The 46,771-nt window shown below is 67.4% G+C and carries 44 protein-coding genes and 4 tRNA genes; 26 read left to right on the top strand and 22 right to left on the bottom strand.

What is annotated here, in order from left to right:
* Positions 1 to 260 precede the first annotated feature (260 nt).
* The 5 genes from AB839_RS16125 to ahpC all read right to left on the bottom strand — a co-directional run bounded on the left by AB839_RS16125 (position 261) and on the right by ahpC (position 5,224).
* Positions 261 to 1,217 (bottom strand): transaldolase, encoded by a 957-nt coding sequence (locus AB839_RS16125; RefSeq protein ID WP_061480133.1) that lies wholly within the window; start codon positions 1,215 to 1,217, stop codon positions 261 to 263.
* A 50-nt stretch (positions 1,218 to 1,267) separates the two neighbouring features.
* Positions 1,268 to 1,672: a nucleoside diphosphate kinase regulator gene (rnk, locus tag AB839_RS16120; protein WP_061480132.1), complete on the bottom strand. Its 405-nt coding sequence runs from the start codon at positions 1,670 to 1,672 to the stop codon at positions 1,268 to 1,270.
* Between the two features lie 123 nt (positions 1,673 to 1,795).
* A complete protein-coding gene (locus AB839_RS16115; RefSeq protein ID WP_049414506.1) occupies positions 1,796 to 2,758 on the bottom strand; it encodes a LysR substrate-binding domain-containing protein in 963 nt (320 codons plus the stop codon).
* 85 nt (positions 2,759 to 2,843) lie between these two features.
* Positions 2,844 to 4,436 (bottom strand): alkyl hydroperoxide reductase subunit F, encoded by a 1,593-nt coding sequence (gene ahpF / locus AB839_RS16110; RefSeq protein WP_061480131.1) that lies wholly within the window; start codon positions 4,434 to 4,436, stop codon positions 2,844 to 2,846.
* Positions 4,437 to 4,660: 224 nt separating this feature from the next.
* Positions 4,661 to 5,224, bottom strand: coding sequence for an alkyl hydroperoxide reductase subunit C (gene ahpC / locus AB839_RS16105; RefSeq protein ID WP_049436466.1), 564 nt, complete (start codon positions 5,222 to 5,224; stop codon positions 4,661 to 4,663).
* 355 nt (positions 5,225 to 5,579) lie between these two features.
* Between ahpC and prmC the strand changes: the two genes are divergently transcribed.
* Together prmC and pip are read left to right on the top strand one after the other, a co-directional pair.
* The gene (gene prmC / locus AB839_RS16100) at positions 5,580 to 6,437 is read left to right on the top strand and encodes a peptide chain release factor N(5)-glutamine methyltransferase (protein WP_061480130.1); all 858 of its coding nucleotides are present in this window, start codon (positions 5,580 to 5,582) and stop codon (positions 6,435 to 6,437) included.
* Positions 6,438 to 6,485: 48 nt separating this feature from the next.
* Complete coding sequence (pip, locus tag AB839_RS16095; RefSeq protein WP_014646006.1) at positions 6,486 to 7,427, top strand: prolyl aminopeptidase; 942 nt, start codon at positions 6,486 to 6,488, stop codon at positions 7,425 to 7,427.
* A gap of 149 nt (positions 7,428 to 7,576) precedes the next feature.
* Here the strand turns inward: pip and AB839_RS16090 are convergent, their stop codons facing one another.
* Positions 7,577 to 8,461 (bottom strand): LysR family transcriptional regulator, encoded by an 885-nt coding sequence (locus AB839_RS16090; protein ID WP_061480129.1) that lies wholly within the window; start codon positions 8,459 to 8,461, stop codon positions 7,577 to 7,579.
* Positions 8,462 to 8,566: 105 nt separating this feature from the next.
* On the opposite strand from AB839_RS16090, the gene AB839_RS16085 reads away from it, so the two are divergent.
* Complete coding sequence (locus AB839_RS16085) at positions 8,567 to 9,979, top strand: MFS transporter (RefSeq protein WP_061480128.1); 1,413 nt, start codon at positions 8,567 to 8,569, stop codon at positions 9,977 to 9,979.
* A 73-nt stretch (positions 9,980 to 10,052) separates the two neighbouring features.
* On the opposite strand, the gene AB839_RS16080 is transcribed toward AB839_RS16085, so the two are convergent.
* The 4 genes from AB839_RS16080 to AB839_RS16065 are packed head-to-tail and all read right to left on the bottom strand — an operon-like array spanning position 10,053 to position 12,907.
* Positions 10,053 to 10,850 (bottom strand): N-formylglutamate amidohydrolase, encoded by a 798-nt coding sequence (locus tag AB839_RS16080; RefSeq protein ID WP_061480127.1) that lies wholly within the window; start codon positions 10,848 to 10,850, stop codon positions 10,053 to 10,055.
* A complete protein-coding gene (locus AB839_RS16075) occupies positions 10,843 to 11,397 on the bottom strand; it encodes an NUDIX hydrolase (protein WP_061480126.1) in 555 nt (184 codons plus the stop codon). The genes AB839_RS16080 and AB839_RS16075 overlap by 8 nt, the downstream gene beginning before the upstream one ends.
* Positions 11,394 to 12,329 carry a 5'-3' exonuclease H3TH domain-containing protein gene (locus AB839_RS16070; RefSeq protein ID WP_061480125.1) on the bottom strand — a complete coding sequence of 312 codons (936 nt, stop codon included), beginning with the start codon at positions 12,327 to 12,329 and terminating at the stop codon, positions 11,394 to 11,396. Before AB839_RS16070 ends, AB839_RS16075 begins: the two co-directional genes overlap by 4 nt.
* Complete coding sequence (locus tag AB839_RS16065; RefSeq protein WP_061480136.1) at positions 12,326 to 12,907, bottom strand: nitroreductase; 582 nt, start codon at positions 12,905 to 12,907, stop codon at positions 12,326 to 12,328. Before AB839_RS16065 ends, AB839_RS16070 begins: the two co-directional genes overlap by 4 nt.
* Positions 12,908 to 13,238: 331 nt before the next feature.
* On the opposite strand from AB839_RS16065, the gene AB839_RS16060 reads away from it, so the two are divergent.
* The gene (locus AB839_RS16060; RefSeq protein ID WP_032953949.1) at positions 13,239 to 15,560 is read left to right on the top strand and encodes a DUF1631 domain-containing protein; all 2,322 of its coding nucleotides are present in this window, start codon (positions 13,239 to 13,241) and stop codon (positions 15,558 to 15,560) included.
* Between the two features lie 51 nt (positions 15,561 to 15,611).
* Positions 15,612 to 16,691 carry an NAD(P) transhydrogenase subunit alpha gene (locus AB839_RS16055; protein WP_061480124.1) on the top strand — a complete coding sequence of 360 codons (1,080 nt, stop codon included), beginning with the start codon at positions 15,612 to 15,614 and terminating at the stop codon, positions 16,689 to 16,691.
* 102 nt (positions 16,692 to 16,793) lie between these two features.
* Here the strand turns inward: AB839_RS16055 and AB839_RS16050 are convergent, their stop codons facing one another.
* The 3 genes from AB839_RS16050 to AB839_RS16040 are packed head-to-tail and all read right to left on the bottom strand — an operon-like array spanning position 16,794 to position 18,166.
* Positions 16,794 to 17,255, bottom strand: a complete 462-nt coding sequence (locus tag AB839_RS16050) for a DUF3106 domain-containing protein (RefSeq protein ID WP_061480123.1) — start codon at positions 17,253 to 17,255, stop codon at positions 16,794 to 16,796.
* A gap of 3 nt (positions 17,256 to 17,258) precedes the next feature.
* Positions 17,259 to 17,585 (bottom strand): hypothetical protein, encoded by a 327-nt coding sequence (locus AB839_RS16045; protein WP_061480122.1) that lies wholly within the window; start codon positions 17,583 to 17,585, stop codon positions 17,259 to 17,261.
* Entirely contained in the window at positions 17,582 to 18,166 is a 585-nt protein-coding gene (locus AB839_RS16040) for an RNA polymerase sigma factor (protein ID WP_082783364.1), read from the bottom strand. Before AB839_RS16040 ends, AB839_RS16045 begins: the two co-directional genes overlap by 4 nt.
* Positions 18,167 to 18,264: 98 nt before the next feature.
* On the opposite strand from AB839_RS16040, the gene AB839_RS16035 reads away from it, so the two are divergent.
* Together AB839_RS16035 and AB839_RS16030 are read left to right on the top strand one after the other, a co-directional pair.
* Positions 18,265 to 18,585 (top strand): NAD(P) transhydrogenase subunit alpha, encoded by a 321-nt coding sequence (locus AB839_RS16035; RefSeq protein ID WP_061480120.1) that lies wholly within the window; start codon positions 18,265 to 18,267, stop codon positions 18,583 to 18,585.
* On the top strand, positions 18,582 to 20,042 hold the full coding sequence (locus AB839_RS16030) for an NAD(P)(+) transhydrogenase (Re/Si-specific) subunit beta (protein WP_061480119.1): 1,461 nt from the start codon (positions 18,582 to 18,584) through the stop codon (positions 20,040 to 20,042). Before AB839_RS16035 ends, AB839_RS16030 begins: the two co-directional genes overlap by 4 nt.
* A gap of 111 nt (positions 20,043 to 20,153) precedes the next feature.
* On the opposite strand, the gene AB839_RS16025 is transcribed toward AB839_RS16030, so the two are convergent.
* On the bottom strand, positions 20,154 to 20,573 hold the full coding sequence (locus AB839_RS16025) for a hypothetical protein (RefSeq protein ID WP_061480118.1): 420 nt from the start codon (positions 20,571 to 20,573) through the stop codon (positions 20,154 to 20,156).
* A gap of 122 nt (positions 20,574 to 20,695) precedes the next feature.
* Between AB839_RS16025 and sufT the strand changes: the two genes are divergently transcribed.
* From sufT to AB839_RS16010, 3 genes are all read left to right on the top strand, one after another.
* Positions 20,696 to 21,247: a putative Fe-S cluster assembly protein SufT gene (sufT, locus tag AB839_RS16020; protein WP_005415385.1), complete on the top strand. Its 552-nt coding sequence runs from the start codon at positions 20,696 to 20,698 to the stop codon at positions 21,245 to 21,247.
* Between the two features lie 59 nt (positions 21,248 to 21,306).
* On the top strand, positions 21,307 to 22,401 hold the full coding sequence (locus AB839_RS16015) for a branched-chain amino acid aminotransferase (RefSeq protein ID WP_061480117.1): 1,095 nt from the start codon (positions 21,307 to 21,309) through the stop codon (positions 22,399 to 22,401).
* 410 nt (positions 22,402 to 22,811) lie between these two features.
* Positions 22,812 to 24,554: a S8 family peptidase gene (locus AB839_RS16010; RefSeq protein WP_061480116.1), complete on the top strand. Its 1,743-nt coding sequence runs from the start codon at positions 22,812 to 22,814 to the stop codon at positions 24,552 to 24,554.
* Between the two features lie 189 nt (positions 24,555 to 24,743).
* On the opposite strand, the gene AB839_RS16005 is transcribed toward AB839_RS16010, so the two are convergent.
* The 3 genes from AB839_RS16005 to wrbA all read right to left on the bottom strand — a co-directional run bounded on the left by AB839_RS16005 (position 24,744) and on the right by wrbA (position 26,234).
* Positions 24,744 to 25,229, bottom strand: a complete 486-nt coding sequence (locus tag AB839_RS16005; RefSeq protein ID WP_010481766.1) for an asparaginase domain-containing protein — start codon at positions 25,227 to 25,229, stop codon at positions 24,744 to 24,746.
* Between the two features lie 79 nt (positions 25,230 to 25,308).
* On the bottom strand, positions 25,309 to 25,644 hold the full coding sequence (locus AB839_RS16000; protein WP_005415388.1) for a DUF2069 domain-containing protein: 336 nt from the start codon (positions 25,642 to 25,644) through the stop codon (positions 25,309 to 25,311).
* The gene (wrbA, locus tag AB839_RS15995) at positions 25,641 to 26,234 is read right to left on the bottom strand and encodes an NAD(P)H:quinone oxidoreductase (RefSeq protein WP_049438254.1); all 594 of its coding nucleotides are present in this window, start codon (positions 26,232 to 26,234) and stop codon (positions 25,641 to 25,643) included. Before wrbA ends, AB839_RS16000 begins: the two co-directional genes overlap by 4 nt.
* A 77-nt stretch (positions 26,235 to 26,311) precedes the next feature.
* On the opposite strand from wrbA, the gene AB839_RS15990 reads away from it, so the two are divergent.
* Both AB839_RS15990 and AB839_RS15985 read left to right on the top strand, forming a co-directional pair.
* Entirely contained in the window at positions 26,312 to 27,586 is a 1,275-nt protein-coding gene (locus AB839_RS15990) for a YihY family inner membrane protein (RefSeq protein WP_005415390.1), read from the top strand.
* The gene (locus AB839_RS15985; RefSeq protein WP_061480115.1) at positions 27,583 to 28,158 is read left to right on the top strand and encodes a TlpA disulfide reductase family protein; all 576 of its coding nucleotides are present in this window, start codon (positions 27,583 to 27,585) and stop codon (positions 28,156 to 28,158) included. The genes AB839_RS15990 and AB839_RS15985 overlap by 4 nt, the downstream gene beginning before the upstream one ends.
* Before the next feature lie 296 nt (positions 28,159 to 28,454).
* Here AB839_RS15985 and ppk2 read toward each other — a convergent pair whose 3' ends face one another.
* Genes ppk2 through hemA form a run of 4 tightly spaced genes read right to left on the bottom strand, consistent with a single transcriptional unit; the run spans position 28,455 to position 33,339 of the window.
* Complete coding sequence (gene ppk2 / locus AB839_RS15980; RefSeq protein ID WP_061480114.1) at positions 28,455 to 29,237, bottom strand: polyphosphate kinase 2; 783 nt, start codon at positions 29,235 to 29,237, stop codon at positions 28,455 to 28,457.
* Positions 29,238 to 29,283: 46 nt separating this feature from the next.
* Positions 29,284 to 30,990: a tetratricopeptide repeat protein gene (locus tag AB839_RS15975; RefSeq protein ID WP_061480113.1), complete on the bottom strand. Its 1,707-nt coding sequence runs from the start codon at positions 30,988 to 30,990 to the stop codon at positions 29,284 to 29,286.
* 5 nt (positions 30,991 to 30,995) lie between these two features.
* On the bottom strand, positions 30,996 to 32,078 hold the full coding sequence (prfA, locus tag AB839_RS15970; protein WP_005415394.1) for a peptide chain release factor 1: 1,083 nt from the start codon (positions 32,076 to 32,078) through the stop codon (positions 30,996 to 30,998).
* A complete protein-coding gene (gene hemA / locus AB839_RS15965; RefSeq protein ID WP_061480112.1) occupies positions 32,056 to 33,339 on the bottom strand; it encodes a glutamyl-tRNA reductase in 1,284 nt (427 codons plus the stop codon). Before hemA ends, prfA begins: the two co-directional genes overlap by 23 nt.
* Positions 33,340 to 33,402: 63 nt before the next feature.
* Here hemA and AB839_RS15960 point away from each other — a divergent pair, with 63 nt between their 5' ends.
* From AB839_RS15960 to ychF, 8 genes are all read left to right on the top strand, one after another.
* Positions 33,403 to 35,088 carry a tetratricopeptide repeat protein gene (locus tag AB839_RS15960; protein WP_197467689.1) on the top strand — a complete coding sequence of 562 codons (1,686 nt, stop codon included), beginning with the start codon at positions 33,403 to 33,405 and terminating at the stop codon, positions 35,086 to 35,088.
* Positions 35,085 to 35,744 carry a lipoprotein insertase outer membrane protein LolB gene (lolB, locus tag AB839_RS15955; RefSeq protein ID WP_061480110.1) on the top strand — a complete coding sequence of 220 codons (660 nt, stop codon included), beginning with the start codon at positions 35,085 to 35,087 and terminating at the stop codon, positions 35,742 to 35,744. The genes AB839_RS15960 and lolB overlap by 4 nt, the downstream gene beginning before the upstream one ends.
* Positions 35,741 to 36,610 carry a 4-(cytidine 5'-diphospho)-2-C-methyl-D-erythritol kinase gene (gene ispE, locus AB839_RS15950; protein ID WP_061480109.1) on the top strand — a complete coding sequence of 290 codons (870 nt, stop codon included), beginning with the start codon at positions 35,741 to 35,743 and terminating at the stop codon, positions 36,608 to 36,610. The genes lolB and ispE overlap by 4 nt, the downstream gene beginning before the upstream one ends.
* Before the next feature lie 11 nt (positions 36,611 to 36,621).
* A tRNA-Gln gene (locus tag AB839_RS15945) sits at positions 36,622 to 36,698 on the top strand.
* A gap of 140 nt (positions 36,699 to 36,838) precedes the next feature.
* The gene (locus tag AB839_RS15940; RefSeq protein WP_005415400.1) at positions 36,839 to 37,798 is read left to right on the top strand and encodes a ribose-phosphate diphosphokinase; all 960 of its coding nucleotides are present in this window, start codon (positions 36,839 to 36,841) and stop codon (positions 37,796 to 37,798) included.
* A 109-nt stretch (positions 37,799 to 37,907) separates the two neighbouring features.
* Positions 37,908 to 38,525 (top strand): 50S ribosomal protein L25/general stress protein Ctc, encoded by a 618-nt coding sequence (locus AB839_RS15935; protein WP_005408191.1) that lies wholly within the window; start codon positions 37,908 to 37,910, stop codon positions 38,523 to 38,525.
* Between the two features lie 48 nt (positions 38,526 to 38,573).
* Complete coding sequence (pth, locus tag AB839_RS15930; RefSeq protein ID WP_061480108.1) at positions 38,574 to 39,152, top strand: aminoacyl-tRNA hydrolase; 579 nt, start codon at positions 38,574 to 38,576, stop codon at positions 39,150 to 39,152.
* A gap of 223 nt (positions 39,153 to 39,375) precedes the next feature.
* Positions 39,376 to 40,467 carry a redox-regulated ATPase YchF gene (gene ychF, locus AB839_RS15925; RefSeq protein ID WP_061480107.1) on the top strand — a complete coding sequence of 364 codons (1,092 nt, stop codon included), beginning with the start codon at positions 39,376 to 39,378 and terminating at the stop codon, positions 40,465 to 40,467.
* Between the two features lie 585 nt (positions 40,468 to 41,052).
* Here the strand turns inward: ychF and AB839_RS15920 are convergent.
* Positions 41,053 to 43,791, bottom strand: coding sequence for a TonB-dependent receptor (locus AB839_RS15920; protein WP_061480106.1), 2,739 nt, complete (start codon positions 43,789 to 43,791; stop codon positions 41,053 to 41,055).
* Between the two features lie 170 nt (positions 43,792 to 43,961).
* Between AB839_RS15920 and AB839_RS15915 the strand changes: the two genes are divergently transcribed.
* The 6 genes from AB839_RS15915 to AB839_RS21275 form a co-directional block, all read left to right on the top strand.
* A complete protein-coding gene (locus AB839_RS15915) occupies positions 43,962 to 44,981 on the top strand; it encodes a cyanophycinase (RefSeq protein ID WP_061480135.1) in 1,020 nt (339 codons plus the stop codon).
* 138 nt (positions 44,982 to 45,119) lie between these two features.
* Complete coding sequence (locus tag AB839_RS15910) at positions 45,120 to 46,136, top strand: isoaspartyl peptidase/L-asparaginase (protein ID WP_082783363.1); 1,017 nt, start codon at positions 45,120 to 45,122, stop codon at positions 46,134 to 46,136.
* Between the two features lie 137 nt (positions 46,137 to 46,273).
* Positions 46,274 to 46,359, top strand: a tRNA-Tyr gene (locus AB839_RS15905).
* A 24-nt stretch (positions 46,360 to 46,383) separates the two neighbouring features.
* Positions 46,384 to 46,457 (top strand) — tRNA-Gly (locus tag AB839_RS15900).
* Positions 46,458 to 46,506: 49 nt separating this feature from the next.
* Positions 46,507 to 46,582: transfer RNA gene (locus AB839_RS15895), tRNA-Thr, on the top strand.
* Positions 46,583 to 46,623: 41 nt separating this feature from the next.
* Positions 46,624 to 46,771: GTP-binding protein (locus tag AB839_RS21275; protein WP_230078978.1), on the top strand; the 148-nt coding region annotated here is incomplete at its 3' end.

Raw genomic sequence — 46,771 nt, 5'->3', positions numbered from 1 at the left:
CCAACTCCACGGCTTGGTGCTTGAACTCATCGGTGTAGCTACGACGGGTGATACGGGACATAAGGGACCTCCAAGTGCGATCAAAGTATCGCTTCTTGGCGTCCGCTGACGGGGGGCCAGATCAGTCCGCCGCATGGATGCGGCGGCCAAGCTTCCAGGGATGGATTCACGGCGTCTCCCGCAAACCCAACCCGCCCGACCCAGCACGGCTTTTGCTCTGAGCCCCCCGCCACGAGGGGCTCAGCCGTTGGCCGGAATCCTCACAGTGCCGCGCGGATCCGCTCGCGCAGCGCTTCCAGATCCTTGGCAAACGCATCGATGCCGGTCGCCAGCTTCTCGGTGGCCATCGGATCGGCCGCCAGGTCCGCCGCGAACTTGGCCGCATCGATCGGCGTCACCGCCGTGCCATCGGCGGCGCCGGCCACCAGCTTGCGCGGCAGCTCGCCGTGGTCGGCGTCCAGCTTCTCCAGCAGGTCCGGCGAAATCGTCAGGCGGTCGCAGCCGGCCAGTGCTTCGATCTGCGCGGTCGAACGGAACGAGGCGCCCATCACCACCGTCGGCGAACCGCGACGCTTGAATTCGGCATACACGCCGCGCACGAACTTCACGCCCGGGTCTTCATCGATGGTGGCCGGGGCCTGGCCGTTGGCCACGTACCAGTCCAGGATGCGGCCGACGAACGGCGAGATCAGGAACGCCCCGGCTTCGCTGCAGGCCAGCGCCTGGGTCGGGTTGAAGATCAGGGTCAGGTTGCAGTCGATACCCTCGGCCTGCAGGATGCGCGCGGCTTCGACGCCTTCCCAGGTCGCGGCGATCTTGATCAGGATCTTCTCGCGCGGCACGCCGGCATCGGCGTACATCTGGATGAACTGGCGGGCCTTGGCCACGGTGGCAGCGGTGTCGTGAGCCAGGTCGGCATCCACCTCGGTGGACACCCGGCCCGGCACCAGCGTGCTCAGCAGCGCGCCGACGCCGATGGTCAGGCGGTCGGCCACGGCGTGCACCACGGCTTCGCGGTCGCCCGTCTGCTGGCGGCCCCAGGCCAGTTCGCGTTCGATCAGCTCGGCGTAGACCGGCAGGTCCAGCGCCTTCTTCACCAGGGTCGGGTTGGTGGTGCAGTCTACCGGCTGCAGGCGCTTGATCGCCTCGTAGTCACCGGTATCGGCAACAACCACGGACAGTTCGCGCAGCTGGGACAGTTTGGACGGGGTACTCATTACGGCTCCTGGGACAGGGGGATCGAATCGCGCGCGGTGCGCAGCGGTAATCAGGGGCGGTCGTTGTGGACCGCGGTCACGCGCAGGCGCAGCTTGCGGCCGCCGGGCGCGGTCCAGTCGATGCTCTGGCCGATCGAAAGGCCGAGCAGGGCACTGCCGACCGGGGCCAGCACGGAAACCCTGCCTTCATCGACGTTGGCTTCGCGGGGGAAGACCAGGGTCAGGACGTGCTTTTCGCCCGACACTTCATCTTCGCACTCCACGCGCGAATGCATCATGACGATGCCTTCGGGAATCTGGTCCGGTGCCAGCACGGTGGCCCGGTTGAGTTCTTCAGCAAGCGCGAGCGCGACAGGCGTCTGGCTCAGCGCGGGAGATTCGAGCATGGCGTCCAGGCGGTCCATGTCGAAGGTAGAAACGGTGATCGACGGCGGCAGGCCGCTGGCGGTGTTCATGGTGACGCTCCTTGGTTGAAAGCCATGCAAAAGGCGGCACCTGCTGGCGCCGCCTGTCTGTATTGTGGGGACAAATGCGGCCGGAATCGACTCCTGCCGACTCCAGGCCGGTACGGCGGGGGCTCAGCCGTTCAGCGCGGGGCCGGGCAGGGCCGGTGCATCGCTGCCGGCATCGAGCGCCTCCAGCGTGAACAGCGCCTGCGGCAGACGCTTGAACTGGTCGGCCAGGTCCATCAGGAAGTCGTTCATGGCCGAGCTGCGGCGCCAGATCATGGCGATGCGGCGGCTGGGACGGCCTTCGCCGGTGAAGTCGAGCAGGCGGATGTTGTTCGAGCGCGGCACTGGCGGCTGCACCGACAGGCTCGGCAGCAGGGTGATGCCGACGTCGGCGGCGACCATCTGCCGCAGCGTTTCCAGGCTGGTGGCGCGGAACTCGGACTTCTCGTTGGCGCCGAACAGGCGGCAGACTTCCAGCGCCTGGTCGCGCAGGCAATGGCCGTCCTCCAGCAGCAGCAGCTTCTGCGTCGCCAGTTCCTGCACGTCCAGGTGCTCGCGACGAGCCAGCGGGTGGCGACCGGAGACGGCCAGCAGGAACGGTTCCTCGAACAGGAACTCGGCATGCAGCTGGTCGTCGATCACCGGCAGCGCCAGCAATGCAGCGTCGAGCTTGCCTTCGCGCAGGCGGTCCAGCAGCACATCGCTCTTTTCCTCGACCAGCAGCAGTTCCAGCTCCGGGAAGCGCTCGCGGATGCGCGGGATCACATGCGGCAGCAGGTACGGGCCGAGGGTCGGGAAGATTCCCAGGCGCACCGTGCCGGCTTCCGGATCGCGGCTGCGTCGCGCCGCTTCCTTCAGCTGTTCCACTTCGGACACGATCACCCGCGCCCGTGCTGCTGCTTCCTGGCCCGCCGGGGTCAGCATCACCTTGCGCGGTGCGCGTTCCACCAGGGGCAGGCCGAGCTCTTCCTCCAGCTTGCGGATCTGCGTGGACAACGTCGGCTGGCTGACAAAGCAGGACGCGGCAGCCCGGCCGAAATGCTTGTGGTCGGCCAGGGCTACCAGGTACTTCAGATCACGTAGGTTCATCCTTACACCCCAGGGGTAACGGACCGGCTGACGGCGTGGTTACCCGACAGGCAGACAATGTTCCCGGTGATCTGGGAACGGTGGATCAGGCCGCTTCAGCAACGGCACCGCTGCTGTTGCTCACCGACGAGCGGATCAGGTGGTCGAACGCGCTCAGTGCGGCGGTGGAACCGGCGCCCATGGCGATGATGATCTGCTTGTAGGGCACCGTCGTGCAATCGCCAGCAGCAAACACACCCGGCAGGTTGGTCTGGCCGCGGTCATCGATGACGATCTCGCCACGCGGCGACAGCGCCACCACATCCTTCAGCCACTCGGTGTTGGGCAGCAGGCCGATCTGCACGAAGATGCCTTCCAGCTCGACGCGGTGGGCATCGCCGCCGATGCGGTCCTTGTAGACCAGGCCGGTGACCTTGCTGCCGTCGCCGAGCACTTCGGTGGTCTGTGCGCTGGTCAGCACGGTGACGTTGCCCAGGCTGCGCAGCTTCTTCTGCAGCACTTCGTCGGCACGCAGGCTGGAATCGAACTCCAGCAGGGTTACATGCGACACGATGCCGGCCAGGTCGATGGCCGCTTCCACACCGGAGTTGCCGCCGCCGATCACCGCCACGCGCTTGCCCTTGAACAGTGGACCATCGCAGTGCGGGCAGTAGGCCACGCCCTTGTTGCGGTACTGGTCCTCGCCCGGCACGTTCATCTGCCGCCAGCGCGCGCCGGTGGACAGGATCACCGAACGCGACTTCAGTACCGCGCCGTTTTCCAGCTGCACCTGCACCAGGCCGTCTTCGCCGGCCGGCACCAGCGCACTGGCGCGCTGCAGGTTCATGATGTCCACCTCGTACTCGCGCACATGCTGCTCCAGCGCCGTGGCCAGCTTCGGGCCTTCGGTCTCCTTCACCGAGATGAAGTTCTCGATCGCCATGGTGTCCAGCACCTGGCCACCGAAACGCTCGGCGGCGATGCCGGTGCGGATGCCCTTGCGTGCGGCGTAGATCGCCGCTGCGGCGCCAGCCGGGCCACCACCGACCACCAGTACGTCGAAAGCATCCTTGGCGGCGATCTTCTCGGCATCGCGCTTGCTGGCATTGGTGTCCAGCTTGGCCACGATCTGCTCCAGGGTCATGCGGCCCTGGTCGAACACTTCACCGTTGAGGTACACGGTCGGCACCGACATGATCTCGCGCTTCTCGACTTCGTCCTGGAACAGGGCGCCATCGATGGCCACGTGCTGGATGCGCGGGTTGAGCACCGCGGCCAGGTTCAGCGCCTGCACCACGTCCGGGCAGTTCTGGCAGGACAGCGAGAAGTAGGTTTCGAACCTGTACTCGCCTTCCAGGTTCTGCACCTGCTCGATCAGCTCGGCGGTGGCCTTGGACGGGTGGCCGCCGACCTGCAGCAGGGCGAGCACCAGCGAGGTGAACTCGTGGCCCATCGGCAGGCCGGCGAAGGTCAGGTGGATGTCCTGGCCCGGCGTGCCCAGGTCGAAGGACGGCACGCGGCCCTGGCCATCGCGCAGGACCTGCAGCGAGATCTTGTCCGACAGGCTTTCCAGGGTCTGCAGCAGTTCCAGCATTTCCTGCGACTTGGCGCCGTCGTCGGCGTGCGCGGTGATCTGGATCGGGCGGGTCACGCGCTCCAGATAGGTCTTCAGCTGCGACTGCAGGTTGGCGTCCAACATCGGGTCATCTCCTGGCTTCAGGCAAACAGGGGGCGTGGCACCGCTGTAGAAGGTAGCGGACCAGCAGGGGGTAGGGGTGAACCCAAGACAGCGACCGTGGAAGGGGCTGGCTGGCCAAAGCTGGCGCGCGTTGGCTGTCTTGGGTTCACCCCCACGCCGGCGGGGGGACCGGCACGGGGATGAAGGCGCGTCGTGGCGTGGGGCCACGGCAGGCCGGTAATGCTTTAGATCTTGCCGACCAGGTCCAGCGACGGGGTCAGGGTCTTCTCGCCTTCCTTCCACTTGGCCGGGCAGACTTGGTTCGGGTTGGCGGCGGTGAACTGGGCAGCCTTCAGCTTGCGCAGGGTCTCGGACACGTCACGGGCGATCTCGTTGGAGTGGATCTCCAGGGTCTTGATCACGCCTTCCGGGTTGATGATGAAGGTGCCGCGCAGGGCCAGGCCTTCTTCCGGAATGTGCACGCCGAAGGCGTTGGTCAGCTGGTGGGTCGGGTCGCCGACCAGCGGGAACTGGGCCTTGCCGACGGCCGGCGAGGTTTCGTGCCACACCTTGTGCGAGAAGTGGGTGTCGGTGGTGACGATGTAGACCTCGGCGCCGGCCTTCTTGAACTCGGCGTAGTGGTCGGCTGCGTCTTCGATCTCGGTCGGGCAGTTGAAGGTGAAGGCGGCCGGCATGAAGATCAGGACGGACCACTGGCCCTTCAGGCTGTTGTCGGAAACCTTGATGAACTCGCCATTGTGGTAAGCGTTGGCTTCGAACGGCTGGATCTGGGTGTTGATGAGGGACATCATTTTTCCTCTGGTGAAGGGGAGTGGGTGAATCGACAGGAGCTAGGTTACCGACTCGCTGGCGATAAGAACAATCCATTGATTGCATCTATTCGATAGATGTAGTCTATCAAAAGGCCATGAGCCAGCACTGAACCATGCCGCTCCCATCCTGTAACTGCTTGTGTGGCAAGGAAAATCGCCCGGGATGTGTGAAGAGGGCTGATAGCCCCTCCTTATACCCTCTGGCGAAACCTGAACGGATTCCAGCTTTTTTGTAGCGTCGAGCCATGCTCGACGGTGGATCTGTAGAGCCGAGCCGATGCTCGGCTGTTCCAGCAGCAGCCGAGCATCGGCTCGGCTCTACAATTGAGACATGTCTTTCCAACCCGAACCCACTCTGCGTCAGGTCGTAGCCGACGCCAGTGCCCGCTTGGGCGGTGTCGACGCCCGCCACGAAGCCGAACTTCTGCTGCTGCATGTACTGGACCGCCCGCGCAGCTGGCTGTTCGCCCATGCCACCGATCCGCTGGCCGCCAATGACCAGGCCGCCTTCGAAGCCTTGCTGGCCCGCCGTGTGGCCGGTGAGCCGGTTGCCTACCTGACCGGGCGCCGCGGTTTCTGGACGCTGGACCTGGAGGTCGACCCGGCCACGCTGATCCCGCGCCCGGAAACCGAGCTGCTGGTCGAGTTGGCGCTGGAGCGACTGCCGCCGGACCAGGCGTTGCAGCTGGCCGACCTCGGTACCGGCAGCGGTGCGATCGCACTGGCACTGGCCAGCGAACGGCCCCGGGCACAGGTGCTGGCCACCGATGCCAGCCCGGGCGCGTTGGCCGTGGCCGCGCGCAATGCCGCCCGCCATGAACTGCGCAACGTGCGTTTCGCCGAGGGCGGGCACGACTGGTATGCGCCGCTACGGGGGGCACGCTTCGACCTGATTGCCAGCAATCCACCCTACATCGCCAGCGATGACCCGCATCTGGAACAGGGCGACCTGCGCTTCGAACCGTCTACCGCGCTGGCCTCGGGCATGGACGGCCTGGATGACATCCGCCGCATCGTCGAGGGTGGCCAGGCCCACCTGCGGCCCGGCGGTTGGTTGCTGATCGAGCACGGTTGGGACCAGGGCGCCGCGATCCGGGCACTGTTCGAGGCGACGGGATTTGCCGAGGTGCAGACCGTGCAGGACCTGGAGCAGCGCGACCGCATCACCCTGGGCCGGCGTCCGGCCTAGAATGGAGGTTCTCCTGCCCCGGCAGGGCATCACCCTGGAGCTGCAAGCATGCGTACGCTGTACCCCGCCATCACCCCCTACGACGTCGGCACCCTGAAGGTCGACGACCGCCACACGCTGTACTTTGAACAGTGCGGCAACCCGGACGGCAAGCCGGTGGTGATGCTGCACGGTGGCCCGGGCGGCGGCTGCAGCGACAAGATGCGCCAGTTCCACGACCCCTCCAAGTACCGCATCATCCTGTTCGACCAGCGCGGTGCCGGCCGTTCCACGCCGCACGCGGATCTGGTGGACAACACCACCTGGGACCTCGTTGCCGATATCGAAAAGCTGCGCGAGCACCTCAAGGTCGATCGCTGGCAGGTGTTCGGTGGCAGCTGGGGTTCGACCCTGGCACTGGCCTATGCCGAAACCCACCCGCAGCGCGTGACCGAGCTGGTCCTGCGCGGCATCTTCATGCTGCGTCGCTGGGAGCTGGAATGGTTCTATCAGGAAGGCGCCAACCGCCTGTTCCCGGATGCATGGGAGCACTACCTCAAGCCGATTCCGTCGGTGGAGCGTCATGACCTGATCTCGGCCTTCCACCGCCGCCTGACCAGCGACGACGAAACCACCCGCCTTGAAGCGGCCAAGGCGTGGGCGGTATGGGAAGGGGCGACCAGCTTCCTGCACGTGGACGATGACTTCATCAACAGCCACGAAGACCCGCATTTCGCGCTGGCGTTTGCCCGCATCGAGAACCACTACTTCGTCAACGGCGGTTTCTTCGAGGTGGAAGACCAGCTGCTGCGCGACGCGCACCGCATCGCCGACATCCCGGGCGTGATCGTGCACGGCCGCTACGACGTGGTCTGCCCGCTGGCCAACGCCTGGGACCTGACCAAGGTGTGGCCGAAGGCGAAGCTGGAAATCACCCCGGCCTCGGGCCACTCGGCGTTCGAGGCCGAGAACGTGGATGCGCTGGTGCGCGCCACCGATAGCTTCGCCTGATCGGTAGTGCCGGCCGCTGGCCGGCAACGCCGCACCGTTGGCGCCGGGCATGGCCCGACGCTGCCAACCCCCTCCACGCATGGCGTGGATCTACCGCAGTCCACACGTGAAACGTCTGGATTTGCGCAGGCGCCGGCCAGCGGCCGGCGCTACCAGTCCCCAGCCAGCAACGCGTCGGCCAGTACCTGCAGCTTCGGCGAATGCTGGCGCGACGGTGGGTAGATCAGTGACAGCGCGCGGCTGCGGCCTTCAAACGGCTGCAGCACGCGCAGCAGGCGGCCGTCGGCCAAGGCGTCGGCCACCGCGAAATCCATCACCTGCACGATGCCGATGCCGGCGATCGCCGCTTCCACCAGCGGATCGCCGCTGTCGAACACCATCCGCGTCGGTGGCGTGAAGTCGTGAAGCTGGCCGTCCTGCAGGAACTGCCAGTCCACCAGCCGGCCACTGCGCAGGTTGCGCACCGCCAGGCAGGCATGATCCCGCAAGGCGGCCACATCGTCGGGCGCGCCACAGCGGTCGAGGTAGTCCGGGCTGGCCACCGTCACCCAGCGCAGCGGCCGCAGTGGCCGCGCGACGATGCGCTGGTCGGCGATGACGCCGGTGCGCAGCGCGGCATCGAAACCTTCCTCGACCAGATCGACCAGACGGTCGTTGAGCACGGCTTCCACCTGCAGTTGCGGGTGCTGCTGCAGCATCGGCCCCAGCAGCGGTACCAGCACCTTGCGCCCGAACATCGAGGGCGCACTGATCTTCAGGGTGCCCGAGGGCGTGCACGGACGGTCGGCCAACTGGCGTTCGGCATCCTCGAGACCGCACAGCAGGGGCGCGACCTGATCGACGAACTGGCGACCATCCGGGGTCAGTGCCACGTTGCGGGTGTTTCGCTGCAGCAGCTTCACCCCCAGCGTGGCCTCCAGCCGACTGATCGCGCGCGACAGGCCTGACTGGCTCAGGCCCAGCTGCCCGGCGGCGACGGTGAAACTGCGTGCTTCGGCCACCTGCACCAGCATGCGCACGGCATTGAGGTCCATCGAGGTTCCATTCATGCTGAAAATCATGACAGATATGGCCGGAAAGGGGTTTATTGATAGCTCTGCATCAATGAGACTGCGCTCCCCCACAGCACCGGACCGTCGATGCCTCCCCTCAAGTACCCGCGCTGGGCGCTGGCCCTGCTGGCCACCGCCCAGCTGATCATCGCCCTGGACGCCACCATCATCTTCGTCGCCCTGCATGACATGGGGCGCGCGCTGGAGATCAACGCACAGCAGCTGCAATGGGTGGTCAGTGCCTACACCGTGGCCTTCGGCGGCAGCCTGCTGCTGGGGGGCCGTGCCGCCGACCTGATCGGCCGCCGCCGCTTCTACCGGCTGGGCATGCTGCTGTTCGCACTGGCATCGCTGCTCGGCGCGCTGGCGCCGAACGCCACCCTGCTGATCATCGCGCGTGCGGCGCAGGGCATCGGCGCGGCATTGCTGTTCCCGGCCACGCTGGCGCTGATCAACACGTTGTATGCGGAAGGTCCGGTGCGCAACCGTGCACTTGCGATCTGGAGCATGGCCAGCGCGGTGGGCCTGGCGCTGGGCACGCTGCTCGGTGGCGTGCTGACCCAGGCGTTCGGCTGGCCGGCGGTGCTGGCGGTGATCGTGCCGCTGGCCACCACCTGCGCGGTGGCTGCGGGTGCGTGGTTGCCGGCCGATGGCCCGCGTGCGCAGGGCCGCTCCTTCGATCTCGCCGGCTGCATCACCGTCACTGCCGGCGGCAGCCTGCTGGTCACTACCCTCGTGCAAGGGCCGGATTGGGGCTGGACTGCGCCGGCCACGCTGGGCTGCCTGCTGCTGTCGGTGCTGCTGCTGGTGGCGTTCGTGCAGATCGAACAGCGCAGCCGCGATCCGCTGATGCAGTTCGCGTTGCTGCGGCTGCCCGGACTGCGCGCGGCACTGGGCCTGACCTTCGCCTTCATGAGCAGCTATGGGGTGCAGTACTACTTCATGGCGCTGTACTTCCAGGACGGCTACGGCTGGAGCCCGCTGCAGGCCGGCCTGGCATTCCTGCCCGCCACCGCGGTGTGCACGGTCGGCATCCAGCTGGCCGAGTGGACGCTGCAGCGCTGGAGCGCGCGCAAGGTGCTGGTGGTCGGGCAGCTGGCCGGCGCCATCGGTATCGCCTGGGTGGCCGCGACGCTGCCGCACGGCGCGAACTTCTGGCCGCTGCTGCCGGGCGTGGCAGTGCTGAGCATCGGCCAGGGCATGACCTGGACCTCGATGTGGATCGTGGCCGGGCAGGGCGTGCCGTCCGCACAGCAGGGTGTTGCATCTGGCATGGCGGCGACCGCGCAGCAGATCGGTGGTGCGCTGGGCCTGGCGGTGCTGGTGATGGTGGCCAATGCCGATGCGGGTGCAGCCGGTTCGCCGAGTGCACTGGCCGGGCTGGTGCGCGCCGAATACGGTGCCGCCTTGTTTTCACTGTTCGGCGTGGTGATCGCGCTGGGCCTGCGCCCGGCACCGGCCGAATCGGCCGGTGCCGTCTGCCCGGCCAACGAGGCATGATTGAAGGGGTTGCCGTGGAAGGATGTGCCGGCCAGCGGCCGGCACTACCGGTTCGGCATGGATGCACGCGCGTTCAACCCAGCGCCAGCAACTCCGGTTGCAGCGCGCTGAAGATCCGCGCCAACCGCTCGGCCCACGCCTGCTGCCCTGCCATATCGGCAATGAGGTCCTGGCGGATCTCCAGTTCCACGTGCACCAGCCCGCGACCTTCGCCATGCACCGGCACCGCGTAGTCGCTGGTACTGCTGACCGAATACGGTTCGTTGTCCCCCACCACCAGGTCGCCTTCGTCGCGCAATGCCTGCAGCAGTGCATGGGCAAAACGCATGTCCTGGTGGTACAGCACGCCGACGTGCCAGGGCCGCTGCGTGCCGTTCATCACGGGGGTGAAGCTGTGCATCATCACCAGCAGGGTGGGCTGGCCGGCATCACGGCGCGCATCAAGCTCGGTCTCGATGCGTGCATGGTACGGCGCGTGGATCGCATCGATGCGCTGCTGTCGCTGCGCCGCCGACAGCCCGGCATTGCCCGGCACGACGGTGTGGTCGCTCACCTCCGGAATCAGCGTCGGTGAGGCCAGTGGGCGGTTGCAGTCGATCAGCAGCCGCGAGTACGTCTGTTCGATCGCCCAGGCATCGAGCCGTTCGGCCAGTGCACGGGTGGTGCCGGCGATGCCGATGTCCCAGCCGATATGGCGGTCCAGCTCGGCCTGGGGCAGGCCGAGCCCGCTCAGCGCACGCGGCACCTGCTGGCCGGCGTGGTCGGCCAGCAGGAGGTAGGGCGAGACGCCCTGCGCCCGGTGGATCGTGTAGATCGCCGGGTCGTCGGCGCCGAGCAACGCAGGCAGCCTGTGCAGGTCCGCGTCAGCCACGCGGGCGCCCGTCCAGGTGGTGCTCGATCATCCACAGCCCGGCCCAGAGCTTGGCGTCCAGCTCGTAGCCTTCGCCCATCTTCTGCACCAGCCACGCTGCAGCCTCATTGCGTGGAATCTCGTGCACGGTGATGTCCTCGCTGTCATCACCGCCCCCTTCGCCGATGCGGCGCAGGCCGGTGGCGCGCACAAAGGCGATCTTCTCGCTGCTGGCGCCGGAAGACGTCGGGCCGATCATCAGCACTTCGGCGTGATCGGCGGTCCAACCTGTTTCTTCTTCCAGTTCACGCACCGCCGAGACTTCGATCGATTCGCCGGCGTGGATGTCGCCGACCAGGCCGGCCGGCATTTCGATGGTGGGCGCCTGCAGCGGTACACGGAACTGTTCGACGAACAGCACCTTGTCCTCCGGGGTGACGGCGATGATGATCGCGGCCAGGCCACCGGCATGGGTGCGTTCGCTGTATTCCCAGGTACCGCGCACCAGCATGCGCTGGTACTTGCCTTCGTAGACGACGCGCGGGGCTTCGGTGTTGCGCTGGCTCATGCGGGCTCGCTGTGGGTGGGAAGAATATCGGGTACGCCGGCGGCATCGAACAGCCGGCGGCGGGTCATCGGGCCGAAGCGCAGGGTCTGGCACAGGCCGCCGAGCAGCTCGGGGTCGGCGGTCTGGCGCAGCAGGCCGGGTTGGCTGCCTTCCAGCGGCGCGTCCAGCGCGATGGTGGTCAGCTGGCGCCAGAGCAGGGCGTGCTCGCGCTGCTCGCGCAGGCGCACCGCCATCTGGGCGGCACCGCGCAGGCGCAGGAACGGCACTTCGTCCAGGCGTTCGTACAGCGCATCCAAGCTGCCGAAATGGGCCAGCAGCACGGCGGCGGACTTGCTGCCGACACCACTGACACCGGGAATGTTGTCCACCGCATCGCCACACAGCGCCAGGTAGTCGGCGATCTGGTGCGCGTGCACGCCGTGCCGCGCCTTCACCCCGGCCACGTTCCAGCGCTGGTTGCGGGCGTAGTCCCACTGCTCGTCATGGTCGACCAGCAGCTGCGACAGGTCCTTGTCGGCGGAGATGATCACCCCGCGATGGCTGCCCCGGTGTACGTGCAGGGCACTGCCGATCAGGTCGTCGGCCTCGTATTCGTGGTGGGCCAGGACCGCAAGGCCCAGTGCCGCGCACAGCGCCTTGCAGTGCACGAACTGGCGTTTGAGCGCCTCCGGTGCCGGCTCGCGGTTGGCCTTGTAGGCCGGATACAGCCGGTGGCGGAAACCGCTGTCGAGCGCTTCGTCGAAGGCGATGGCGATGTGCCGCGGGCGCTCGCGCTCGAGCAGGTCCAGCAGGAAGCGTGCGAAGCCGTGCACCGCATTGGTGGGCCAGCCCTGTGCGTCCTGGAACTGGTCTGGCAGTGAATGCCAGGCACGGAACACGTAGATGCTGGCATCAACCAGGTACAGCGACGGCGGGGCGGCCGGCAGGGTCATGCTGGGGGCGTCCAGTCGCGCAGCAGGGCCGCCGGGTCGGGGCGCTCGCGCTCGGGTACGTCGGCCTTGGGCGTACCGATGTGGATGAAGCCGGCGATGCGTTCGCCGTCGACCAGGCCCAGGTGGGCCTGCACGGCCGGATCGAAGGCCATCCAGGCGGTCAGCCACTGCGCGCCGAAACCCAGCGCCTGCGCGGCCTGCAGCAGGGCGAAACAGACGCAGCCGGCGGTCATCAGCTGTTCCTGTTCGGGCACCTTCGGGTCCGGCCGCGGGCTGGCCACCACCACGATCACCAGCGGTGCGTGGCTGAAACGCTGGCGGTCCTTCTCGAACACGGCCTCGCCCGCATGTGGGTCGCGCTGGCGGCTGCGTTCAGCCAGGAACTCGCCCAGAGTGTGACGTGCATCGCCTGCGATTTTCAGGAAGCGGAACGGCACACGCTTGCCGTGGTCGGGCACGCGCACCGCCGAGGCCAGCATCCGCTGCAGGGTGGCCGGGTCCGGCCCGGGCTCGCCCAGTTGCCGCGAGGGCACCGAGCGGCGGGCATCCAGGGCGAGCAGGGCGGCAGGGTCGGGCATGGAGGCTGAACCGGTCATCACGGGCGTTTGATTATAGTCGGGGTGGTCAATGACGCCGTTTGTGTCGCGTCCGGCCCTTGAATACCAAACTGTGATGAACATCATGCCACTGGCGGGAAACGGACAGCCGCTTCCCCTCGCCTCGTGGGCCTTGCACGGCTTACGATATCTGTCTTGCCGGGCCGCCGGTCATGAGGTTTGAAGTGAGGACTGTTTCACTGTCCGTGACGGGCTGGCCGGCCTACCATCGACGTTCCGGTACATGGGGTGTGCCGGAAGCCGCGATGTCCATGCTGTCTGTCGTACCAGAGAAGGTGGGGAGCCTTCCCGAATGATGAGCGTGCCCACACCGATGGGATCGCCGGGCCGTGACCCGGCCCAGCTCCAGCGTGCCCGGGACATGGTCCTGCCCGCGCTGTGCCAGGCCTTCGGGGCGGCACTGGCGCGCTTCGACGATGCCCTGTTCGACCGCGCCGGCAATGCCGGCTCGTCGCAGTTGCTGTTCCTGGACGCGATGCGCGAACTGCGCCGGCGCCGTGAGGACATCGCGGCTGCTTTCGCAGGCCACCTGCAGCAGGCCTGGGCCGCATTGGAGGCTGGTGAGCCGCTGTCAGCCGAGGCAACCCTGTCCGGGCCGGCCGAGGATGGGCTCAGCCTGCTGGCCGAGCATGTGCTGGAGTCACGGTTGGCGGTGCGCAATTTCGCCACTGTGTTGCTGCGTGACTTCAAGCCGGTGCTGGCGCGGCTGGATCGCCGCCTGGGCCGGTTGATCGGCGGCGCGGAACTGGACGCCGACCACAATCCGATCAGCCCCGAACACCTGGGCGTGGCCATCCACGAAGCCTTTGCCGGCTGTGAACTGGCCCCGGAAGTGCATCTGGTGCTGATCAAGCTGTGCGAGCGCGACCTGCGTGCACCGGTCGGTCGCATCTACGAGAAGCTGGACGAGCAGCTGGCCGCAGCCGGCGTGATGTCGCAGATGGGGGCTCCGCAGCGCCCACAACCACCGGCACCGGATCCGCGCATGGCCGGGATGCTGGATGACCTGGTCGAGCATCGCCACGGCGCGGGCGTCGATCCGGGGTTCAGCGATGACGAGCAGGCCGCACCGGCCTGGGCGCAGCGCTTCGCCGCCCGCTGGTCCGAGCGCCGCGGGCATATGCAGCAGCACCTGGGCGGCGATGACGGCGCCACCGGCGAGGCCTACGCTGGCCAGCAGGGCATGCTGCTGGAAGCGCTGCACGAACTGCTGCAGCAGACCCGTCATGTGCGTGAGGACGCCACGTCTGCGGCACAGGTGGCGGTTGGCCAGCAGCGCCCGCTCAGCCAGCGCGAAATGATGTCGGTGCTGTCGCTGCTGCAGGCCACGCCCAGCGCCACCCTGCGCGCGGCCATCGGCGAGGACGGCGAATCGCTGGCGCAGCGCCTGAAGAGCGAAGTGCTGTCCAGCGCCACCCAGCTTGGCGTCGATCCGGGCCAGACCCGGCTGGACCCGCAGGATGAGGATGCCATCGACCTGGTCGGCATGCTGTTCGACGTGATGCTGGACGAGCGTGAACTGGAAGGCCGCTCGCGCGAACTGATCGGCCGCCTGGTGGTGCCTTTCGTCAAGGTCGCCATGCTCGACCGCCGCATGTTCGTGCAGAAGACCCACCCGGCGCGCAAGCTGCTCAACTCGCTGGCCGAGGCCTGCGAGGGCAACACCGGCGAGAGCCAGGCCGAGCGCATGCTGATGGCCAAGGTCGAAGAGATCATCGAGCGCCTGGTGGCCGAGTTCAACGAGAACCTGGCGATCTTCCTGACCCTGGAAGAGGAATTCCGCGAGTTCCTGGTGCAGCATCGTCGCCGCGTGGAAATCGCCGAGCGCCGTGCCGCAGAAACGCAGCGCGGCCAGGAAAAGCTGGAAATGGCCCGCAGCCGGGCCGGTGCGGAACTGGACCGCCGCATCGGTGACGCCACGCTGCCGCCGGCCATTGCCGAGTTTCTGCGCCAGCCGTGGCAGCATCATCTGACCCTGGCGCTGCTGCGCGAGGGAGAAGAAGGCGCGTCGGTGGCCGAGGCATTGAGCCTTGGCGATGGCCTGCTTGAGGAAGTGGCCGAGGCCCGCCGCCAGATCGTCGGCAAGCCGTGGCTGCAGGCCTGGCAGCCGGTGCTGGCCAAGGTGTTTGCCAGCGTTGGCGTGCACGGCGATGCGGCCACCGCCGCCATTGATGCCCTGCATGACACCCTGCAGGGCATCGCCGAATCGCGGCCGGAACTGCAGCGTGCGCTGCCGGAGCTGCCGCAGGTTGCCTTGCCGGCGCCGCCAGTGGCTGAATCGCCGGCGGTTGAGCTTGGCGGGCAGATTGATGCCGACGATTTCGACAACGCCGATGCCGACCGCTTCCGCCGCATGGAAATCGGCAACTGGCTGGACTTCGTCGACAAGGATGGCAAGGTGCAGGCGGGCAAGCTGTCCTGGGTCAGCCCGATTTCCTCGCGCCTGCTGTTCGTCAACCGTCGCGGCGTGCGCTTCTGCGTGGCCTCGCCGGAAGAGCTGGCGGTGATGATGCGGCTGGGCCGCCTGCGTGCCCACGTTGATGATGGCGCCTTCGACAGCGCCATGCAGGGCGTGATCGATCGCCTCGACCCGGGCAGCGCCACGCTGCACTGAGCGGGGGCTGCCTGCTAGGATCGGGAAACTCACCGATCAGCGGGGACCTGCATGGCCGTGGCGTTGCTGGGTATGAAGGAGACCGCGCCGGGCGAACGGCGCGTGGCACTGACGCCGGAGACCGCGCGCAGGCTCGGGGCCTTGGGCATTGCCGTCTGGTATGAGGCGGGCGCGGGTTTGGCCGCTGGTTTCACCGACGCCGCCTATGACGATGCCGGTGCACGCGTCTTCGACGCGGGCCGCTGGGCCGAGATCGATATCCTGCTGTGCGTGCAGGCCCCCCCTGCGGCGGTGCTGGAACAGCTCAAGCCCGGCGCCAGCGTGGTCGGCCTGCTGGCCCCGGCCAGCGATCCGGCGCTGGCCGCGCTGGCGGCCGATGGTCGCCTGCAGCTGTTCCCGCTGCAGCAGCTGCCGCGCACCACCCGTGCGCAGGCGATGGATGTACTCAGTTCGCAGGCCGGCATGGCCGGCTACAAGGCGGCGCTGATCGCCGCCGAACGCGCGCCGCGCTTCTTCCCGATGCTGACCACTGCGGCCGGCACCGTGCGGCCGGCCAAGGTGCTGGTGATCGGTGCCGGCGTGGCGGGCCTGCAGGCCATCGCCACTGCGCGCCGCCTCGGTGCACAGGTGGAAGGCTTCGACGTGCGCCCGGAAACCCGCGAGCAGATCCAGTCACTGGGTGCACGCTTCCTCGACCTCGGGGTCAGCGCGGCGGGCGAGGGAGGCTATGCGCGGGCGCTGACCGATGACGAGCGCGCCGAGCAGCAGCGTCGGCTGGCCGACCACCTGCGCAGTGTGGACGTGGTGATCTGCACGGCTGCGGTACCCGGCCGCCCGGCGCCGACCATCGTGACCGCTGCGATGGTGGAAGGCATGGCCACCGGCAGCGTCATTGTTGATCTGGCAGCGGAGAGCGGCGGCAACTGTGCACTGACCCTGCCGGGGCAGTGCATCGAACACCAGGGAGTGACCATCGACGGTCCGCTGGGCCTGGCCAGCCGCGGCGCGACCCAGGCCAGCGAAATGTATGCACGCAATCTGCTGAACTTCGTCGCGCTGTTCGTGCGCGAGGGCCAGCTGGCGTTCGACTGGGACGACGAACTGCTGGCGAAGACACGCTGGCAGGCGTGAACCTCATGTGGCTCCTGTAGAGCCGAGCCCATGCTCGGCTTGCGCAGGCGCGATGGAGCAGCAGAGCGTGGGCTCGGCTCCACAAAGGGTTGAACGTTGCCTTTACCGCGGCTTCGCCGGCGGCGGGTTCTCCCGCACCCAGTCCTTGCGCTGCTCCGGCGTCATCTGCGACCAGCGTTCGCGCAGTGCGTCGCGCTGCGCGGGCGGCAGATCCCGCATCTGACCGAACAGGGCCCGGGCCTGCTCACGCTGTTCCGGGCTCATGTGCTCGAAGCGGCGCAGGCCGCGGCGGGCCTTGTCGCGTTCCTCCGGGCTCATCGATTGCCAGCGCTGGCCATGCGAGAGCATGCGCTGGCGCTGGCCGGCATCGGCGCTGTTCCAGCGGTCGCGCAGCGGCGCCAGCAGGGACTCACGCTGGGATTCGCTCAGCTGCTCCCACGCAGGCAGCGTGGCGCCCGGCGCAGGGCGTGCAGCAGGCGCGGGCGCTGCGCTCTGCGCCAGTACCGGGAAGACCGGCAGCAGCAACAGGGTCAACAGCAGCGGCAGGGTATGCAGTCGGGACATGGTTCACTCCATCGCCAGGTCGGTATCGCCCAGCCACAGGTACAGATCGGGATTTTCGTCGTACAGGGCGCTGTTGTCTTCCACCGAGGCCAGCACCGGTGCCGGCACGGCGGGCGACAGGGGGCTGTGGCCGCTGAACTGCAGGCCGATCCCCAGCGCCACCACCAGAGAGCAGGCGCTGGCCAGCCACCAGCGCCAGCGCCCGTGACGAGCCGTGCTGGCGCCGTGGCGCGCCTGGCGCAACCGTGCCAGCGTGGCCGGTGACAGCGCCTGCAGCGACTGCGCGTGCAGGTTGCGCAGCATGTCATCGGAGGGCAGGGAGCGGTTCACGGGTGGGTCTCCAGGTAGTCCTGCAGCGCCTGCCGGGCGCGTGCCAGATGGGTTTTTACCGCGCCTTCGCTGCAGCCCATGGCGCGGGCGGTGGTGGCCCCGTCCAGGTCCTGCAGCACGCGCAGGGTGAAGGCCTCGCGCTGGCGTGCGGGCAGGGTACGCAGCGCCTGCACCAGTTGCTGGTACTGCTGGCGCTGTTCGTGCGCCTGCGCCGGGTCCGGGCCGGGGTCGGCCCAGTCGATCCCGACTCCGTCGGCGTCCTGGTTGTCGCGCCAGAACGGCAGGCGGAAACGGCGCCGGCGCTGCAGGTCGATCACGCGGCGGCGCAGGATGCTCCAGAACAGGGGCGCCCATTCGGCCGCCGGCTTGTCGGCGTAGTCCAGCATGCGCATCAGCGCGTCCTGCACCGCGTCCATGGCGTCTTCGCGCTGGCGCAGGCCGGCCTCGGCGAAACGGAACGCGCGCGGGCCGACGCTGGCCAGGAACGCTTCCAGCGATGCCGGCAGGGCATCGGTGTCGGCGCTCGGGGGGACGGGGCTGCTCACCAGCACAGGGTACGGTTCCTCGCTCGGGCTCACCATCGACAACGCGTGAGCGTCGCCGCGGTTGACGCCGGGTGCGCGCCGGGTTCAGCCCGTGGTTATGATGGGCCGACGAAGACAGAGCGGGAGCGTTGCCAGTGAGTGACGGGTTCGTGGCGCTGTACATCTTCATGCTGGCGGCCATTGCCGGCCACGTGATCATTTCGCGGGTGCCGGTGATCCTGCATACCCCGCTGATGTCGGGTTCCAACTTCATCCACGGCATCGTGCTGATCGGCGCGATGGTGGTGCTGGGGCACGCGCAGACGCCGCTGGAAAAGGCGCTGGGCTTCCTTGCCGTAGTACTCGGTTCCGGCAATGCCGCCGGTGGCTACGTGGTCACCGCGCGCATGCTGGAGATGTTCAAGCCGAGCGCGCCCAAGGGCGGCAGGGACGAACCGAAGGAGCCACAGGCTTGAACATCAGCACCGTCGAACTGCTCGACTGGCTGGTCAAGGCCAGCTACCTCGTCGCCGCCACGCTGTTCCTGCTGGGTCTGCAGCGCATGGCTTCGCCGCTGACCGCGCGCAGCGGCATCCGCTGGGCCGGGCTGGGCATGCTGCTGGCCACGGTGGCGACGTTCTTCCTGCCTGAACTGCACAACGTGCCGCTGATCCTGGTCGCACTGCTGCTGGGCGCGGGCCTGGCCTGGTGGTCGGCCGGCAAGGTGGCTATCACCGACATGCCGCAGATGGTCGCGTTGTACAACGGCATGGGCGGTGGCTCGGCGGCGGCGATCGGTGCGGTGGAACTGCTGCGCTATGCCTTCCTTGCCAACCGCGATACCCGCCATTGGAGCGAGCAGGCGCTGGCCGACCTGGCCGCGCGCCAGCCCTCCGGCATGGTGCTGCTGCTGGCGGTGGTCGGCGCGGCGATCGGTGCGGTCTCGCTGTCCGGTTCGGTGATCGCCTGGGCCAAACTGGACGGACGCCTGGACAAGCGCGTGACCTGGCCCGGCCAGCAGGTGATGAACCTGCTGGTGGCACTGGCGGTGGCGGTGCTGGCGATCATCGCGGCCAGCACGCTCAACACCTCGGCAATCGTCGCTTTCTTCGTGCTGGCGCTGGTACTGGGCGTGCTGATGACGTTGCCGATCGGTGGCGCCGACATGCCGGTGGTGATCTCGCTGTACAACGCATTCACCGGCCTGGCGGTGTCCTTCGAAGGTTATGTGCTGGGCAATGAGGCGCTGATCATCGCCGGCATGATGGTCGGCGCGGCCGGCATCCTGCTGACCCGGTTGATGGCCAAGGCGATGAACCGGCCGATCCGCAACGTGCTGTTCTCCAACTTCGGCGGCGGTGCCGGAGGCGAGGCACAGGCGATCACCGGTGCGCAGAAGCCCATCGAAGCGTCGGACGTCGCGGCGATGATGGCCTTTGCCGAGCGCGTGGTGATCGTGCCCGGCTACGGCATGGCGGTGGCGCAGGCCCAGCACAAGATATGGGAACTGGCGCAGCGGCTGGGCCAGCGTGGCGTGAAAGTGAAGTTCGCGATCCACCCGGTGGCCGGGCGCATGCCCGGGCACATGAACGTGCTGCTGGCCGAGGCCGGCGTGCCCTACGACCTGATCGCCGACATGGACGACATCAACCCCGAATTCGCCAATACCGACGTGGTGCTGGTGATCGGTGCCAACGACGTGGTCAATCCGGTGGCGCGGACCGACCCGGCCAGCCCGATCTACGGCATGCCGGTGCTGGACGTGGTCAACGCGCGCAACGTGGTGGTGATCAAGCGTGGCAAGGGCACCGGTTTTGCCGGCATCGAGAATGCGCTGTTCTACGCCGACAACACCCGCATGCTCTATGGCGACGGCGCCGAAGCGGCGGCCTCGCTGGTGAGCGAGCTGAAGGCGCTCGACGGCGGGCATTGAGGCCGTACCGGTAGCGCCGGGCCATGCCCGGCGGCGTTTCGTGCGGACCGCTGCGCTCGCCGGGCATGGCCCGGCGCTACCCTCATCCACGCGTGACGTGAATCTGCGCGGTCAGCGCGCCAGCCAGGCGCCCACGGCCACGCCCAGGGCCAGCCACAGCCATTCCATTGCGCCATTGGCGAGGGTGATCAGGGTCCAGGCCAGGTGCGGGCCCATCCGCATCGTGGCGTCCCACAGGTCCAGGCCGATCGAGCCGCCCATCCAGGCGCTGGCGATGGCCCAGTTGGCCACGGCGGCCACCAGCAGGGTGCCGAGCACGACCAGGGCGACGCGCAGCCGGCCTGGGCCCAGCGTGCCCAGGCGCAGCATGAACACCAGTTCCAGGGCGGCCAGCACCGCCATCCAGCCGACCTGCCGGCCGGTCATCAGCGCCAGGACCATCCAGGCGAGGGGAGCGACAAACAGGCCCAGCAGCAGCATGAGGGGCCAGAGCCAGGTCACGGTCCTGGCACGCGCGGCATTGGAGGACATCGAAGCTCCCAGAAGATCACCCACAGGATACTGTGGTTTGCCGCAGTGCACCGGCGGTGCGGGGGCGGCTGGGCTAGAATGCCGTCTTGCGTGGCCTCGGCCACGGCCCCATATCGGTCCCCATGTATTCCCGTAGCAGCGAACCTGTCCACTTCGAACGCGATTGCGAGGCCGTGATGGTCCCGCAGGGCGACACCGTGACCCTGCCTGCCGGCAGCTATGGGTACATCACCCAGGCGCTGGGCGGCAGTTATTCGGTGTTCGTCGAGGGCAACCTGTTCCGCATCGCCGGCAAGGACGGCGATGCCATCGGCAAGGAGGCACCGGCGCCGCTCGAGCTGCCGGCCGACGCCACCGATGAACAGGTGGAGCAGCTGGTGTGGCAGCAGCTGCGCACCTGCTTCGATCCGGAAATTCCGGTCAACATCGTGGAACTGGGCCTGGTCTATGAAGTCGAGATCAAGCACCTGGATGAGGGCAAGCGCGAGATCGACGTGAAGATGACCCTGACCGCTCCGGGCTGCGGCATGGGCGAGATCCTGGTCGACGACGTGCGCAGCAAGCTTGAAATGATCCCGACAGTGGCCGAGGCCGACGTCGACCTGGTGTTCGACCCGCCGTGGAACCAGCACATGATGTCCGAGGCGGCCCGGCTAGAGACCGGCATGCTTTGACCCAGGGCCCGCAGTGACGCGGGCCCGGCACTACCCGCAACCAGAACAGGAATCCTCCGGTGTCCCAGTCCATCCCCAGCTTCGCCGTCACCCGTTCGGACCACCCGCGCAGCGCTGAAGAGCGCGCCCAGATCCTGGAGAAGCCGGGCTTCGGCCTGCACTTCACCGATCACATGGTGGAAGTGCGCTGGGACAAGGATGCCGGCTGGCACAATGCCAACGTGCGCGCCTACGGCCCGCTGCAGCTGGACCCGGCCGCCGCCGTGCTGCATTACGGCCAGGAAATCTTCGAAGGCATCAAGGCCTACCGTCATGCCGACGGTTCGATCTGGACCTTCCGCCCGGATGCCAACGGCCGTCGCCTGCAGCGTTCGGCGCAGCGCCTGGCGTTGCCGGAACTGCCGGTGGAGATCTTCGTCGAATCGCTGAAGCAGCTGATCGCCGTCGACAGTGACTGGGTGCCTTCGGCCGATGAGTCGAGCCTGTATTTCCGCCCGTTCATGATCGGCGATGAGGCCTTCCTCGGCGTGCGCGGCGCGCACAAGGCCGGCTACTACGTCATCGCCAGCCCGGCCGGCCCGTACTTCGCCAAGGGTGTTGCCCCGGTGTCGATCTGGCTGTCCACCGAGTACGCGCGTGCGGCCAAGGGTGGCACCGGTGCCGCCAAGTGCGGTGGCAACTACGCCGCCTCGCTGCTCCCGCAGCAGAAGGCGCAGGCGCAGGGCTGCTCGCAGGTACTGTTCCTCGACCCGGTCGAAGGCAAGTACCTGGAAGAACTGGGCGGCATGAACGTGTTCCTGGTCTACAAGGACGGCACGCTGGTCACCCCGGAACTGTCGGGCAGCATCCTCGAGGGCATCACCCGCGAGAGCATCCTGCAGCTGGCCCGCGACCGTGGCATGAAGGTCGAAGAGCGCAAGGTCAGCATCGACGAGTGGAAGGACGGCGTCGCCTCCGGTGCGATCAGCGAAGTGTTTGCCTGTGGCACCGCCGCGGTGGTCACTCCGATCGGCCAGCTGAAGGGCGAGGGCTTCTCGGTGGGCGACATCAACGCGCCGGCCGGCGAAGTGACCATGTCGCTGCGCAAGGAACTGACCGATATCCAGTACGGCCGCCTGCCGGACCGCCACAACTGGCTGGTCAAGCTGGGCTGATCGCCCAACGCTGAACTGTAGAGCCGAGCCGACGCTCGGCTGCTCTTCCGGAAAGCCCGTCCCCGTGACGGGTTTTCTGCGTTGTGGGCCCGGGGCCGAACGCCGATGTCGGCAAAGTCATTCCAGGACACGTGACGACCCAGTCAGGTCTGTGCAGGACACGAGAAAGTTCCTTCACCTTCACAAACCCTTGACCCTAAAAGTCTCAGAACGAACATTTCATCTTGCTGAAAAGACGCTGAAAATCTTGTGGTGTCCGGTTTCGGCCATTAGCGTCATATGTACGGCGGATCGTTAGGGGGATCCGCTGACTCATCGGACTTCGAACCTCGCCAACGCAAGCCAGCCCAGGGTTCGGGCCGGTGCTTCTGCCGATTCCGGCATTCACACCACAAGAAAGGGAAATACTGATGTCCCAGGTAACGCAACCGCGTGTGCGTCGAGTGTGGGTGGTCCTTGGTGCGTCCGTTCTGTCATCGCTGCTGCTGGCCACGCCTGCGCTGGCCGGTGACGTCCAGCTCAGCGGCCTGCAGTCCGCGCCGACGCACCAGCGCTTCATCGTGAAGTACCGCGACGGCAGTGCGCCGGTGGCCAACACCACCGCACTGGCCTCTTCGCTGAAGACTGCCGCCGCCGGCCTGGCCAGCAGCCAGGGCCGCGCGCTGGGCCTGCAGGAGGTCCGCAAGCTGGCCGTTGGCCCGACCCTGGTCAGGACCGATCGCCCGCTTGACCAGGCCGAATCCGAGCTGCTGATGCGCAAGCTCGCCGCCGACCCGAACGTGGAATACGTCGAAGTCGACCAGATCATGCGTGCGACGCTGACCCCGAATGACACCCGCTTCAGCGAGCAGTGGGGCTTCGGTACCTCCAACGCGTCGATCAACGTGCGGCCGGCCTGGGACAAGGCCACCGGCACCGGCGTGGTGGTGGCCGTGATCGATACCGGCATCACCAACCATCCCGATCTCAACGCCAACATCCTGCCTGGCTATGACTTCATCAGCGATGCCGCGATGGCGCGCGATGGCGGTGGCCGCGACAACAACCCGAATGACGAGGGCGACTGGTACGGCGCCAACGAGTGCGGCTCGGGCATCCCGGCCTCCAACTCCAGCTGGCACGGTACCCACGTCGCCGGCACCGTGGCGGCGGTGACCAACAACAGCACCGGCGTGGCCGGTACTGCGTTCAATGCCAAGGTCGTCCCGGTGCGCGTGCTGGGCAAGTGCGGCGGTTACACCTCCGACATCGCCGACGCGATCGTGTGGGCCTCTGGCGGCACCGTCAGTGGCGTGCCGGCCAACGCCAACCCGGCCGAGGTCATCAACATGTCGCTGGGTGGTGGCGGCACCTGCTCGGCCACCTACCAGAACGCCATCAACGGCGCGGTCAGCCGTGGCACCACCGTGGTGGTCGCCGCCGGCAACAGCAACACCAACGTGTCCTCGTCGGTGCCGGCCAACTGCGCGAACGTGATCGCGGTGGCGGCCACGACCTCGGCCGGTGCGCGTGCCAGCTTCTCCAACTACGGTGCCGGCATCGACATTTCCGGCCCGGGCCAGAGCATCCTGTCCACCCTCAACACCGGCACCACCACGCCGGGCAGCGCCACCTATGCGTCCTACAACGGCACCTCGATGGCGGCGCCGCACGTGGCCGGCGTGGTTGCGCTGATGCAGTCGGTGGCGCCGAGCGCACTGAGTCCGGCACAGGTCGAAAGCATCATCAAGAGCACTGCACGCCCGCTGCCGGGCGCCTGCTCGGGTGGCTGCGGCGCCGGCATCGTCGACGCCAACGCGGCCGTGGATGCGGCGATCAACGGCGGTGGCAACCCGAACCCGGGTGGCAACGTGCTGCAGAACAACGTGCCGGTGACCGGCCTGGGCGCCGCGACCGGTGCCGAGCTGAACTACACCGTCGCCGTTCCGGCCGGTAGCAGCCAGCTGCGCGTGACGATCAGTGGCGGCAGCGGCGATGCCGACCTGTACGTGCGCCAGGGCAGTGCCCCGACCGATACCAGCTACACCTGCCGTCCGTACCTGAGTGGCAACAGCGAGACCTGCACCATCAACAGCCCTGCCGCTGGCACGTGGTATGTGCGGGTGAAGGCCTACAGCACCTTCTCGGGCGTGACCCTCAACGCCCAGTACTGAGCCCAAGTCCCTCTCCAAGGGCACGCCCTGGCTTCGGCCGGGGCGTTCTTGCTTCTGTAGGGCCGAGCCCATGCTCGGCTGCTCTGGCTGCGGACCGTTGTGCCGCGCTGGCACGCGGTTGCCGAGCATGGCTCGGCACTACAAGGGCAGCGCTCTGGCAGGTGCCGAGCTTGGTCGGCACGCGGTTCCTCAGACCGACTCGAAGCGGTTCGCGGCCACGTTCTTGCGCACGTGCTGCGGGTCGAAGATCCGCCCGTTCATCGCGATGTACACGCCGCTCGGCAACGACTGCACCGCACCGATCGCACAGCCGATGTTGAACTCGGCATCCGAGCCGCGGAAGCGTGCCGGGCTCAGTGCACCGGTCATCACGATGGTCTTGTCCGGGATCGTCGCCAGCACCTTGCCGGTCTGCACCATCGAGTCGGTGCCGTGGGTCACCAGGACGTGCCGGGTCGGCTGCGCGGCGATGGTGGCGCGGATCAGCTCGCGGTCCTCATCGTTGATGTGCAGCGAATCCTTGCGCAGGATCGGAATCACGTTGAAGCGGAACGTCACGCCCAGCTCGCGCAGGATCATGCCGATCTGCGGATCGCCGATCTGGTAGTCCGACTTGTCGTCGAAGTAGATCTTGTCGATCGTGCCACCGGTGGTGACGACCAGGAGCTCTTCCATCATGTGCATGCGCGAAACCAGGACAGGTACTGCGGCGCGGGGCCAGGAATGCAGATGATACGGCCCAGCGGGCGCAGCGTCAGCGTTGCTTGCCGAAGCGGGCGCGCAGGCCGGGCAGGCTGGCGCTGAAGATCACCAGCAGGGCCAGCGCGATCTCGATCAGCGCCAGCCAGCGCGTTTCCGGGTGGCTCCAGGCGCTCATCACGCCGTGGCTGAACCAGCCCAGCGCCAGCACCGAGGCCCAGAATCCGGCCTTGCGCCAGCCCAGGCGCACGGCGATGGCCAGCGCCAGCGGCGGCGCGGTGAACACCAGTTGGGTCGCCAGCCAGTGCTTGTCATTGATGAACCAGCCGGCGAACAGCGCGGCCAGCCCCATCAGGGCCAGCAGCAGGACCGTGCGCGGCGCGGCGCTCATCGGGCCAACCGCTGCGCGATGCCGGCCACCCGGCGCCCCAGCGCGCGCGCCAGCACGGCTTCGTCGTCGGTCGGCTGCGGGTCGTCGGCGGCACCGGCGACGTGGCTGGCGCCATAGGGTGTGCCGCCACTGGTGGTATGGCTCAGCGCCGGTTCGGTGAACGGAATGCCGACGATCACGCAGCCATGGTGCAGCAGCGGCACCTGCATCGACAGCAGGGTCGATTCCTGCCCGCCATGCATGGATGCGGTGGACGTGAACACGCCGGCCGGCTTGCCGGAGAGGGTGCCATTGACCCATTCGGCGCCCAGCCCATCCAGGAAATGCTTCACCGGCGCGGCCATGTTGCCGAAGCGGGTCGGACTGCCGAGCAGCAGGCCCTGGCATTCGACCAGGTCCTGCACGCTTACATAGGGGGCGCCATCGTCGGGTACCGGCGGCTGCGCGGTCTGGGTCACTGCGGCCACCGGCGGCACCGTGCGCAGGCGCGCGGTCATGCCCGGCACTTCGCCGATGCCCCGCGCGATCTGGCGCGCCAGCCGTGCCACCGAACCGCCCCGGCTGTAATACAGCACCAGAATCTCGCCCATCGTGCCCGCTTCTCCTCGTCGTGTGGTCACCAGTATGGCTATCCTGCGAGCATTCCGCATCGGGTACCCTTCCACCGATGGAACCTTTGGATACGCTCAACCTGTGGATGGAGCGCGCGCGGGATCGCGCACGGGCCATCAGTTTCGGCCGCTTCCTGTGGCATCGCTTCCTCGACGACCGCCTGTTCCAGGCAGCGGCGGCGCTGGCGTACACCACGGTGTTCGCGCTGGTGCCGCTGGCCATCGTGGTGTTCGGCGTGCTCTCGGCCTTCCCCGTTTTCGACCGCTGGAGCGACCAGCTCAGCGACTACGTCTTCTCCAACTTCGTGCCCTCCGCTGCGCGCGCGGCCGAGGGTTACCTGCGGCAGTTTTCGGCCAGTGCCGGCCAGCTGACGGCCGCCGGCTTCATCGCACTGGTCGCTTCACTGCTGATCACGCTCAACAGCGTGGAAGAGACCTTCAACCAGATCTGGCGGGTCGGCTCGAGCCGGCCCAAGCTGACCCGCTTCCTGGTCTACTGGACCGTGCTGACCCTGGGCGCGATGCTTGCCGCCGCGTCGCTGGCAGTATCGGCGAGGGTGTTCGCGATGCCGTTGTTCGGTACCCAGGAGGGCCGTTGGCTGGCCGAACTGGCGCTGCGGCTGGCACCGATCCTGATCGAGTTCGTCTGCATCACGCTGATGTTCCGCGTGGTACCGCACCACACGGTGAAATGGCGGCATGCCGTGCCCGGCGCGATCCTGGCGGCGGTCATCCTTGAACTGGTGAAGTGGGGCATCGGCGCGTATCTGGGCAGCTTCCAGTCCTACCAGAAGCTGTATGGCACGGTCGCCTTCGTGCCGATCCTGCTGCTGTGGATCTACCTGTGCTGGGTGGCGGTGCTGCTGGGTGCGTCGCTGGCCTCCTCGATGGCCGCCTTCCGCTACCAGCCGGTCGAGCTGCGCCTGCCGCAGGGGTACGAGTTCTATGGGCTGCTGCGCCTGCTTGGCCGCTTCCAGCATGCACGGGCCAAGGGCAAAGGCCTGGCCGATGACGAGATCCTGCGGCTGGAGCCGATGCTGACCGATTCACTGCTGCAGGACCTGATCTGCAACCTGCAGGAGATCGACCTGCTGCGCCGCGATGAGCGCGGCGAGTGGCTGCTGTCGCGCGACCTGGACCAGGTCAGCCTGGCCGATCTGTACGAATGCACCCAGCTGCGCATCCCGGTAGCCGAGCAGCACCTGCCGTATCGCGACGACAGCCTGGGCCGTGCCGCCTTGGCGGCGCTGGATGACCTGCGACTGCCCCTGCGCGAACGCCTGAAGCGCAAGGTCAGTGATATCTATACCGACTCTGGAGACACCCCATGACCCGCAACACGTCGTTGCCGCTGCTGCTCCCGTTGACCCTGCTGCTGGCCCTGGCGGCCTGCAAACCGGCCCAGGAGCCGGCACCGGCCAGCAGCCAGCCACCGGCGCAGGCACCGACGCCGAGCACGCCGGCACCGGTCGAGGAAACCCCGGCCGAGCGCACCACCGCCGAGTTCCCGACACTGAAGATGAAGGCGGTGGATGGCAGCGACTACGACCTGGCCGCGCATCGCGGCAAGTGGGTGGTGGTGAACTTCTGGGCCACCTGGTGCGCGCCGTGCCGCAAGGAGATGCCCGAGCTGTCGGCCCTGCATGCGATGCGCAGCAACATCGAAGTGGTCGGCTTGGCTTACGAGGACATCGAAGTGCCGGAGATGCAGTCGTTCCTGGCCAAGCATCCGGTGACCTATCCGATCGTGATCGTGGACCCGTTCGATCCGCCGGCCGACTTCGCCACGCCGCGTGGCCTGCCGCTGACCCATCTGCTGGATCCGCAGGGCAAGCTGGCGCATACGTTCCTCGGCCCGGTGACCGCCGCCGACATCGAAAAGCAGATCGCTGCTGCCAAGTAGTGGGTTGGTCGGCAGGGCCTGCGGCCCTGCACCCGCGGTAGTGCCGGCCGCTGGCCGGCAGCAACGGCAACAGCCGAAGCAACAGCAACAGCGGGCTATCCGTGGGATGGCGGGGCGGTGTCGGAGTGCGGGGACGCCGCAAGTACGTCCATGTAGGCTTGGCAGCCGCATCCATGCGGCTGACACCCCGCACTCCGACACCGCCCCGCCATCCCGCAGGAAGCCCGCCGTTGCTGTTGCTGTTGCCGTTGCTCTGGCTTCGGCAGGTGCAGGGCCGCAGGCCCTGCCGACCAACCCTATCCCTCGACCGGGAAGTCCTCGATCGGCTTCAGCACATCGAAGTGCTCGCGATGCAGCTTGCCCTTCAGCTTCGGCAGCTCCGGCAACGGTGCATCCACCCGCGTGTCCGGCAACCGGTCCAGCAGGTTTCGCACCAGGGTCAGCCGGCCTAGCCGCTGGTCGTTGAAGTCCACCAGCGTCCACGGCGCCGCCTCGCGATGCGTCGCGCGCAGCATCGCCTCGCGGGCCTCGGTGTACGCGCTGTACTTGCTGCGTGATTTCAGGTCCACCGGGGAAAGCTTCCAGCCCTTCAGCGGATCGAGATGGCGTTCGGCGAAGCGCTTTTCCTGCTGCTCCTGGTCCACGCACAACCAGTACTTGAACAGCAGGATGCCGTCGTCCACCAGCAGCTGTTCGAACACCGGCGCCTGGCGCAGGAACTGCTGGTACTCGGTTTCGCTGCAATAACCCATCACCCGTTCAACACCGGCACGGTTGTACCAGCTGCGGTCCATCAGCACGATCTCGCCGGCGGCGGGAAGATGCGCGGCGTAACGCTGGAAGTACCACTGCGTGGCTTCGCGGTCGGTGGGCTTGGGCAGCGCCACCACCCGGCATTGGCGCGGGTTGAGATGCTGGCTGATGGCCTGGATCGCACCGCCTTTGCCTGCGGTATCACGTCCCTCGAACAGCACCAGCAGGCGTTGCCCGCTGTGCTGCACCCAGCGCGCCATGGCGGTCAGTTCCAGCTGCAAAGGCAGCAGCAGTTCGTCGTAGTCCTTGCGCTTGAGCTTGGCCATCGTCACACCACGCGGGGAGGAATCCCGAGCGTAGCGCAGGGATCGCTCAGGCGATGTCGAGGCCCTGCCAGCCCTGTTCGCCCGCCAGATGCTGCAGCAGCGCCGAAAGGTCGTGGGCAAATCCGGCCATGTCGAACAGGCCACTGTCTTCGCGTGCCTGCGCCAGTTCGGCTCGCAACGCTGCCAGCGCCGCCGGGTTGTTGCCCAGCGCGCTGGCGGTGGCGATGAACGCCGCATCGTCGGCAACGTTCATCCGCGAAAGACCCAGATGATGGTTGAGGCTGCCGGCCACGCGCGCGGCGAAGGTATCGCCCGGGCAGGTCAGCACCGGGCAGCCGGCCCACAGCGCATCGGAGGCGGTGGTGTGCGCGTTGTAGGGATGTGTGTCGAGGAACAGGTCGGCCAGCTGATAGCGGGCCAGGTACTGCGGATGCGGCAGCTTGGTCATGAACACCAGGCGCGCCGGATCCAGGCCGGCGGCCTGCGCGGCCGCACGCAGGCGCGCATCGGCCTTGCCGGGCCCGGACAGCAGCCACAGCACGCTGCCGGGCACGGCCTGAAGCACCGCGAAGGCGCGGCCCATGCTGCGCGGGTTGAGCTTGTAGCTGTTGTTGAAGCAGCAGAACACCACGCCGTGTGCGGGCAGCCCGCACTCGGCGCGGGACGGTGCCGGTTCCAGTACGCGGGTGTTGTCCGAGGGCTGGAAGGCACGTGGCAGGCGCAGGACGCGTTCGCTGAAGTGAGGTTCCAGCGATGCCGGCAGCACGAATTCGTCGGCGACCACGGCATCCAGCCAGCGCGCACCTGATGTGCCGGGGTAGGCCAGCCAGTTCAGCTGCAACGGGGCCGGGCGCATGGCCAGCACTTCGGGCGTGCCGCCGCCCCCCCAGCCGCGCAGGTCGAACAGCAGGTCGATGCCCTGTGCACGGATGCGGGCCGCGATGTCGGCATGCCGCAGTGCGGCCACGTCATGCAGGCGGGCCGCAGCCTGCAGGCGTTCGCGGATGCGGCTGCCATCGGCGCGGTTCAGCGCGAACAGGTGCAGCTGCAGCGCCGGGTCAGGGCGCAGGTGTTCGAGCAGGGCCACGGTCAGCAGCCCGGTGGGATGGGCGCCGAAGCCATTGGAGAGGAAGCCGACGCGCAACGCGCCGTGCTCGCGAACCTTCACTGCAGGAAGGGGGCGCACCGCCGACGCAACGACCGCGGCGCGTGCGCGCGCACAGGCCAACTGCTCCGCAGCGCTGGCGTCTTCGTTGAGGAAGGCGAAGGGTTCCACCGCGCCCTGACCCGCGGCGAGCGCGTTGCGCACCTGCGCAGCCAGCGTGTCCACGTCCTGCCAGTCGCACAGGCGGCGCTGCCAGGCCAGGCGCTGGGCCGCGATGTAGGGTTCGCCCGGCATCAGCGCATGCGCGCGGCGATAGACCGTCGCCGCCCCTTCGGCATCATCGGCATCTTCCAGCGCGTGGCCCAGCCACAACGCGATGCCCGGGTGCTGCGGGGCCAATGCCGAGGCCTGGCCGAGCAGCTTCGCCGCGTCGGCGTGCGCGCCGGCCATCCACGCCACGCGCCCCAGCCGCGCCAGCGCTTCGGGGTGGTTGGGGCGCAGCTGCAGGGCACGTCGTGCGGCCTGCTCGCCGGCAGCGATGTCGCCGGCTTCCAGTTCCAGGTCGGCCAGCATCACCCAGGCGACGAAGTCGCCGGGCTGGCGTGCGATCGCCTGCTGCAGGTGCTGCCGCTGCTGCCAGGCCGTCATCGTGCTCAGCCCGCCGACAGCTGGGCCAGGGCGTCGACCTGGTGTTCGTGGCTGAGCCGCTGCAGCAGCGGGTCGAGGTCACCGGCCAGGATGTTGGGCAGGTCGTACAACGTCAGGCCTTCCACGCGGTGGTCGGTGATCCGGCCCTGCGGGAAGTTGTAGGTGCGGATGCGCTGGCTGCGATCGCCGCTGCCGACCTGCAGGCGCCGCGACTCGGCCTGTGCCGCGTCCTGGCGCTGGCGCTCGGCATCGAGCAGCTGCGCCTTCAGGCGCTTCATCGCCTTGTCGCGGTTGGCGTGCTGGCTGCGCTCGGTCTGGCACTCCACCACTACGCCGGTTGGCACGTGGGTGATGCGGATCGCGGACTCGGTCTTGTTGACGTGCTGGCCACCGGCGCCGGACGAGCGGAACGTATCCACCTTCAGGTCGGCCGGATTGATGACGATGTCATCGACTTCGTCAGCCTCGGGAATGATTGCCACGGTCGCGGCCGAGGTATGGATGCGGCCCTGCGATTCGGTGGCCGGCACGCGCTGCACGCGGTGCGTGCCCGATTCGAACTTCAGGCGCGAGAACGCACCACGGCCGACCACACGCGCCACCACTTCCTTGTAGCCGCCATGCTCGCCGGGGTTGTCCGATTCGATCTCGACCTTCCAGCCCTGGCGCTCGGCATAGCGGGCGTACATGCGGAACAGGTCGCCGGCGAAGATCGCGGCTTCGTCGCCGCCGGTGCCGGCGCGCACTTCCAGGAACAGGTTGCCTTCGTCGCGCGGATCGCGCGGCACCAGCAGCAGCGCCAGCTCCTGCTCCAGTTCCTGCAGGCGCGCCTGTGCAGCAGCGATTTCCTCGTCGGCCAGCTCGCGCAGGTCGGGGTCGGCGCGCATGCCTTCGGCGGCGGCCAGGTCGGCCTTGGCACGGGCTTCATCGGCGAGCGCGGCAGCGACCGGCTCCAGTTGGGCGAATTCGCGCGAAAGGTCGCGGAAACGGGTGTTGTCGGCGACCACATCGGGTTCGGCGAGCAGGCGTTCCAGTTCTTCGCGGCGCTCGGCCAGCGCTTCCAGCTTACGGCGCAGGGTCGGCGTCATCGGGTCTCACGGGTGGGTGGCGGTAGCCCGGCGTGGCCGGGAACAGGCGCGCGGCGGCGCGGGTCAGGTCGGCATCGCCACTCAGCGCGGCGGCGCGCAGTGCGGCGGTCGGCGGATGCAGCAGGCGATTGGTCAGGCCGTGCGCCAGCAGTTCCAGCACTTCGTCGGCGGGCTTGCCGTTGGCCAGCTGCTGGCGTGCGCGCTCCAGCAACTCGGCGCGGGTGGCCTCGCCGAACGCACGCAGCTGCCGCAAAGGCGCCTGATGGGCACTGGCCTGCTGGGTCTCGACGTAACGCGATACCTGCAGGTCGATGATCGCCTCGGCTTCGGCGGCGGCCTCGCGGCGGCCACGGCGGTTGTCTTCCACCGCGCGTTCCAGGTCATCGACGGTGTAGAGGAAGGCATCGTTGAGCGTGCCGACCTCGGCTTCGATGTCGCGCGGAACGGCCAGGTCGAACAGCAGCATCGGCTTGTGCCGGCGGGCGCGCAGGGCCTTGGCCACCATCTCGCGATGGATCACCGGCTCGCGCGCGGCGGTGGCCGAGAACACCACGTCGGCCTCGCCCAGGTGGCGGTCCAGTTCGGTCAGCGGCAGGGCCACGCCGCCGTGGCGGCTGGCCAGTTCCTGCGCGTGGGCCAGGGTGCGGTTGGCGATCAGCAGCCGCCGCACCTTGCCTTCGCTCAGGTGCCGTGCAGCCAGCTCGATGGTCTCGCCCGCACCAACCAGCAGCACGGTGGAGTCGTCCAGCCGGGCGAACGCGTTCTGCGCCAGGCGCACCGCGGCCGACGCCACCGATACCGGGTTGGCGCCCACCTGGGTATCGGTGCGCGCCCGCTTGGCCACCGAGAAGGTCTGCTGGAACAGGCGGTCCAGGCGCTGGCCGAGCAGGCCATGGTCGCGCGCGGTCGACCAGGCGTCCTTCACCTGGCCGAGGATCTGCGGTTCGCCCAGCACCATCGAGTCCAGCCCGGTGGCGACCCGGAACAGGTGGCGCACAGCCTCGGCATCGGCATGCTGGTACAGATAACCCTGCAGGTCACCGGCCTGGCTGCGCAGCCACTGGTCCAGCGCCTGTGCCGAGTCGGCCACGGCGTACAGCTCGGTGCGGTTGCAGGTGGACAGCAGGACCGCCTCGGCGATCTGCGGGGTATCGCGCAGCGAGCCCAGCGCACGCGGCAACGCCTCACCGGCGAAGGCCGCGCGCTCGCGCAGCTCCACCGGTGCGGTCTGGTGATTCAGTCCGAGCACCCACAGGGTCATTGTTCAGTTGCTTGCGATAAGCTGCTGGCCATTGGACGACATTTTAAGGCCCCGATGCCGACGATGCCCGCATTGATTCGCATCCCCAGTGTTCTGCTGCTGTCCCTGGCCTGCGCCCAGGCCCTGGCGGCGGTGCCGGCCAAGGCCCCCGTGCGGGCTGCGGCCACCGGGGAACTGGCGCTGGAGCCGGTGATGGCCGGTGAGTTCGCCCTGCAGGCCGGCAAGCTGGCCGAGGCCGCGCGCTGGTACCTGCAGGCCGCGCAGCAGACTGACGGCGATGCTGGCCTGGCCGAGCGCGCGACCCGTATCTCCATGCTTGCCAACGATGACGCCAGCGCCGCCAAGGGCCTGGCCCTGTGGCAGCAGCGCGCCCCGCGTTCGTTGACCATGCGCAGCGCCGCCGGTGCGCTGGCCATGCGCCAGGGCGATGTAAAGGCCGCCCGCACTGAATTGCAGGCGCTGCTGGCCGACCCCGACGAGCGCGGCTGGAAGTTCGCCCTGGCCGCGCTGATCGGCGGTGGCCGCGACCCGGCGGTGCCTGCGCAGGTGCTCGGCGAGCTGGTCGATGCCAATGCCATTCCACCGAAGATCGAGGCCTGGCAGGAGTTCGGCCGCCTCGCCCTGCGCATGGACAAGCCCGACCTGGCGCGGCGCATGATCGATGAGGTGGTCAGACGCTTCCCCGAAGAACCGCGCGTAGCCTTGCTGCGTGCCAGCCAGCTGCAGCAGGCGGGCGAGACCGACAAGGCCTTGTCGCTGCTGCACGACGTCGAGCCGAAGACCCGGCAGGACCCCGAGCTGCGCAATGCGGTGGCCATCGCCTACGACAGCCTGGGGCAACCGGCTGCGGCCGAGCGCGTACTGGCATTCGGCCCGCAGGATGTGCAGACCTGGGGCATGCGCGCTTCACTGTTGGCCAAGCAGGGCGACAAGGCGGCGCTGTCCAACCTCTACAACGAACTGTCGCGGCAGGCGGCCAAGCCGGACCCCGCGCAGCGCCTGCTGCTGGGCAAGATCGCCGAATACCTGAAGCGTTATCCCGAGGCGGTGCAGTGGTACCACAGCGTGCCCGGTGGCGATGAACTGAGCGAGGCGCGCCTGCGCGCGGCCAATGCCCAGGCCCTGGCCGGGCGCCTGCCGCAGGCATTGGATGAAGTGCACGCGATCCAGTCCGATGCGGTGGTCGACGACGATGTGCGCCGCGATGCCTACCTGCTGGAAGCCGAACTGCGCCAGCGTGCTGACGACAGTGCCGGGGAGCTGGATGCGCTGGCCCGCGGCCTGGCCGCCTACCCGGATGACAACGGCCTGCTGTACGCCCGTGCGCTCACCTGGGAACGCCGCGACGACATCCCGCGCGCCGAGGCCGATCTGCGCAAGATCCTGGTGACCGATCCGGAAAACGTGCCGGCCCTGAACGCGCTGGGCTATACCCTGGCTGACCGCACCGGGCGCCTGCAGGAGGCGCTGGAGCTGATCGACCGCGCCCGCGTCGCCGAGCCGGACAACGCCGCCATCGTCGACAGCTATGGCTGGGTGCTGTATCGCCTGGGCCGCAAGGACGAAGCGCTGGTGCAGCTGCGCCGGGCCTGGACCCTGGCCAAGGACCCGGAGATTGCCGCCCATGTCGGCGAAGTGCTGTGGGTGCTGGGCAAGCATGACGAGGCCCGCCACTTCTTCGACGAAGCGGCCAAGCTCGACCCTGAAAACCGCGCGCTGCTGCGCGCCCGCGAGAAATTCAATCCATGAGTGTTTCCCTGATCCGGCCGCTGCTGTTGGCGGCTGCGACCCTGGCGGTGACCGCCTGTACCAGCGTGGGCACGCAGAAGACCCCGCCACCGGCGGTGGTCGAGACAGTTTCGGCCGAAGCGGCGCAGGCCGAAGCGGCGCGTGTGGCCGCCCTGCATGCACAGCCGGACTGGGCCTTCCAGGGCCGGGTCGCGGTCAGCAAGGGCAAGGACGGCGGCAGCGGTCGCATCGACTGGAAGCAGCAAGGCCGCCGCTACGTGGTGGAGTTGAGCGCGCCGGTGACCCGGCAGAGCTGGAAGCTGACCGGCGATACCCATTCCGAAGCTGGTCGCCTGGAAGGACTGACGGGCGGCCCGCGCGACGGCGAGGACGCCCAGCAGCTGTTGCTGGAGGCGACCGGCTGGGACATTCCGGTCAACCAGTTGCCGGAGTGGATCCGCGGGCTGGTCGCCGGCGACGCCGCCGGCCCCGAGACGGTCGAACGCGACGGTGAAGGCCGGCCGCGTCGCATGCAGCAGATGGGCTGGCAGGTACAGTACCTGGACTGGTACCCGGCCGACGCCGGACGGCCGGCGCTGCCGCGCCGGATCGAGGCCAGCAATGGTGACGCCAAGGTGCGCCTGCTGGTGGACCAGTGGGGGCCGGGCGCCCCATGAGTGCCGGGCGCGACGACGCGGGCTGGTCCTGGTGGCCGGCCCCGGCCAAGCTGAACCTGTTCCTGCACATCACCGGCCGCCGGGCCGACGGCTACCACGAACTGCAGACCGTGTTCCGCCTGCTGGACTGGGGCGATCGCATCGGCCTGCGCCTGCGTGAAGACGGCCAGGTGCGCCGGCACGGCGAGGGCCTGGCCGGCGTGGCCGAGGCCGACGATCTGGCGGTACGTGCCGCGAAGCTGCTGAAAGAGTCGACCAATGTCGCGCAAGGTGCTGACATCATCGTCGAAAAGCACGTTCCTGCCGGTGGCGGCTTCGGTGGCGGCTCGTCCGATGCGGCCACGGTACTGGTGGTGCTGAACCGGCTCTGGCAGGCCGGGCTGGACGAAGAGGCGCTGGCCGCGCTGGGCCTGCGCCTGGGCGCCGACGTGCCGGTGTTCGTGCGCGGTCGCAACGCCTGGGCAGAAGGGGTGGGCGAGCGCCTGCAGCCGATCACGCTGGCGCCGGCCTGGTATGTGGTGGTTGAACCGGGCGTTCATGTTCCCACGCCGGCCCTGTTTGCAGACCCGGATTTGACGCGCGACAGCCCAGTGGCGAAAATAGAGGACTTCGCTTCCGGGACCCTGGTCGGGAACGCGTTCGAACCGGTGCTGCGCCGCCGTGAGCCTGCCGTCGAGGCAGCGCTTGCCGCGTTGAGCGACATCGGCACGGCGCGGCTGACCGGTTCGGGAAGTGGTTGTTTCGTCGAATTCGCGTCGCAGTCTGCTGCAGAGCAGGGACGGTCGAAATTGCCGAAGGAGTTGCGGGCAAGGGTGGCTGCGGGCGTTGCGCGTTCGCCACTGCTGGATGCACTCGAGCAACACTGATTTATCAATGCAGGGGCGTCGCCAAGAGGCCCAAGGCACCAGGTTTTGATCCTGGCATTCGTAGGTTCGAATCCTACCGCCCCTGCCAATAGCGGCTGTGTCCGCGCCTTCCAGCGCATCGCCCGCGCGGGACGTGGAAACAACCGCGGTGTTGTCAGCAGCAAGGGTCCATCCGGGTCCTTGCCGCCCCCGGATCCCCGCCACTCGTCCCCGCCCGAGACAATCATGATGCAAGAGTCCCCGAACCTGCTGGTCTTTTCCGGCAACGCCAACAAACGTCTGGCGCAGAACATCTGCAAGGAACTGGGGGTTCGCCCGGGCAAGGCGCTGGTCTCGCACTTCTCCGATGGCGAAGTGCAGGTGGAGATCGAAGAGAACGTCCGCAAGCAGGACGTGTTCGTGATCCAGCCGACCTGCGCGCCGAGCGCGGAAAACCTGATGGAACTGCTGGTGCTGATCGACGCGCTCAAGCGCGCATCGGTGGCCAGCGTGACCGCGGTGGTGCCGTACTTCGGCTACTCGCGCCAGGATCGCCGCATGCGCTCCTCGCGCGTGCCGATCACCGCCAAGCTGGCGGCGAAGATGTTCAGCACCGCGGGCGCTGATCGCGTGCTGACCGTCGACCTGCACGCCGACCAGATCCAGGGCTTCTTCGATATTCCGGTGGACAACGTGTATGCGTCCCCGCTGCTGCTGGCCGACATCTGGCGCGCCTACGGCACCGAGAACCTGATCGTCGTCTCGCCGGACGTGGGCGGCGTGGTCCGCGCCCGTGCGGTGGCCAAGCGCCTGGATGACGCCGACCTGGCCATCATCGACAAGCGCCGCCCCCGCGCCAACGTCTCCACCGTGATGAACATCATCGGTGACGTCGAAGGCAAGACCTGCGTGATGGTCGATGACATCGTCGATACCGCCGGCACCCTGTGCGCCGCTGCCGCTGCCCTGAAGGCGCGCGGTGCGCTCAAGGTCGCTGCCTACTGCACCCACGCGGTGCTGTCGGGCCCGGCAGTGGACAACATCACCAATTCCCAGCTCGACGAGCTGGTGGTGACCGACACCATCCCGCTGAAGGACGCCGCGCGGGTGTGCAGCAAGATCCGCCAGCTGAGCGTGGCGGAAATGCTGGCCGAAACGATGCGCCGCATCGCCTTCGGCGAGTCGGTCAGCTCGCTGTACGTGGACTGAGTTTTTCGTCCCTGCCGGCAACGGCGGGGGCATACCCGGATGCTTCTGGTCGCGGAAGCATCTTCAACCGCCACGCCGCAGGGCGCGGCAACAACCTGAGTAGTCGAAAATGTCGAAGACCCATGAAATCAAGGTCACCAAGCGTGAACTGCAGCGTAAGGGTGCGAGCCGCCGCCTGCGTCACGCGGGTGTGATCCCGGCCATCGTGTACGGCGGCAACGCCGAGCCGGTCGCCATCAGCCTGGACCACAACGAAATCTGGCTGGCCCAGCAGAACGAGTGGTTCTATGCCTCGATCCTGGACCTGAACCTGGACGGCCAGGTGCAGAAGGTCCTGCTGCGTGACATGCAGCGCCACCCGTACAAGCAGCTGATCATGCACCTGGACTTCCAGCGCGTGAACGAGAACGAAGCCCTGACCGCTTCGGTCCCGCTGCACTTCGTCAACGAAGACACCTCGCCGGCCGGCAAGGCTGCCGACGTCGTGGTCACCCACGAACTGAAGGAAGTGACCATCACCTGCCTGCCGAAGGACCTGCCGGAGTCGATCGAAGTCGACCTGGGCGAGCTGAAGGCCGGTGACGTGGTGTACCTGTCCGACATCAAGCTGCCTAAGGGCGTGGAAATCCCGGCGCTGGCGCTGGGCAAGGACCACGACGACGCCATCGTCACCGCCAAGGCCGGCAAGGCCGACGAGGCTGACGAAGAAGCGGCTGCCGCCGAGTAATACCGTTACGGTGCCTGCCTGCGGGCAGGCACCGTACTGGAAGGAACCATGGCAGGACTGCGACTGATCGTCGGTCTGGGCAATCCCGGATCGGAACACGCCCGGACCCGGCACAATGCCGGGTTTCATTTCGTTGAGGCCCTGGCGGAAAAAGCCGGTGCGCGATGGAATGTGGACAGCAAGCTGTTCGGTGAGACCGCCAAGGTCGAGATCGCCGGGCAGACGGTGTGGCTGCTCAAGCCCGCCACCTTCATGAACCTCAGCGGCAAATCGGTCACCGCCGCGCAGCGGTTCTGGAAGATCGAGCCGGAGGAAACCCTGCTGGCCCACGACGAACTGGACCTGCCGCCCGGCGCGGCACGGCTGAAGTTCGACGGTGGCCACGGCGGCCAGAACGGCCTGCGCGACACCATCCGCCTGCTCGGCCACGGCAAGTTCCATCGCCTGCGCGTGGGCATCGGCCATCCCGGCCACAAGGACCGCGTGGTGGGTTGGGTGCTCGGCCGCCCGTCGAAGGACGACGACGTGCTGATCGCGCGCGCCATCGACGATGCGATCGACGTGCTGCCGCTGGCAGTGCAGGGCGATTTCAGCGAAGCGATGAAGCGGCTGCACACCCCGAAATAAGCTGTAGGTACCGACCGTTGGTCGGTGTGGAACCATCCAATCCGCTAGGTACCGGCCGTTGGTCGGTACGGAACCAACCAATCCGGTAGGTACCGGCCGTTGGTCGGTACGGAACCAACCAATCCGGTAGGTACCGACCGTTGGTCGGTACGGAGAATGATTGGAAAAGCAGCGCCCAGGCCGCTGTTTCCCCAATCACTTTCACCCCAGAGAGCTGTCACCCATGGGTATCAAATGCGGCATCGTCGGCCTGCCCAACGTCGGCAAGTCGACCCTGTTCAATGCGCTGACCAAGGCGGGTATCGCCGCGGCGAACTTCCCGTTCTGCACCATCGAGCCGAACGTCGGCATCGTGCCGGTGCCGGATCCGCGCCTGAACGAGCTGGCGGGCATCATCAACCCGCAGAAGGTCATCCCGACCGCGGTTGAGTTCGTCGACATCGCCGGCCTGGTGGCCGGTGCCGCCAGCGGTGAAGGCCTGGGCAACAAGTTCCTGGCGCACATCCGTGAGGTCGATGCGATCACCCACGTGGTGCGCTGCTTCGAGCACGGTGACATCGTGCACGTGGCCGGCAAGGTCGATCCGATCTCGGACATCGAAACCATCGACACCGAGCTGGCGCTGGCCGACCTGGACAGCGTGGAGAAGGCACTGAACCGTGCCGAGCGTGCGGCCAAGGGCGGCGACAAGGATGCAGCGGCGCGCAAGCCGGTGCTGGCCAAGCTGCAGGCGGCGCTGTCGGAGGGCAAGGCCGGCCGCTCGGCCGGCCTGGACGAGGAAGAGAAGGCGCTGGTGCGCGACCTGTTCCTGCTGACCCTGAAGCCGGTGATGTACATCGCCAACGTGCTGGAAGACGGTTTCGAGAACAACCCGCACCTGGACGCCGTGCGCGCGCATGCCGCCGCCGAGGGCGCGCAGGTGGTGCCGGTGTCGGCCGCGATCGAAGAAGAGCTGTCCCAGCTCGACGACGAAGACCGCGATACCTTCCTGGCCGATCTGGGCCTGAGCGAGCCGGGCCTGAACCGCGTGATCAACGCGGCCTACAGCCTGCTCGGCCTGCAGACCTACTTCACCGCAGGCGTGAAGGAAGTCCGTGCGTGGACCGTGCGCAAGGGCGCCACCGCTCCGCAGGCTGCCGCGGTCATCCACACCGACTTCGAGAAGGGCTTCATCCGCGCCGAAACCATCGCGTATGACGACTTCATCAAGTACAAGGGCGAAGCCGGCGCCAAGGAAGCCGGTCGCCTGCGCCTGGAAGGCAAGGAGTACCGGGTGCAGGAAGGCGACATCCTGCACTTCCGCTTCAACGTCTGATCCGGCGGCAACGGATCGACCCCGGACGCCCCGCCTTGTGCGGGGCGTTCGCGTTTCCGGCGATGGACAAAAAATCACCACGTTGCGAAACGCTTGCGGCGTGACGTTCGCCGGCACTTGTCCACAGCAAACTCCCATCGCTTTCCACGCCAGGTGTGGAAAACCGACGAACCTGATGTAGAGCCGAGCCCATGCTCGGCTGATGCCAGCCGGAGCCGAGCGTGGGCTCGGCTCTACAAGGGGCTCGCCCGCGTGACCTGGACAAATTTTCACCGCGCTTCGAAACGCCTGCGGTGCAATGCTCGCACCCACTTGTCCACATCAAGTTCCCATCGCTCTCCACGTACCGTGTGGAAAACAATCGGGGCCGTGGACAAAAAATCACCACGTCCGGAAATGCCTGCACCGCAACGCTCGAACCCACTTGTCCACACCAAGTTCCCATCGCTTTCCACGTACAGTGTGGAAAACCCCGGATGGCCCGCTCTAGCAGTCGCCCACCAAAAAGGGCATCAACCAGGGCCGCAAACAACAAGGCCCGCCAATGGCGGGCCCTGCTGTCCACATCCTGCAATGCGGCGTGCCCTACAGCGCGCTGCCACCGAACTTGTGGGTGTACTGCAGGTTGATGGTGCGGCCGACGCTGTCGAACCAGGACACGTCGTAATACGGATACGCGGTGTAGGTGGCGTCCTTCGGCGGCATCTTGTTGAGGACGTTCACCACCGACAGCGACAGGCGCGCGTGGTCGTCGAAGCGGTACTGCAGCGAGGCGTTGTAGCGATAGGTCGCCTTCACGTACGGGCTGTCACCGCTGTCCCAGTCGAACACCTGGTCGTAGCTGTCCGAGGTCGGCAGCTTGCCCAGGCGCGAGCCATAGACCGTGGCCGACCACGCCTCCTTCTCCCAGGTCACGCTCAGGCTGGTCTTGGTGCGCGGAATGTCGAAACCGCTGTTGACCGCGAACTGATCTTCGACGGGGTCACCGGGGTAGCGCTGGAAGTCGTGCTTCTTCACCCAGGTGTGGGTGCCGTTGAGGACGAAGTCGCCGATGCCGGTCTGCAGGCGGTAGCGCAGGCCGACGTCGATGCCGGAGGTAGACTCGCGGGCGACGTTGATCGGGGCGACACGCACGCCGTACAGGCGGCCATCACTGGTGCGGGTGATGCGGTCGAGCGCATCCACGCAGGTCGGCGCGCTGATGTCGGCGCTGCCGAGGCGGCAGTTCGCTTCGCTGGCCAGGATCGTGCGCACGTCCATGTCCTGCACCTGCTTGCGCATGTCGATGTCGAACCAGTCCACCGACAGGTCCAGGCCGATCGCCGGCGACCAGACGAAGCCGGCGCTCCACGAGGTGCTGGTTTCCGGGTCGAGCTGGCGGTTGCCGGTGCGGCTGCGGATCAGGTTGCGCTCGTAATCGGAACAGTCGCTGGCTTCCTCAAGGCGGCAGGTGTACAGATCCTCGGCGCTGGTCTCGTCGTTGCCCGGTCCGGCAAACACATAGTGCAGGTCCGGTGCACGGAATGCGGTGCCGTAGGAGCCGCGCACCAGCAGGGTATCGATCGGGCGCCATTCCAGGCCGCCGCTCCAGGTCGCCTTGCCGATGGTGTGGCCGGAATAGCGGTACTGGTCGTAGCGGCCGGCGACGCTCAGGTTGACCGTCTCGTGCAGCGGCATGCGCAGCTCGGCCGCCGTGGCCCAGCGGTTGCGCGAACCGTTGCCGTCCGAATCCTTCCAGCTGTAGTAGTAGTACTGGGTCGCCAGCGGATCGGGATTCAGCGAGTACGCCTGCTGGCCCACTTCCACGGTCGCGGCGAAGCCGGCGTCGCCCCCCGGCAGAGCGAACAGGGCCGAGTTGGTCAGGGTGAAGGCGGCGGTCTCCGTGCGCGACTTCGGAGTGTAGGTGGTACGCGCGGCGATCGAGTCGTACTCGGCGCGGGTCAGTGGCCGGTACAGGCGTGACGGATCGGCGTTGTAGACCGGGAAACCGTCGTCGTCCACGCCCAGCTGCGGGCCCAGGAACAGGTCATTGGCCTTGGCGGCAATGATCTGTGCCCAGCTGATGCGCGACTGGTACTGCGAATGGCTCAACGCCGCTTCGTAATCCCAGTTGCCAATCAGGTTGCCCTTGAAGCCGGTGGTCACGCTGAAGGTCTTCTGCGTGCTGCGCACCATGGCGTTGCGCAGGCCGCCCATTTCCTCGGGCGAGAACTGGCGCTGCCAGAACTCGATCTCGCCAGTGGCTTCGTTGTTGAAGTAGCCCGACTCATCACCGTTGGCATCCATGCGGCCCCACTGGGTGACGTCGCGCATCAGCGACATCGTGTGGTAGCCCAGCTGCACATCGGCGAACCACTGCTGGCCATTGTCGAAGTCATAGCTCAGCGACGCGTAGCCGTTGGCACCGCGGCGCTTGCTGAGGATGGTGCCGTAGCCGATCGAGCTGTCGCTGCCGCAGTAGTAGCCGTAGCGCGGGCGGTACGCGCGGTAGGTGCTGCCCTGGTTCTGCCCGGCCAGCGCTTCGCAGGTGGCCGTACCCGGATCCAGGTAGTCGTCGTTGTAGTCCGTGCGCAGGTAAGCGCGGCGGGCGATGCGCGAGCCCTCGGTGGGGCCGTCCTGGGTCGAATCCTGGATGTCGCGCTCGTACGCCCACAGCGGGGCCTGCGACTGCAGCTCGACGCTGTACACCGCGTTGAAATTGCCGCGGCTGAAACCGCTGGCCAGGCTCATGTCGAACGAGTCGCCACCGCCTTCGCTGGTGGTGCCCATGCGCATGTCGATCGTGGTGCCGTCGGCCTTCTTCTTCAGGATGAAGTTGACCACGCCGGCGATCGCGTCCGAGCCGTAGATGGCCGAGGCGCTGCCGGTCAGCACTTCGATGCGCTCGATCATGCCCAGCGGGATGTTGGAGACATCGGTGAAGTTGCTGCGGCCCTTGAACGGCATCGGGAAATCGGCAATGCGCCGGCCATTGACCAGCACCAGCGTGTGGTTCGGGCCCAGGCCGCGCAGGTCCACCTGCTGGGCGCCCGGCGAGAAGTCGGCGCCACTGGAAGACTGCTGGCTCTGCGTCTCACCGCCGTTCTGGGTCATTGCACGCAGTACGTCCGGCACGCTGGTGAAGCCACTGGAGCGGATCTGCTCGGCATTGATCACCGTGATCGGAGCGGGGCCTTCCACCTGGGCGCGCGGAATGCGCGAGCCGGTGACCTGCACCGCGTCCAGTTGTTGCACCGAAGAGGAAGCCGGTGCCTGGGCCGCCGCGGAAGCAGCCACGCCCATCAACGCCAGCTGGATCGACCACGCCATCGCCTGTCTACGCATGAAGAATTCTCGGAAATGAAGCCGGCCCGCAGAGGAGGGGCCCTGTCCCCCATTCAGACTTCCGGAATGGGCGCGCGCATTTAACGCCTTTTTCATGTCCTTGACTACTGGGCCCCTATCTGGCAAAGAGTGAAAACGCTTGCAACTCGATTTTGTTCAGGGAGATCAAGATGCTACGCCTCGACCGGACCCTGCCTGGCCCCTTCGCCTGGCTGGCGCTGCTGGTGCTGGGCTGGCCACTGGCCGCGCCCGCGCAGGACCTGCAGGGCCCCGGCTTCGCCTATTACGAAGTCGGCGATCTGGAATCCCCGCGTCCCGGTCCGCGCGCGCCCGCCATGATGCTGATGGGCGGTGGCGAGTGGGTGCCGGAGGCCTTCCAGTGGTGGCTGAAGCAGGCCGGCAATGGCCGTGTGCTGATTCTGCGCGCCTCCGGTGGCGACGAACTGCAGGACCGCCTGTACCGCGAGATCGGCGGCACCACCGCAGTGCAGACCCTGGTCTTCGACAGCCGCCGCGGTGCCGATGATCCGGCGGTGCTGCGCGTGGTCGCCGCGGCCGATGCCATCTTCATTGCCGGCGGCGACCAGTCCCGCTATATCCGCTTCTGGAAGGGCACCGCACTCAACCGTGCACTCAACGCCCATGTGCGCGCCGGCAAGCCGATTGCCGGTACCAGCGCTGGTCTGGCCATCCTCGGCGGCTATGCCTATGGCGCCATGGATGGCGGCAGCATCACCTCGGCCGGTGCGCTGGCCGACCCGATGGGCAGTGCCGTGACCCTGGACAGCGGCTTCCTGCAGATGCCCTACCTGCAGCGCGTGGTCACCGACACCCATTTCGACAAGCGGGACCGGCTCGGCCGCCTGATCGTGTTCGTGGCACGTGCCGCCCAGGACAGCGGCGACCCTGACATCGTCGGCATCGGCGTCGATGAGGACACCGCCCTGTGCGTTGAGCCCGATGGCCGGGCCCAGGTCTACAGCGCAGATGGCGAAGGCAAGGTGTGGGTGGTCAGCCCCGGCCGCGACGCCGATCGCCTGGTGGAGGGGGAACCGCTGCGCTTCCATGCGGTGCCGGTGACGGTGGTCGCCAGCGGCAGCCGCATGCGGCTGGATGATTTCCAGGCCGAGGCCGATTACCAGGCCGTGGCCGACGTCAGCGATGGCGAGATCGAAGTCATCCGCCAGTGACCCGGCGATCCTGTGGCCACGCATGGGATGCTGTAGAGCCGAGCCCGCGCTCGGCTGCTCTTCAATCGAGGCATCAGCCGAGCATGGGCTCGGCTCTACGATGATGCCTCCCTTGCCCACCTGCTGGAGACGTATCCGATGAAACTGCGCCTGGCGCTGTCTATGCTGCTGTCCCTGCCCATGCTTGCCCAGGCCGCCCCGGCCGCCTCGCCGTTGCTGGTCATCCACGGCGGTGCCGGTGTCGAGCGCAAGGACCTGTCGCCGGCTGAAGAGAAGGCTGCGCGCGGCGCGTTGCGCGCGGCGCTGCTGAAGGGCCATGCCGAACTGGCGGCCGGTCGCCCGGCGCTTGCAGCCGTCACTGCGGCAATCACCGTGCTGGAGGACGATCCGACCTTCAACGCCGGCAAGGGCGCGGTGTTCACCCATGACGGCCACAACGAACTGGATGCCGCAGTGATGGATGGCGCCACCCAGGCTGCAGGTGCGGTGGCCGGCGTGCAGCGGGTGCGCAACCCGATCCTGCTGGCCCAGACCGTGATGCAGAAGTCCAGGCACGTGATGATGGTCGGGCAGGGGGCCGAGGCGTTCGCGGTGGAGCAGGGCATCAGCCTGGTCGATCCATCCTATTTCCGTACCGACAAGCGCTGGCAGCAACTGCAGCGCGCATTGAAGGAAGAGGCCCGTGGCCAGGCGCACGCCGACCTGGAGACCGCAAGGCACTTCGGCACGGTGGGCGCGGTTGCGCTGGATGCGCAGGGGCAGCTTGCTGCCGGCACCTCCACCGGTGGCATGACCAACAAGCGCTATGGCCGTGTGGGCGATTCGCCGATCATCGGCGCCGGTACCTGGGCCGACGCGGGCTGCGCGGTATCGGGCACCGGGTGGGGCGAGTACTACATCCGGACTGCGGCCGCGCACGAGATCTGTGCACGCATGCGCTACCAGCGGCAGACGCCGGAGCAGGCCGGCAGGGGCGTGATCAACGAGATGATTCCGAAGATGGGCGGCGACGGCGGCGCGATCGTGCTTGCCGCAGACGGAAAAATGGCCATGCCGTTCAACACCCAGGGCATGTATCGGGGCTGGATTGGCGCCGATGGCGTCCCCCATGTCGCAATTTTCGCCAGCGAGACCCTGCCGGTCCCTGGGCAATAACCTTGCGTATCAATGGGTTTGCGACAACGTGTGAAAAAGATGGAAAAAAGCGTTGACAGCCCCCCGCCTGATCAGCAGAATAAGCGGCTCACCACCACACACCGCAACGCTTCGGCGGCAACGGGTTGGGGTGGTAAGGAGGGATACCCAAGCGGCCAACGGGGGCAGACTGTAAATCTGCTGGCTTACGCCTTCGGTGGTTCGAATCCACCTCCCTCCACCAGTTTCACGTTGTGACATTCCCGGCGCGGGAGTAGTTCAATGGTAGAACCTCAGCCTTCCAAGCTGATGGTGCGGGTTCGATTCCCGTCTCCCGCTCCATTGAATGAACTTTGAATATTATCGAGTTCATGTCATAATGCAAAACTCGGCTCACGTAGCTCAGTCGGTAGAGCACTTCCTTGGTAAGGAAGAGGTCGAAGGTTCGATTCCTTTCGTGAGCACCATCTCAAGCATCACCTCTCAGACGAATTCGAGATAAGCAGCCATGGCCAAGGGTAAGTTCGAGCGCACCAAGCCGCACGTCAACGTCGGCACCATCGGTCACGTCGACCACGGCAAGACCACGCTGACCGCCGCACTGACCAAGATCGGTGCCGAGCGCTTCGGTGGCGAGTTCAAGGACTACTCCTCGA

The sequence above is a fragment of the Stenotrophomonas sp. DDT-1 genome (genome assembly GCF_001580555.1).
In the GTDB taxonomy this organism is placed as follows: Bacteria; Pseudomonadota; Gammaproteobacteria; order Xanthomonadales; family Xanthomonadaceae; genus Stenotrophomonas; species Stenotrophomonas sepilia.
The sequence above is the reverse complement of the archived record's forward strand: the minus strand, read 5'-3'. Positions and strand labels throughout refer to the sequence as shown.

Bases quoted from the DNA above. Each gene is read 5' to 3' on its own strand.
- AB839_RS15910 (WP_082783363.1), top strand. From the start codon at position 45,120: ATGAAACTGCGCCTGGCGCTGTCTATGCTGCTGTCCCTGCCCATGCTT.
- AB839_RS16090 (WP_061480129.1), bottom strand. From the start codon at position 8,461: ATGGACCTCAATGCCGTGCGCATGCTGGTGCAGGTGGCCGAAGCACGC.
- AB839_RS15935 (WP_005408191.1), top strand. From the start codon at position 37,908: ATGTCGAAGACCCATGAAATCAAGGTCACCAAGCGTGAACTGCAGCGT.
- AB839_RS15975 (WP_061480113.1), bottom strand. From the start codon at position 30,990: ATGACGGCCTGGCAGCAGCGGCAGCACCTGCAGCAGGCGATCGCACGC.
- rnk (WP_061480132.1), bottom strand. From the start codon at position 1,672: ATGAACACCGCCAGCGGCCTGCCGCCGTCGATCACCGTTTCTACCTTC.
- AB839_RS16085 (WP_061480128.1), top strand. From the start codon at position 8,567: ATGCCTCCCCTCAAGTACCCGCGCTGGGCGCTGGCCCTGCTGGCCACC.
- AB839_RS16025 (WP_061480118.1), bottom strand. From the start codon at position 20,573: ATGTCCTCCAATGCCGCGCGTGCCAGGACCGTGACCTGGCTCTGGCCC.
- AB839_RS15985 (WP_061480115.1), top strand. From the start codon at position 27,583: ATGACCCGCAACACGTCGTTGCCGCTGCTGCTCCCGTTGACCCTGCTG.
- AB839_RS15960 (WP_197467689.1), top strand. From the start codon at position 33,403: ATGCCCGCATTGATTCGCATCCCCAGTGTTCTGCTGCTGTCCCTGGCC.
- AB839_RS16050 (WP_061480123.1), bottom strand. From the start codon at position 17,255: ATGTCCCGACTGCATACCCTGCCGCTGCTGTTGACCCTGTTGCTGCTG.
- AB839_RS16010 (WP_061480116.1), top strand. From the start codon at position 22,812: ATGTCCCAGGTAACGCAACCGCGTGTGCGTCGAGTGTGGGTGGTCCTT.
- AB839_RS16060 (WP_032953949.1), top strand. From the start codon at position 13,239: ATGATGAGCGTGCCCACACCGATGGGATCGCCGGGCCGTGACCCGGCC.
- AB839_RS16000 (WP_005415388.1), bottom strand. From the start codon at position 25,644: ATGAGCGCCGCGCCGCGCACGGTCCTGCTGCTGGCCCTGATGGGGCTG.
- AB839_RS16115 (WP_049414506.1), bottom strand. From the start codon at position 2,758: ATGAACCTACGTGATCTGAAGTACCTGGTAGCCCTGGCCGACCACAAG.
- ahpC (WP_049436466.1), bottom strand. From the start codon at position 5,224: ATGTCCCTCATCAACACCCAGATCCAGCCGTTCGAAGCCAACGCTTAC.
- pth (WP_061480108.1), top strand. From the start codon at position 38,574: ATGGCAGGACTGCGACTGATCGTCGGTCTGGGCAATCCCGGATCGGAA.
- AB839_RS16055 (WP_061480124.1), top strand. From the start codon at position 15,612: ATGGCCGTGGCGTTGCTGGGTATGAAGGAGACCGCGCCGGGCGAACGG.
- ispE (WP_061480109.1), top strand. From the start codon at position 35,741: ATGAGTGCCGGGCGCGACGACGCGGGCTGGTCCTGGTGGCCGGCCCCG.
- AB839_RS16005 (WP_010481766.1), bottom strand. From the start codon at position 25,229: ATGGAAGAGCTCCTGGTCGTCACCACCGGTGGCACGATCGACAAGATC.
- prfA (WP_005415394.1), bottom strand. From the start codon at position 32,078: ATGACGCCGACCCTGCGCCGTAAGCTGGAAGCGCTGGCCGAGCGCCGC.
- ahpF (WP_061480131.1), bottom strand. From the start codon at position 4,436: ATGTTGGACGCCAACCTGCAGTCGCAGCTGAAGACCTATCTGGAGCGC.
- wrbA (WP_049438254.1), bottom strand. From the start codon at position 26,234: ATGGGCGAGATTCTGGTGCTGTATTACAGCCGGGGCGGTTCGGTGGCA.
- hemA (WP_061480112.1), bottom strand. From the start codon at position 33,339: ATGACCCTGTGGGTGCTCGGACTGAATCACCAGACCGCACCGGTGGAG.
- AB839_RS15915 (WP_061480135.1), top strand. From the start codon at position 43,962: ATGCTACGCCTCGACCGGACCCTGCCTGGCCCCTTCGCCTGGCTGGCG.
- AB839_RS16075 (WP_061480126.1), bottom strand. From the start codon at position 11,397: ATGAGCCAGCGCAACACCGAAGCCCCGCGCGTCGTCTACGAAGGCAAG.
- prmC (WP_061480130.1), top strand. From the start codon at position 5,580: ATGTCTTTCCAACCCGAACCCACTCTGCGTCAGGTCGTAGCCGACGCC.
- AB839_RS15940 (WP_005415400.1), top strand. From the start codon at position 36,839: ATGCAAGAGTCCCCGAACCTGCTGGTCTTTTCCGGCAACGCCAACAAA.
- AB839_RS16065 (WP_061480136.1), bottom strand. From the start codon at position 12,907: ATGCCCGACCCTGCCGCCCTGCTCGCCCTGGATGCCCGCCGCTCGGTG.
- lolB (WP_061480110.1), top strand. From the start codon at position 35,085: ATGAGTGTTTCCCTGATCCGGCCGCTGCTGTTGGCGGCTGCGACCCTG.
- AB839_RS16070 (WP_061480125.1), bottom strand. From the start codon at position 12,329: ATGACCCTGCCGGCCGCCCCGCCGTCGCTGTACCTGGTTGATGCCAGC.
- pip (WP_014646006.1), top strand. From the start codon at position 6,486: ATGCGTACGCTGTACCCCGCCATCACCCCCTACGACGTCGGCACCCTG.
- AB839_RS16040 (WP_082783364.1), bottom strand. From the start codon at position 18,166: ATGGTGAGCCCGAGCGAGGAACCGTACCCTGTGCTGGTGAGCAGCCCC.
- AB839_RS15990 (WP_005415390.1), top strand. From the start codon at position 26,312: ATGGAACCTTTGGATACGCTCAACCTGTGGATGGAGCGCGCGCGGGAT.
- sufT (WP_005415385.1), top strand. From the start codon at position 20,696: ATGTATTCCCGTAGCAGCGAACCTGTCCACTTCGAACGCGATTGCGAG.
- ppk2 (WP_061480114.1), bottom strand. From the start codon at position 29,237: ATGGCCAAGCTCAAGCGCAAGGACTACGACGAACTGCTGCTGCCTTTG.
- AB839_RS16125 (WP_061480133.1), bottom strand. From the start codon at position 1,217: ATGAGTACCCCGTCCAAACTGTCCCAGCTGCGCGAACTGTCCGTGGTT.
- AB839_RS15920 (WP_061480106.1), bottom strand. From the start codon at position 43,791: ATGCGTAGACAGGCGATGGCGTGGTCGATCCAGCTGGCGTTGATGGGC.
- ychF (WP_061480107.1), top strand. From the start codon at position 39,376: ATGGGTATCAAATGCGGCATCGTCGGCCTGCCCAACGTCGGCAAGTCG.